The sequence below is a fragment of the Parabacteroides timonensis genome (assembly GCF_900128505.1).
Taxonomy (GTDB): domain Bacteria; phylum Bacteroidota; class Bacteroidia; order Bacteroidales; family Tannerellaceae; genus Parabacteroides; species Parabacteroides timonensis.
Genome location: NZ_LT669941.1, coordinates 1,836,562 through 1,894,232 on the forward strand (window position 1 = coordinate 1,836,562; position 57,671 = coordinate 1,894,232).

General features: G+C 42.1%; 46 protein-coding genes, 1 tRNA gene and 1 pseudogene (2 of these 48 only partly in view). 22 read left to right on the top strand and 26 right to left on the bottom strand.

The window, feature by feature from the left end; genetic code table 11:
• The 3 genes from BQ7394_RS15010 to BQ7394_RS15020 form a co-directional block, all read right to left on the bottom strand.
• Positions 1-1,592, bottom strand: partial view of a TonB-dependent receptor gene (locus BQ7394_RS15010; RefSeq protein WP_075558176.1) — the 5' portion only. 1,813 nt of this gene lie to the left of the window's left edge; only the first 1,592 of its 3,405 coding nucleotides appear in the window; it begins with the start codon at positions 1,590-1,592; its stop codon lies off the left edge, out of view.
• Positions 1,593-1,697: 105 nt separating this feature from the next.
• Positions 1,698-2,663 carry a FecR family protein gene (locus BQ7394_RS15015; protein ID WP_075558177.1) on the bottom strand — a complete coding sequence of 322 codons (966 nt, stop codon included), beginning with the start codon at positions 2,661-2,663 and terminating at the stop codon, positions 1,698-1,700.
• 67 nt (positions 2,664-2,730) lie between these two features.
• Positions 2,731-3,342 carry an RNA polymerase sigma-70 factor gene (locus BQ7394_RS15020; protein WP_075558178.1) on the bottom strand — a complete coding sequence of 204 codons (612 nt, stop codon included), beginning with the start codon at positions 3,340-3,342 and terminating at the stop codon, positions 2,731-2,733.
• Positions 3,343-4,285: 943 nt separating this feature from the next.
• On the opposite strand from BQ7394_RS15020, the gene prmA reads away from it, so the two are divergent.
• The 7 genes from prmA (at position 4,286) to kdsA (ending at position 9,240) form a co-directional block, all read left to right on the top strand.
• On the top strand, positions 4,286-5,137 hold the full coding sequence (gene prmA, locus BQ7394_RS15025; RefSeq protein WP_075558179.1) for a 50S ribosomal protein L11 methyltransferase: 852 nt from the start codon (positions 4,286-4,288) through the stop codon (positions 5,135-5,137).
• 88 nt (positions 5,138-5,225) lie between these two features.
• Complete coding sequence (locus BQ7394_RS15030) at positions 5,226-5,447, top strand: YtxH domain-containing protein (RefSeq protein ID WP_007652933.1); 222 nt, start codon at positions 5,226-5,228, stop codon at positions 5,445-5,447.
• Positions 5,448-5,453: 6 nt separating this feature from the next.
• Positions 5,454-5,861, top strand: coding sequence for a phage holin family protein (locus BQ7394_RS15035; protein ID WP_075558180.1), 408 nt, complete (start codon positions 5,454-5,456; stop codon positions 5,859-5,861).
• Positions 5,809-6,189 carry a hypothetical protein gene (locus tag BQ7394_RS15040; RefSeq protein WP_075558181.1) on the top strand — a complete coding sequence of 127 codons (381 nt, stop codon included), beginning with the start codon at positions 5,809-5,811 and terminating at the stop codon, positions 6,187-6,189. The genes BQ7394_RS15035 and BQ7394_RS15040 overlap by 53 nt, the downstream gene beginning before the upstream one ends.
• Positions 6,190-6,426: 237 nt before the next feature.
• Entirely contained in the window at positions 6,427-7,428 is a 1,002-nt protein-coding gene (gene gap / locus BQ7394_RS15045; RefSeq protein ID WP_075558182.1) for a type I glyceraldehyde-3-phosphate dehydrogenase, read from the top strand.
• 72 nt (positions 7,429-7,500) lie between these two features.
• Positions 7,501-8,427, top strand: coding sequence for a tRNA (adenosine(37)-N6)-dimethylallyltransferase MiaA (gene miaA, locus BQ7394_RS15050; RefSeq protein WP_075558183.1), 927 nt, complete (start codon positions 7,501-7,503; stop codon positions 8,425-8,427).
• A gap of 9 nt (positions 8,428-8,436) precedes the next feature.
• On the top strand, positions 8,437-9,240 hold the full coding sequence (gene kdsA / locus BQ7394_RS15055) for a 3-deoxy-8-phosphooctulonate synthase (RefSeq protein ID WP_075558184.1): 804 nt from the start codon (positions 8,437-8,439) through the stop codon (positions 9,238-9,240).
• A gap of 84 nt (positions 9,241-9,324) precedes the next feature.
• Here the strand turns inward: kdsA and BQ7394_RS15060 are convergent, their stop codons facing one another.
• Positions 9,325-9,984: a Crp/Fnr family transcriptional regulator gene (locus BQ7394_RS15060; protein WP_229058665.1), complete on the bottom strand. Its 660-nt coding sequence runs from the start codon at positions 9,982-9,984 to the stop codon at positions 9,325-9,327.
• Between the two features lie 204 nt (positions 9,985-10,188).
• Between BQ7394_RS15060 and BQ7394_RS15065 the strand changes: the two genes are divergently transcribed.
• Positions 10,189-12,375 (top strand): DUF5686 family protein, encoded by a 2,187-nt coding sequence (locus tag BQ7394_RS15065; RefSeq protein ID WP_394333714.1) that lies wholly within the window; start codon positions 10,189-10,191, stop codon positions 12,373-12,375.
• Here BQ7394_RS15065 and BQ7394_RS15070 read toward each other — a convergent pair.
• From BQ7394_RS15070 to BQ7394_RS15090, 5 genes are all read right to left on the bottom strand, one after another.
• On the bottom strand, positions 12,369-13,220 hold the full coding sequence (locus BQ7394_RS15070) for an N-acetylmuramoyl-L-alanine amidase-like domain-containing protein (RefSeq protein ID WP_075560051.1): 852 nt from the start codon (positions 13,218-13,220) through the stop codon (positions 12,369-12,371). The genes BQ7394_RS15065 and BQ7394_RS15070 overlap by 7 nt on opposite strands.
• A gap of 317 nt (positions 13,221-13,537) precedes the next feature.
• Positions 13,538-15,559, bottom strand: coding sequence for an excinuclease ABC subunit UvrB (gene uvrB, locus BQ7394_RS15075; protein ID WP_075558187.1), 2,022 nt, complete (start codon positions 15,557-15,559; stop codon positions 13,538-13,540).
• Positions 15,560-15,561: 2 nt separating this feature from the next.
• Positions 15,562-15,762, bottom strand: a complete 201-nt coding sequence (locus tag BQ7394_RS15080) for a PspC domain-containing protein (RefSeq protein WP_075558188.1) — start codon at positions 15,760-15,762, stop codon at positions 15,562-15,564.
• Positions 15,763-15,822: 60 nt separating this feature from the next.
• Positions 15,823-18,486 carry a DUF5916 domain-containing protein gene (locus tag BQ7394_RS15085; protein ID WP_075558189.1) on the bottom strand — a complete coding sequence of 888 codons (2,664 nt, stop codon included), beginning with the start codon at positions 18,484-18,486 and terminating at the stop codon, positions 15,823-15,825.
• Positions 18,487-18,492: 6 nt separating this feature from the next.
• Positions 18,493-19,230, bottom strand: a complete 738-nt coding sequence (locus tag BQ7394_RS15090; RefSeq protein ID WP_075558190.1) for a copper homeostasis protein CutC — start codon at positions 19,228-19,230, stop codon at positions 18,493-18,495.
• A gap of 179 nt (positions 19,231-19,409) precedes the next feature.
• On the opposite strand from BQ7394_RS15090, the gene BQ7394_RS15095 reads away from it, so the two are divergent.
• From BQ7394_RS15095 to thrC, 8 genes are all read left to right on the top strand, one after another.
• A complete protein-coding gene (locus BQ7394_RS15095) occupies positions 19,410-20,333 on the top strand; it encodes a DMT family transporter (RefSeq protein WP_075558191.1) in 924 nt (307 codons plus the stop codon).
• Between the two features lie 36 nt (positions 20,334-20,369).
• Positions 20,370-21,437, top strand: a complete 1,068-nt coding sequence (bla, locus tag BQ7394_RS15100; protein ID WP_075558192.1) for a subclass B1 metallo-beta-lactamase, long type — start codon at positions 20,370-20,372, stop codon at positions 21,435-21,437.
• A gap of 39 nt (positions 21,438-21,476) precedes the next feature.
• On the top strand, positions 21,477-22,172 hold the full coding sequence (locus BQ7394_RS15105; RefSeq protein WP_075558193.1) for a carboxylesterase family protein: 696 nt from the start codon (positions 21,477-21,479) through the stop codon (positions 22,170-22,172).
• 69 nt (positions 22,173-22,241) lie between these two features.
• Positions 22,242-23,267, top strand: a complete 1,026-nt coding sequence (locus BQ7394_RS15110; protein WP_075558194.1) for an HlyD family secretion protein — start codon at positions 22,242-22,244, stop codon at positions 23,265-23,267.
• Positions 23,267-24,829: a DHA2 family efflux MFS transporter permease subunit gene (locus BQ7394_RS15115; protein ID WP_075558195.1), complete on the top strand. Its 1,563-nt coding sequence runs from the start codon at positions 23,267-23,269 to the stop codon at positions 24,827-24,829. The genes BQ7394_RS15110 and BQ7394_RS15115 overlap by 1 nt, the downstream gene beginning before the upstream one ends.
• 351 nt (positions 24,830-25,180) lie before the next feature.
• The gene (gene thrA, locus BQ7394_RS15120; RefSeq protein ID WP_075558196.1) at positions 25,181-27,622 is read left to right on the top strand and encodes a bifunctional aspartate kinase/homoserine dehydrogenase I; all 2,442 of its coding nucleotides are present in this window, start codon (positions 25,181-25,183) and stop codon (positions 27,620-27,622) included.
• Between the two features lie 2 nt (positions 27,623-27,624).
• Positions 27,625-28,827: a cofactor-independent phosphoglycerate mutase gene (locus tag BQ7394_RS15125; RefSeq protein WP_075558197.1), complete on the top strand. Its 1,203-nt coding sequence runs from the start codon at positions 27,625-27,627 to the stop codon at positions 28,825-28,827.
• Positions 28,824-30,137 carry a threonine synthase gene (gene thrC, locus BQ7394_RS15130; RefSeq protein WP_075558198.1) on the top strand — a complete coding sequence of 438 codons (1,314 nt, stop codon included), beginning with the start codon at positions 28,824-28,826 and terminating at the stop codon, positions 30,135-30,137. The genes BQ7394_RS15125 and thrC overlap by 4 nt, the downstream gene beginning before the upstream one ends.
• A gap of 92 nt (positions 30,138-30,229) precedes the next feature.
• Here thrC and BQ7394_RS15135 read toward each other — a convergent pair whose 3' ends face one another.
• Positions 30,230-30,586: a DUF488 domain-containing protein gene (locus BQ7394_RS15135; RefSeq protein WP_075558199.1), complete on the bottom strand. Its 357-nt coding sequence runs from the start codon at positions 30,584-30,586 to the stop codon at positions 30,230-30,232.
• Positions 30,587-30,733: 147 nt separating this feature from the next.
• On the opposite strand from BQ7394_RS15135, the gene BQ7394_RS15140 reads away from it, so the two are divergent.
• Positions 30,734-31,147 carry a DUF5856 family protein gene (locus BQ7394_RS15140; RefSeq protein WP_075558200.1) on the top strand — a complete coding sequence of 138 codons (414 nt, stop codon included), beginning with the start codon at positions 30,734-30,736 and terminating at the stop codon, positions 31,145-31,147.
• A 78-nt stretch (positions 31,148-31,225) separates the two neighbouring features.
• Here BQ7394_RS15140 and BQ7394_RS15145 read toward each other — a convergent pair whose 3' ends face one another.
• From BQ7394_RS15145 to BQ7394_RS15220, 16 genes and pseudogenes are all read right to left on the bottom strand, one after another.
• Positions 31,226-32,227, bottom strand: coding sequence for a LacI family DNA-binding transcriptional regulator (locus tag BQ7394_RS15145; RefSeq protein ID WP_075560052.1), 1,002 nt, complete (start codon positions 32,225-32,227; stop codon positions 31,226-31,228).
• A 42-nt stretch (positions 32,228-32,269) separates the two neighbouring features.
• Positions 32,270-33,712 carry a sodium:solute symporter family protein gene (locus BQ7394_RS15150; RefSeq protein ID WP_075558201.1) on the bottom strand — a complete coding sequence of 481 codons (1,443 nt, stop codon included), beginning with the start codon at positions 33,710-33,712 and terminating at the stop codon, positions 32,270-32,272.
• A 22-nt stretch (positions 33,713-33,734) separates the two neighbouring features.
• Positions 33,735-35,394, bottom strand: a pseudogene (locus tag BQ7394_RS15155) (ribulokinase).
• A gap of 6 nt (positions 35,395-35,400) precedes the next feature.
• Entirely contained in the window at positions 35,401-37,314 is a 1,914-nt protein-coding gene (locus BQ7394_RS15160) for an FG-GAP repeat domain-containing protein (RefSeq protein WP_075558202.1), read from the bottom strand.
• A gap of 16 nt (positions 37,315-37,330) precedes the next feature.
• On the bottom strand, positions 37,331-38,503 hold the full coding sequence (locus BQ7394_RS15165; RefSeq protein ID WP_075558203.1) for a glycoside hydrolase family protein: 1,173 nt from the start codon (positions 38,501-38,503) through the stop codon (positions 37,331-37,333).
• Between the two features lie 75 nt (positions 38,504-38,578).
• Positions 38,579-40,105: a RagB/SusD family nutrient uptake outer membrane protein gene (locus tag BQ7394_RS15170; protein WP_075558204.1), complete on the bottom strand. Its 1,527-nt coding sequence runs from the start codon at positions 40,103-40,105 to the stop codon at positions 38,579-38,581.
• Between the two features lie 26 nt (positions 40,106-40,131).
• Entirely contained in the window at positions 40,132-43,233 is a 3,102-nt protein-coding gene (locus tag BQ7394_RS15175; RefSeq protein ID WP_082211955.1) for a SusC/RagA family TonB-linked outer membrane protein, read from the bottom strand.
• Between the two features lie 70 nt (positions 43,234-43,303).
• The gene (locus tag BQ7394_RS15180) at positions 43,304-43,918 is read right to left on the bottom strand and encodes a NanQ anomerase/TabA/YiaL family protein (RefSeq protein ID WP_082211958.1); all 615 of its coding nucleotides are present in this window, start codon (positions 43,916-43,918) and stop codon (positions 43,304-43,306) included.
• A 5-nt stretch (positions 43,919-43,923) separates the two neighbouring features.
• Positions 43,924-44,835, bottom strand: a complete 912-nt coding sequence (locus tag BQ7394_RS15185; protein ID WP_075558206.1) for a dihydrodipicolinate synthase family protein — start codon at positions 44,833-44,835, stop codon at positions 43,924-43,926.
• Between the two features lie 6 nt (positions 44,836-44,841).
• Positions 44,842-46,617 (bottom strand): L-fucose isomerase, encoded by a 1,776-nt coding sequence (locus BQ7394_RS15190; RefSeq protein ID WP_075560054.1) that lies wholly within the window; start codon positions 46,615-46,617, stop codon positions 44,842-44,844.
• Positions 46,618-46,950: 333 nt separating this feature from the next.
• On the bottom strand, positions 46,951-47,388 hold the full coding sequence (locus BQ7394_RS15195) for a DUF695 domain-containing protein (RefSeq protein WP_075558207.1): 438 nt from the start codon (positions 47,386-47,388) through the stop codon (positions 46,951-46,953).
• Positions 47,389-47,429: 41 nt separating this feature from the next.
• Positions 47,430-48,329 carry a bile acid:sodium symporter family protein gene (locus BQ7394_RS15200; protein WP_075558208.1) on the bottom strand — a complete coding sequence of 300 codons (900 nt, stop codon included), beginning with the start codon at positions 48,327-48,329 and terminating at the stop codon, positions 47,430-47,432.
• Positions 48,330-48,394: 65 nt separating this feature from the next.
• On the bottom strand, positions 48,395-49,576 hold the full coding sequence (locus BQ7394_RS15205; protein ID WP_394333715.1) for a DUF5009 domain-containing protein: 1,182 nt from the start codon (positions 49,574-49,576) through the stop codon (positions 48,395-48,397).
• A 132-nt stretch (positions 49,577-49,708) separates the two neighbouring features.
• Positions 49,709-50,794 (bottom strand): glycine cleavage system aminomethyltransferase GcvT, encoded by a 1,086-nt coding sequence (gene gcvT / locus BQ7394_RS15210; RefSeq protein WP_075558210.1) that lies wholly within the window; start codon positions 50,792-50,794, stop codon positions 49,709-49,711.
• 12 nt (positions 50,795-50,806) lie between these two features.
• Entirely contained in the window at positions 50,807-52,027 is a 1,221-nt protein-coding gene (gene pepT / locus BQ7394_RS15215) for a peptidase T (protein ID WP_075558211.1), read from the bottom strand.
• Between the two features lie 14 nt (positions 52,028-52,041).
• The gene (locus BQ7394_RS15220; protein ID WP_075558212.1) at positions 52,042-53,445 is read right to left on the bottom strand and encodes an amidophosphoribosyltransferase; all 1,404 of its coding nucleotides are present in this window, start codon (positions 53,443-53,445) and stop codon (positions 52,042-52,044) included.
• 467 nt (positions 53,446-53,912) lie between these two features.
• On the opposite strand from BQ7394_RS15220, the gene BQ7394_RS15230 reads away from it, so the two are divergent.
• The 5 genes from BQ7394_RS15230 to ilvD all read left to right on the top strand — a co-directional run.
• Positions 53,913-53,986, top strand: a tRNA-Thr gene (locus tag BQ7394_RS15230).
• Between the two features lie 114 nt (positions 53,987-54,100).
• Positions 54,101-54,628, top strand: a complete 528-nt coding sequence (locus BQ7394_RS15235; protein WP_075558214.1) for a DUF4199 domain-containing protein — start codon at positions 54,101-54,103, stop codon at positions 54,626-54,628.
• A gap of 20 nt (positions 54,629-54,648) precedes the next feature.
• On the top strand, positions 54,649-55,599 hold the full coding sequence (locus tag BQ7394_RS15240; protein WP_075558215.1) for a glycosyltransferase family 2 protein: 951 nt from the start codon (positions 54,649-54,651) through the stop codon (positions 55,597-55,599).
• A gap of 73 nt (positions 55,600-55,672) precedes the next feature.
• Entirely contained in the window at positions 55,673-56,236 is a 564-nt protein-coding gene (locus tag BQ7394_RS15245; RefSeq protein WP_075558216.1) for a manganese efflux pump MntP, read from the top strand.
• An 11-nt stretch (positions 56,237-56,247) separates the two neighbouring features.
• A protein-coding gene (gene ilvD / locus BQ7394_RS15250; RefSeq protein ID WP_075558217.1) for a dihydroxy-acid dehydratase crosses the window boundary here: on the top strand, positions 56,248-57,671 show its 5' portion. Its footprint extends 304 nt past the window's final position; only the first 1,424 of its 1,728 coding nucleotides appear in the window; its start codon is at positions 56,248-56,250; the stop codon falls past the right edge of the window.

A 57,671-nucleotide genomic window follows, 5' to 3' on the forward strand; every position in this document is an offset into this window, starting at 1 on the left:
GGAAAAGGATTACGAGTATCTACAATAGGCTGCCCGGCTTTATCTCCGGAAAGATACAAAGCCTGCGTTCCGCCAAATGTTTTTCCATCCTGAAGATAGGGAGTAGAAAACGGATGTCCGTTTGCCATCATATAAATAACACGTCCAATCCCATCATATGGCTGATTAGTCACTTTCCGCATCAAACGAGCTCTTGCACCCAAACGCAGCCAGTTATTCACTTTCGCCTCCGTATTTACAGTTAAGCTATAACGTTCCGAATCCGTATTTTTCACAATACCGTTATTTTTCAGATAACCTAACGATATATAACTGTTTGATTTTTTCCCGCCTATCGTTGCCGATAAATTATGTTGAGTTGTAAACGAATTATGAAATACTTCATCAAAATAATTCGTACTCGGGTATTTATAAGGATCATTTCCATTACGGAAAGCTTGGATTACATCATCCGGAAACAAAGGATTACTGCCACTGTTAGTAAATGCAGAATTCCAAAGTTCCATATATTCCGGACTATCCGTAATGATATCATAACTCCTTCCTAATTGCTGCATACCGAAATATCCCGTATAATTAACAGAAACTTTATCTCCCGAACCCTTCTTTGTCTCGATCAAAACAACACCATTTGCAGCTCGCGAGCCGTAAATAGCAGCAGACGCGGCATCTTTCAAAACAGTAATAGAAGCAATATCATTAGGAGCCAATTCTGCCATTCGTCCTTCCACTCCGTCTATAAGAACCAATGGATCCGTGTTATTCAACGTACCATAGCCACGAACCCTGATTGTCGCTCCATCAGAACCTGGCGCACCTGAATTCTGACTTACCCAAACTCCCGTTACTTTCCCGGATAAAGCTTGAGAAGGATCGGTTATAGGCCTGTTCTCTAGTTCCTGGCCATATTTTACCGTTGAAACCGAACCTGTCAGATTTGCCTTCTTTTGCACTCCATATCCCACAACAACGACTTCATCGAGTTTTTGTGTATCCTCTTTCAAATTGACGTTCAACACACTCTTCCCGGAAACAGGTATTTCCTGATCCAAATAGCCAATATAAGAAACTACCAATATTGCACCTTCCGGAATGTTGTCAAGCAGAAATCTTCCATCCGCATCGGTTACCGTTCCATTCGTTGTACCTTTCACTATAATATTAGCCCCGATTACGGGGATACCGGAGTCATCAAGTATAGTACCTGATATTTTTTTCCCTTGCTGCGTCACCGTTAAAACGGTATTCACAACGCTCTCTTTTTCCGATTTTGAATTATCTTTCAAAAAGATACGGTTATCTATAATCTTATAGTTAATGCCGGTATTACTAAAAACCCTGTTCAGAACATTTCCTATAGATTCGTTTTTTACGTTAACCGATATATCTCTTATTTCTTTATCCAATAAGGCCTCATCATAAGAAAATTCATATCCGGTTTGTTTTCTGATATGTTCGACTAAAACACCAACTGTCGTTTTATTCAATGATAGTTCTAAATTTACATAAGTCTGGGGATAACTTACAGCCAATGATGGTGGAACAACACCAAGCAATAAAACTAATGTCGCAATATATGCTTTGCTATTCATAATATGTGATTTATAAATTAGTATTAATTTCAGTTATAATTTCTCTTTTCGTATTTTCTAATACGTTTTCTCTCTTCTCTCTATTCCATAGGCATTCATTTTTAATTATTCATATATAAAGATTTCTTTTCCCTCTATCCGGTATCGTATTGGTGCTAAAAACGTCAGGAGTTTCAGGATGTCAGGCAGACTCTCGTCTTCATTAATCACACACCGGAATTTACGTTGTGCAAGAATCGAAGATTCGATGTTTATATTCACATTAAATTTTACAGAAAGTTTGTTTGCAATTTCACGTAAGGTCGCATTTTCAAAAACGAATTGATTCAAACGCCAGGCTGTATAAATATTCGAGTCTACAGCTTCCATGGTATACTCATTTTTACTTTGATAATATGTCACTTTTTCACCAGGGGAAACATCCAGCACTTTATTTCCGGCAATATCAAGCAAGTCGATTTTTCCGGTGACCAAAACGGTCTCTACTTTTTTATTTCCGACATCCACTTTAACATCAAACGAGGTCCCTTTTACAAGCACATGCATATAACCGGTAGATACACAGAACTGTGATTCAGCGTTCTTTATCACATCGAAGAATGCTTCTCCCTGCAAAGAAACCTGACGATTTCTAATTGAATATGACTCCGGATATTTTAGTGTAGATCCACCTCTCAACCAAACGGAAGTGCCATCAACAAGTATCACCTTTCTTACATCCTCTCCGGACTTAACAGTAATACTTATCTGCTTTTCAGGCTTAAAATAGTCATACGCGCCATAAGAAAAAGAGAATAAAACAAGAAAGATTGCCGCATACTGTATTATCTTATACAAAAGTTGTTTATAGCTTAAACGATCTATCCTTACATTCAGTTTTTTAAGGGCGTGATCAATGCGGTCGACATCATTATAATACATTGCGTTCCACGATACACGCAAACGCACTAGCTCTGAATATATATTTTTATTTTCAGAAGACAGATTACTCCAATCCACCACCTCTCCCATCTCATCGGGAGTGATAGTATCTGCTAAATATTTTGCAAGAAGTCCGTAATCAAAATCCATACGTTAATTTCTCTTTTTATAAGCGAAACGAACGAACGGGTAAAACTACGGAGGCAAATACAATTAATCAGGAAATATTTTTCAAAACCATTCCCTCTGTTAGTAAAAGAACATACAACAGGTAAAAATCTTTTTTAGACATATGCGCCTTCAAATATTTAATAGTCAGATAGATGTGACTTTCAACCGTTCGCTGAGGTATTTGAGTCCGGGCGGCTACTTCTTTTGCTTTCAATCCATTTATGTAAGTCAGAATAAATACTTCACGCCGTTGAACAGGCAATTGGTCAAGCAAATTGTATAACCGCTTATAAAAATCCTTTGAGTATAATTCTTCCATAATTGAAGTATCTTCTCTCAACAATTCACCGTATTCCTTTAGATAAGTATCTTCTGCATGAAGATTGTATTTTCCTACTGATTGCTGTTTTTTAAAATAATCGAGACAACGGGTATAGGCAGATTGGAACAAATAAGAATGAAAACCGTCTCCTACATATAACTTACTGCGGTTCTCCCATACATATAGAAAAACATCCTGAACGATATCTTCGGCAATCTCTTGTTCCACCATAGCAGTAACATATGCCATAACGCGAGGATAATAATAACGGAACAGACTATTAAAAGCTTCCCGGTTTCCTTCTTTCAATTGACTTAACAAAGAAACATCAAACATACGTGTATTAAATTTATAAAGAAAGCGTGGAAGCTATTGATATTACGACATTTGGGGCTCTGGACGGCCCATGACTTTATAATATACAATAGCCCCACGCTTATGATTGCTATAGGTTCCTCTTTGAGGTAAGTATATAACAACATAGGCGTAGGAGCATCTTGGGTATTATCCAAAGTCATGAAATTGTCCAGATTCCAAATATCGGATAATATGTAACGCTTCTACGTTTTTTCTGTACGTAGGACAAAGGTAATAACAAATACAAATAAAACAAACCAAAATATTTAAGTTTTCTTCGTTTCATTAAATATCATTTTGACGCATTAAAGCATACTTTCCCTACTTTACAATCGTAAAATACAGTTTTATATAACACGAGATTCTTTCTTTATTTCCATTCTAGAAACAAGAAAAATACATTTATTAACACCATATCCGAACTTTATCTCGTTTTAAACGAAATTGAAACTCGTTTAAAACGAGATATTTTTTTATGTAATCAAAAATCCATTCGCTTTAAAGCAAAATAAACGTTAACAACAGCTAAAACAACCTTGTTTTTAAAGTCTCAAGAGCCCACAGCGTATGCTATAAAACATATTCACAGATCTAAAACAACAATTCCACCAAGCATTCAACAAATATCTCCAACCGCATAATACAAACCACACAACAGCATTATAACAATATTATACACAACAATCTATCAATATAATGTTTTCTTTATGAATATAATAACTTTTACAACATGGCATCCTCCTCCACAATCTCATAAAAACAGAACAGCCTGCACTCCTCCCCATATATCTTATTCATAAGACACATAATATGACATTTTGTCAAACAGGGAATAAAAGATTACTTTGATTATATTCGTAATCGTTCCGATTTTTATTTATATTCGATACCTTTGCCCCAGCAAATGATTAAAAATTAAAATATGAATTATTACGAACTGAAATTCACATACGAATCGCCTGTCGAGGCGACCGTCATCAGCGACATACTGGCCTCCGAACTGGGCGAGATCGGGTTCGAAAGTTTCACCGAAAATGAAAACGGCCTGTTGGCCTATATCGCCGACACATTATATAATGTAGAGGCTGTGGAGGAGAAATTGAAGGAATTCCCCCTCGAAAACGTGATATTCCACTACACCGCACAGCTGGTGGAAAGCAAAGACTGGAACGAAGAATGGGAAAAGAACTACTTCAAACCCATCCGTATCGGTAGCGACTGTATCATCCGCGCCTCCTTTCACCAACCGGAGCCGGGCTATACATATAATATAATCATCGACCCGAAAATGGCCTTCGGTACCGGCAACCATGAAACGACCTACCTCATGATCGGCGAAATGCTGAAACTCGACCTCGCCGGGAAAGACCTGCTCGACATGGGATGCGGCACGGCCGTCCTGGCCATCCTCGCCAAGATGAAAAAAGCCGGCAAAGTGGTCGGTATCGACATCGACGAATGGGCTTACAACAACGCACTCGAGAACATTCGCCTGAACGATACGGAAGACATCCGCATAGCATTGGGCGGCGCCGAGCAAATCGCAGGCTTCGGACAGTTCGACATCGTATTTGCCAATATAAACCGCAATATACTTTTGAACGATATTCACCACTATGTCAGCTGCATGAAGCCGGGAGCACTTCTTTTTATGAGCGGATTCTACACCGAGGACATTCCCTTCATCCGCGAAGAATGCGAACGCAACGGGTTGATATTCCAGTCTCACGTAGAAAAGAACAACTGGGTGGCCGTCAAAACACAAAAGCCATAACTTTATTTAACAGTAAAAGTTAATGCAGAAGTAAACTATCATCCAAAGAAAAGCGTTATTTTAGTAGACACATTTAAATGTAAGAGTTATGAAAAATGTAGATTCTAAATTATTACTAGGTTTGGTAGTTGGTGCAGCAGTTGGTGCAGCAGTTGGATATCTGGCAGCTACCGATAAGAGAGAACAGTTACTGGAAGAATTGAACGGTGTAGTTGGAAAAGTAAAAGAAGGCTTTAATTCCGCTCTCGCCAAGTACAAAGAAGGTAAAACTGAAGTTGTAAAAGCTACCGAAGAAATCGTAGCCGAATAAACATTTATGGAAAAAGATTCAGGAAAAATCTTTCATGAGCTGAAGGATGACGTTTCAGCTTATGTAGAGTTAAAGCTTGAACTTTTAAAGTTAAGCACATACGAGAGAAGCGGGCAATTGATCGCGGTTCTTTCGTATGGCTTAATTTTATTGTTCCTGGCTTTCTTTGCCATCCTGTTCATATTCCTGGCTTTAGGGTTCTTTATGGGTGATATCTTCGGCTCCATGGGATCCGGATTTGCTTTTGTGGCAGTATTATATCTCCTATTGATCGGGCTCATTATAATGAACAAAGGTAGAATCTGCAATACAGTATTGAACGTAGTGATTGCAGCATTAAACAGTAATGACGAAAAAGACGATGCAACAGATACAAAACAAGCCACTGACACCACTGGAGAAGCTGATTTCTGATAAAGAACGGATCCGGAGGCAATGCGTCATGCAGGAACAAAAACTGAATGAGGATTTTTCCTATATACAGGAAAATGCAGGAAGTCTGTTGATTTCCGGTTTTACTGCTTTACTTTTCCCGAACACTAAATCAAAAAAGACAGATACTCCCGAGTCGGCGGCTTCACCTATTCAACCCGCCACCCCGATCGGTTTCGCCGATTATTTAAGTATAGCCCAAGGTCTTATCCCGGTAGCATGGGACGTTGTGAGACCTTTTCTATTGACTTGGGGAATCAGAAAGGCGCAAAGCTGGTTTACAGGCTTATTATTCAAGAAAAAGAAATGACCGCCAACAATTAATTTATGTTAGAGGACATATTTTTCTCTCCATAATAAATGTAAAATAGAAAAAACATGACTACATTTGCAGTCGTTAAAAACAAGGATAAATAATGAAACATACTATTTTTCTTTTGATAGCATTTATATCAATGCTCGTGATGTTGGTTTCGTGTGCTACTCCTTGTGGCTGTTAAATGATTTTACGTAATATTTTTAATAAACCCATAAAAGTTTTATTACAATGATTAAAGTAGGTATTAACGGTTTCGGCCGTATCGGACGTATGGTGTTCCGTGCTGCAGTTAAGAACTTCGGCAATGACATTCAGATTGTAGGTATCAACGACTTATTGGATGCTGATTACCTGGCATACATGTTGAAATATGATTCAGTACACGGACGTTTCGACGGAACTGTAGCTGTAGAAGGCAACAACTTGGTAGTAAACGGTAACAAAATCCGTCTGACTGCCGAAATGGATCCTGCTAACCTGAAATGGAACGAAGTTGGTGCAGACGTAGTAGTTGAATCAACTGGTTTCTTCCTGACAGACGAAACAGCTCGCAAACATATCCAGGCTGGTGCAAAGAAAGTTATCATGTCTGCTCCTTCTAAGGACGCTACTCCTATGTTCGTTTATGGTGTTAACCATACTTCTTACGCAGGACAGGACATCATCTCTAACGCTTCTTGTACTACTAACTGCTTGGCTCCTATCGCTAAAGTATTGAACGACAAGTTCGGTATCGTTAAAGGTTTGATGACTACAGTTCACGCTGCTACTGCAACTCAGAAAACAGTAGACGGTCCTTCTAAGAAAGACTGGAGAGGTGGCCGTGGTATCCTTGAAAATATCATCCCTTCTTCTACAGGTGCTGCTAAAGCTGTAGGTAAAGTTCTGCCGGTATTGAACGGTAAACTGACAGGTATGGCTTTCCGTGTTCCGACTTCTGACGTTTCTGTTGTTGACTTGACAGTAGTTCTTGACAAGGCTGCTACAATGGACGACATCAAGGCTGCTATGAAGGAAGCTTCTGAAGGCGAATTGAAAGGTGTACTGGGCTATACAGAAGATGCAGTTGTTTCAACTGACTTCCGTGGATGTTCTAACACTTCTATCTTCGACGCTAAAGCTGGTATCTCTTTGGATGACAACTTCGCTAAGATCGTTTCTTGGTATGATAACGAATGGGGTTATTCAAACAAAGTTTGTGAAATGGCTCGCGTTATCGCTGGTAAGTAATCAAAATACAAATCAGTATATGGAAGCCGTCCTCTATAAAGGGGACGGCTTTTTTTGTATCTTTGCACTAAGATGAGAACATATCAACTTATTACCATACTTGGGCCGACCGCTTCCGGTAAAACTCCTTTTGCTGCAGCCCTGGCCAACCGGCTGGATACGGAAATAATCAGCGCCGATTCCCGCCAGATCTATCGTGGCATGGATATAGGCACAGGAAAAGACCTGGCCGATTATACCGTCGCCGGGAAGCCCGTCCCCTATCACCTGATCGACATCTGCGACCCGGGATACAAATACAACGTATTCGAATACCAGCACGATTTCTTCCGCGCCTACGAAGAGATACGGCAAAAAGGGAAATTGCCCATCCTCTGCGGTGGCACAGGGATGTACATCGAAGCCGTATTGAAAGGTTATAAACTACTCGACGTTCCCCCAAACCCGGAACTCCGCGAGTCGCTGAAAGAAAAATCGCTACCGGAATTGGAGCAGATATTGGCAACTTACAAGGTTTTGCACAACAAAACGGATGTCGATTCTGCCCAGAGAGCTATCCGGGCGATAGAGATAGAAGAGTACTACAAGGCACAGTCGCCGGAAGCGAACGAATACGATCCGATCGACAGCCTTATCATCGGTATAAATATCGACCGGGAGCTTCGTCGGGAAAAGATTTCCAGGCGACTGCGTGCCCGTCTCGACGAAGGCATGGTGGACGAGGTAAAAAGAATTATCGAATCAGGAGTCAAACCGGACGACCTGATCTATTATGGCCTCGAATACAAATTCCTTACCTTATATATTATAGGTGAACTTTCCTATGAAGAAATGGTTTCACAACTAGAGATAGCCATCCATCAATTTGCCAAACGGCAGATGACTTGGTTCCGTGGCATGGAACGCCGGGGATGCACTATCCACTGGATCGAAGCAACCCTGCCGACCGAAGAGAAAATAGAGAAGACAATTGAATTACTAAACAGAAATAAGGAGTAACGAATAAATATGGTAACAGTTAACGATTTAAATAAAGGGGATAATTTCTTCCTGATGGCCGGCCCCTGCGTGATAGAAGGAGAAGAAATGGCTCTGCGTATCGCCGAAAAGGTGGTGGGGATTACTGAAAAGCTAAACATACCCTATGTCTTTAAAGGTTCATACCGCAAGGCAAACCGTTCACGGCTGGACTCATTTACCGGCATCGGCGACGAGAAAGCGTTGAAGATACTACGTAAGGTAGGCGAAACATTCAATATCCCTACCGTAACGGATATCCACGAAAACCACGAGGCAGCGATGGCAGCCGAGTATGTGGATGTATTGCAAATCCCCGCCTTCCTGTGCCGTCAGACCGACCTGTTGGTGGCAGCCGCAAAGACCGGAAAGATAGTCAATATCAAGAAAGGACAGTTCCTTTCGCCGGGATCCATGCAGTTCGCCGTACAGAAAGTGGCCGATGCAGGCAATAACAACGTGATGATTACGGAACGGGGAACCACCTTCGGTTATACCGACCTGGTAGTCGACTACCGGGGTATCCCTGAAATGCAAGCATTCGGTTACCCGGTTATCATGGACGTAACCCACTCGTTGCAACAACCCAACCAGACTTCAGGTGTAACAGGTGGCCTGCCCGCACTGATAGAAACAATAGCTAAAGCCGCCATCGCCGTAGGAACCGACGGACTGTTCATTGAAACCCATCCGGAACCTTCGAAAGCCAAATCCGACGGAGCCAACATGTTGCAGTTGGATTTACTGGAAGGCCTATTGACACGTCTGGTACGTATCCGCGAAGCTATCCGGTAAAAGAGACCCTTACCCACAACAAGAAGGGGCTTCCGTTTACCGAAAGCCCCTTCTCTTTTATATTTTCAAAAGTCCTGATCCTTATTATCCCATTTTACTTATCTTTCTAAGCTTGTCGTCATCTATCAATTTGATCTTACGTCCGTCGATAGCGATGATACGCTCAGAGACAAATGTGGACAGCGTCCGGATTGCATTGGAAGTAGTCATGTTCGACAAATTAGCGAGATCTTCACGGGACAGGTAGATACTCAGGGTAGCACCGTCCTCTTCCAATCCATAACTGTCTTTCAGGAATAACAAAGATTCTGCCAGACGACCCCGGATATGTTTCTGCGTAAGGTTCACGGTACGTTCGTCCGCAACTCCCAAGTCGAACGATAGCTGACGGATAAAGAACATGGCCAGATGCGGGTTACCCATTAACAATTCGGTAACAACCGTCATCGGTATCAGGCAAACTGAAGATGCTTCGAACGCAGAAGCATTCGTCAAATAGTTTTCCTGAGCAAAGTTTGCGCGATAACCAAAATATTGTACAGGCTTGATCATGCGAATAATCTGGCTTCTACCACCAACTCCTTCTTTAAAGATCTTCACCTTACCTTTTAGTAAGCACATCATGTCCCTTGGTTCGTCGCCCTCGCAATATATCAACTCGTTACGTTTGAAATGCTGGATCGTCGAATTATTACGGAGAATCTCCCGCTCTTTGTCGGTTAGTACTCTCCATACTTCTGCCAAACTGGCCGATAGATCGACCTCTTCTTTTTGTTGTTTAACCACGACTGTTTTATAACATACTTATGAAGCACAAATGTACAACTTTTCTTTTGAATTAGTAAAATGTTTAATACGATAAATTGTATTTTCAATTACATTTTACTTTCTTTTACTACTAATTCAAATTTTATTCGTTACGTTTGTAGCAAAAGGGGTGATAATTTGTTGAAAAGATACGTTTTGATATTTGCTCTGATTTTGTTTACTATAACTGCTTTCGCCAAACCGGAAAGTGGCTATAGAAGTAAGTTGTTGCCTGACTCAAAAGAAAAAACAGAGTCGTCCGTAAGAGCCGACTCCATTATGAAAGAAGTGATTAGGAACGCTGAAAAATACCAGCATGTACTATCTAAATACGAAGCGGAGATATACATTAAAGGACGCACGGAAATACTCAAACACAACTTCCTGTTACGCTTCGGGCATCATCTTTTCCCTGTCGACTGGAAGAACAAAGACATGATCTTCGAGATGGTAAGTTACTCCAAGTTCAATGCACCAAACAGTTTCCAGCATAATTTCCAGGCTGTGAACGGGAATAGTATCCCCAACAGCAAAAAGCAACAGGAGGCTCTGAGCTTCCTCAACCTGAATGTATATTCCTCGACGATCTACAACGAAGGGATCATCACGCCCATGACTCAAAACGCATCCAAATTTTACTCCTTCAATCTCGAGGAAGTCTCCGACACGACCGGCATAAAGATCTACAAGATACGGTTCATGCCTAAGTTGTGGAGCCAGAAGTTGATTTGCGGGGATCTGTATATCCGCGACAAGTCATGGATCATCGATAAGATAGATGTGAACGGTCGCTTCGACTTTGCCGAGTTCAACCTGGTAATGACATTCGGAAGGGATTACCGCCGGTTCATCCTTCCGGACAAGGCCAGCCTGTTCCTGCGTTATCATGTATTGGGTAATGCTATCGCCACCAGCTACCATTCTTCGTTTAAATACAACGCAATCGAGTGGGTGGAAGAAGATAATGAAAGTAAGAAATGGAAGTCACTCGACCTTACCGGGTACTACAAACTTTCGTCCGATACCGTCCCCATTATCACCGATACGACATTTTGGAACAAGGAACGCGACCTGCCACTTACTCCGGATGAGAAAAGACTCTACCAGATAGCCGAGAAGGAGAAGAAAAATGAACAGGAAACGGATACCGCCAATATCACCAAGTACCTGAAACTGACGGAAAAGTTCACCAACACGATCAGCATGGACTACAAGACGACCCGTCTCAAATATTCGGGCATATTCAATCCGTTCCAGTTGGGTTACTCCGGACACAACGGCATCACATACAGGCAGCGTCTGCGTATCAGTAAAACATTCAACAAAGACCGCCAGCTTCGTTTCCGTCCGGATGTCGGTTTCGTGTTCAAAAGGAAAGAAATATTTTTCAGCGTAAACGGCGACTGGGAGTATCAGCCCGAAAAGAAAGGTATACTCAGTATTTCAGTCGGTAACGGTAACCAAAGTTATTCGTCGGCTATCATGAAAGATATCAACGAACAACTCAAAGACTCATCGTTCAACTTCGATGACCTGAATCTCGAGTACTTCAAACATTACTATGCTGAAATACGTAATAACATAGAACTGTTCAACGGTTTTCAACTCTGGGCCGGTGTCACCTACCACCGCCGTATCCCGGTGAAAAAAGGCAGCAATATAACAGATCCCGGCGAAGAGGTGGAAGAGTTGATCAATGAAAACTATCACGATTTCACACCTGTTATCGGTATCTCCTATACTCCCCGACAATATTACTGGATGGATGGATACCGGAAAGAATATCTGTATTCCCACTATCCTACCATATCCGTCGAGTTTGCCCGGGCGATACCCGGAGTAGGCAAGAGTACCGGTGATTATGCGCGTATAGAGGCTGATATTCATCAAAGCATCCCTTTGGGACTGGCCAGGAAGCTGAATTATCATCTTAGCGGAGGAATGTATCTAAATCCGAAGTCGATCTATTTCGCGGACTTCCGTTATTTTGCACGCCGTCAGTTCCCGGAATCATGGGGAGATGAGTTCGGGGGCGTATTTAACCAACTAAGAAGCTTCTGGTTCAATGCATCCGACAAATATGTACAGGGGCATTTGATGTACGAGAGTCCTTTTATCTTGTCACAGTTATTCAAGAAAAAGACGTCCAAGTATATCTTGTCCGAGCGTTTTTATTTCAGCCAACTTTGGACACCTGTTCTTCCGAGTTACACGGAGGTGGGATATGGTTTCGGTAACCATATTTTCAACGTCGCCCTATTTGCCGGCTTCGACAGGTGGAAGTACCAGAATATCGGTGTCAAGTTCGCCTTCGAATTGTTTCAATGATTTGCCTGCGGACGGACAATCATAATCCCACTGTTCCGTTTGATACCTTCCACATACTCCTGCAAAGGGGCTTCATTGACTATTACCTTCTTCTGTGTAGTGGAAGCGTGGATAAAGGTCAGCTTCTCTCCTACCCGGCAAACGACACCGACATGGGATATATCCAGCCCTTTTATCGTAGTGACGAAGCAGACAATATCGCCGTCTTTGATACCGGCAGACAGCTTATCTATATCTTTCTCCGGAATATAATAATAAGTGCGTGCATTGATTTCCTTTTCTTTGGAGGCGATCTTTGCAACAAGCACCGGATTCTCTTTCAACGGCTTGTAACTGTCCGGATGGGTCGACATAAAAGAGACATCGACAGGAAGGGAGATCCCTCCTATTTCCCGGGTTACATCTTTCACGATACCTTTCCGTTGATTCTCAAATATCCAGTCTGTCGTATAATGCAAGCGGTCTGCGTAATCATGAATTTCCCCGTTACGATAACGGAGGGTTTGCAGATTCTTACAAAACTCTTCAAAGGAAGGGGAAGCTGATTGCATAGTCCTCGTTAATGCAACGACATTCTCTACCAGCGTCATACAATCCATTTCCCGAAGGTTGATGACTAATCCTTCCGGTTCCTTTTCCAAAGTAGCGGCCACATAAGGGGCATTCAGGAAAAAACGGGCCGTTTTAACCATCAGCTCTCCGGACGGCAATGACTTATTTGGAGCCACCTCTACAACATATCGGCCAAAGACAGCACGATCCTCATCGGTACAATATATTTTATCGGCAGCTTGCGCACGAAAAAAGAAAAAACAAGTAAAAAGCAAGAAATAGATTGTTTTCATAAATTCATTATTTATCAAATATGAGCTATCTTTCATTACAAGGCAACGCCTTGTGCCGCAGGCTCTATTTTGCCGTCGGTTTTTAACCGACGGATATAAAAGACAGGAGGCAAAGCCTCTTCCTCTGTGGACTTAAGCCCCTTTATCAACGGGGCTTCTTTCCTATATGAAAGGGGTTAAAACCCACAGAGGATCGGCAAAGCCGGAGCTTTTAGATATCCGTTTGCTGAAGCAAACGGCAAAAGAGAGCCTGCGGCATGAGGCTTTGCCTCATAAAAAAGGCTCAAATATTGCTCCTACTTGAAGCTCACCTTTTTCTATACTTTAGTTTTCAACTGATCTTCCAGTTTTATCAGCTCATCCCTAAACTGTGCTGCCTCGATAAAGTCGAGCTTCTTGGCTGCTTCGGTCATTTGCTTCTTGGTTCGTTCGATGGCCTTTTCAAGCTGCGAACGGTTCATATACTGGACAACCGGATCGGCAACCAAGCTTGGTTCCGGTTCGATATAAGCATACGGTTCCGCGGTAGCCTGCTGTTTCTCACCCAGGAGGGAGATACTATTTTTTACTACCTGCTTAGGAGTAATGCCATGCAGTTCATTGTATGCCAACTGTTTTTCGCGGCGACGGGTCGTTTCGTCCATTGTCAGTTTCATACTCGCTGTTATCTTATCGGCATAGAAGATGACCTTTCCGTTCACGTTACGGGCTGCACGCCCGGCTGTCTGCGTCAGAGAACGGTGGGAACGGAGGAAGCCTTCTTTATCGGCATCCAGGATAGCAACCAAAGATACTTCCGGCAAGTCGAGCCCCTCACGCAACAGGTTGACCCCGATCAGGACATCAAAAAGGCCTTTCCTCAGATCATCCATGATCTGGATACGGTCCAACGTATCGACATCGCTATGGATATAGTTACAGCGTATTCCCATACGGGTCAGATAAGAGGTCAGCTCTTCCGCCATCCGCTTGGTAAGGGTTGTCACCAACACACGTTCATCGATAGCCGAACGCTGGATGATCTCTTCCATCAAATCGTCGATCTGGTTCAAAGTCGGGCGCACTTCGATCACCGGGTCAAGAAGTCCGGTCGGACGGATCACCTGATCCACCACGATACCTTCGCTCTTCTCCAACTCGTAATCGGCAGGAGTTGCACTGACGTAAATGGCCAATGGGGTAAGCGATTCAAACTCATCGAACATTAGCGGACGATTATCCATAGCAGCGGGCAGACGGAAACCATACTCCACCAGGTTCTTCTTACGTGAATAGTCGCCTCCGTACATCGCACGGATCTGCGGGATCGTCACATGACTTTCATCGACAACCAGCATAAAGTCTTTCGGAAAATAGTCGAGCAGGCAGTAAGGACGATCTCCGGCCATACGCCCGTCAAAATAACGGGAATAATTCTCTATCCCCGAACAATGCCCCAACTCGCGGATCATCTCGAGGTCGAAAGTGACACGTTCGTACAAACGTTTCGCTTCATAATGTTTGCCTATCTCTTTCAGGAAGTTCACCTGCGTACCAAGGTCGACATCTATCTGGCCGATAGCTGCGTTGATACGCTCCTGGGTGGTGACGAACAGGTTGGTCGGATAGATATTCAGTTCATCCTGCTCGTCTATTTCCTGCCCTGTCTTCGGATCGAAAGAGGACAGGCGGTCGATCTCGTCTCCCCAAAATTCTATGCGGTAAGCCACACCGTCGAATGTTTCGATGGCGGGGAAGATATCGACCGTATCACCGTTCACACGGAAACAGCCGCTATTAAACTCCAGTTTGTTGTTCACATACAACGCATCGACAAAACGCCGCAATAACTTATCGCGGTCGATCTGCATCCCTTTCTCCAGATGAGTCACCTTTTCGGCAAAAGCCGTCGGGTCTGCCATACCATAGAGGCAGGAGACGGAAGAAACTACGATCACATCCTTCCTGCCCGACAACAGAGAAGCGGTCGTACGCAGGCGGAGTTTATCGATTTCCTCGTTGATCTGCAAGTCTTTCTCGATATAGGTATCGGAAGAAGGCAAATAGGCTTCCGGCTGATAATAATCGTAGTATGAGACAAAATATTCTACGGCATTATTAGGAAAGAAGGCCTTAAATTCGCTATACAGCTGGGCTGCCAGCGTCTTGTTATGACTCAATATCAGCGTAGGCCGTTGCACCTCTTTAATAACGTTGGCAATAGTAAAGGTTTTCCCGGAACCAGTAACACCGAGCAGTGTCTGGAAAGGCACACCACTCTCTATGCCCTCCGTAAGAGCCGCTATTGCTTCCGGCTGATCTCCCGTAGGACTGAATGGTGAAGATAATTCAAAATTCATTCTTAATAAAAAGTCTTTTTAGGTATAACCAACCAAAGGATAAAATAGGCTATCACTCCGGAAAACATTGTAAATAGACTCAACAGGATGTATCCCACACGGACCAGCGTCGGATCTAAATCAAAGTAATCCGCTATGCCGGCACATACACCGGCAATCATTCCGTTATTCGAACGGGTAAGTCTTTTAGGTTCTTCTTCCATGATCTGTCATTTTAGTTTTGTAAAGATACTAATTATATATATATGGTAGAAGAGATCAGGCTACAAATTGAACCAGTAATTCATCTTCAGCATAAAAGTATTGGTAGCCGGAAGACCGAACATCCGGTCGAGGTTACTTCCCCAGCTGCTTACCATCCGGTTGTCCTGGTTAGACATACGGTGTTCCCATACAAAGTAAAGTGTAGATCCCGGCAGATACTCCCACCGTGCCACGAGGTTGGAACGAAATTCATTAAAACTGAAATCAGGGTTCCTGAACGAAGCCTCCCCTTTTCCGCTCTTTATCCCGTAAACACCATCGACATAATTAATCTCATCGGCAGTAAAGAGGTGGAAACGATTGTCGTAGCTATGTGAACGAGTATCGGCCGCCTCCTTGAAGTCGCTGAACTTTGCCGTCGACGTAAACGGAGAACCATAGAACTGTATGGAAATATCAGGAGTGACATTTACCTGCAACTTCATAGTCAATCCATACGTTTTCTGCTTCATATGCCCCATCAGGTAGATCAGCGAAGGATCGCCCGGGGAGGTGGATGCATCCGAAGGCAGTAATGTTCCGACATACTGCATGTTGTCCGTATTCCAGGCATAATCCACCTGTCCGGATAAGTAGACGTGGTTTCCCAGGCGGAAGGTAAGGCTCGGCATCAGCGTATTGAAGCGGTTATATCCGTCGAGGTTATGATTTCCTTCATATTTGAGCATGAACATCATCCGCTGGGCCTTATCCGTATTGACTTTTACGGAGGTCTGGAAATAAGGATCGAAACGCATATCGGGACCTCCACGAAGCATGCGGCTGTCGAGACGGTTCCAGACAAAGGTTTCTTTCATATCCATTTCGTAACGGTTCATCGTCATACTCTGCCAGCGGAGAGCCAGGTCGTTACTGAAAGGTGTACCGCCGTAATTCCATTGATTTTTCTGGGTAACGGTAAAAGCGTTATAACGGAATATTTTCCAGATATCGGTCTGTCGGTAAGCAATCTCCGTCTCATTCGTCCGGTTATCGGTTTCCTTCATATATCCCATATCGTTGAGATCGAAACCGGGAGACGACCAACTGAATGTTTCCGAAAAAGCCCATTTGGCATTCCCCTTTCGTCCGGCTTTCACATATCCGCCCGTCCCGTTCAGGGAACGGCGGTCCGGATCGACTCCCAAGTAGCCGGCTGCCGATGCCCGCTGGTAATAATGCACCGGGTTCGTTTGCAGGAGAGTAATCGCCTCCTTGCTACCGTTCAGCGAGCTGACCATTCCTTTCACATCGATATAATAAAGCCGGTTCTTAAAATACTGGGTAAAATCGATACCGGCGGTAAAGGCGTTGCGCACCATGAAATTCTCCAGGTAAGGTTGATCCAAGGCCCGGTTGACAGAGGTAATCATTCCTCCCAGCAGGCTGTTTCCTTTCCAGTTTTTCTGGACACGGGCCACGGTGTAATTGGTCAGGGGTTCCACTACTTCGACATCTTCCACCCCGCTACGAGTCACCTTGGCCGACGAACGGGCTGTGACGCTCTGCACCACTCCGATCGTCACCCCCCGCCGGTTCGTGCCCGTCAGTTTCAGGGCACCGATAATGGGAACGTTCTCTTTGCTGTCGGCAAAACTGTTTATATTGTCTATCCCTTGCGGGGTATATGAAGGGGCTGCTCCGATACGGCGGGTGTAAAACATCATATCGTTGCCGTTGGCAAAATCGAGGATGTGTTTTCCTTCCAGGAAGAAAGGACGCTTCTCGTCGTAAAAGGTTTCGTAGGCGGTCAGGTTCATCACCGAAGGGTCGAGCTCTACCTGCCCGTAATCCGGGTTGATCGTCAGGTCCAGCGTAAAATCGGAAAGGGCGAACTTGGCGTCGAGGCCGACATTCCCTCCCCAGCTATGCCCCTTCTGGTAAGGACTTCCGGGTATCTTCGGTTCGTTGCGGTATTTCCCCATCACATAGGGGAGAAACTCGATGCCTCTTGGTTTGGGGAGATCGGTCATTCCGTGCATTTCACCGAAGGAAAAGACATGGCCGTTGTTCTTCAAAGGGATCATGCTCCAGTTCTGCACTTCATTGTTCCGGCGGATGATACGGCGGACATGAAGCCCCCAGATTCCATCTTCTGAAAGTTGGTTATAGCGGAGCTGGCTGAACGGGATGCGCAACTCGGCCGTCCAGCTCGAATCCGGCAGGTTGATATGTGTCTTCCCTTCCCAGACAGCATTCCAGCTGAGGTTGACATTCAATTTATCGGTTACGACCAGGTCGGTCTTGTTTCCTCCCAGGTTGATGTTGAATTCGGGGGCGGCCCGGTAATCATGATAGGTGTCGAAGGCCACGCTGATCAGGTCGCCCATGCTATTATCGTCCCGGTTCCCGATAAAAGGAATCATCTTATCCGGGCGGATATCTTTACAATAGACGCCTACGTAGATGTATTTATTATCGTAGAACAATTTGACACGGGTCGGGGAATCCGGTATACCGCGTTCGTAAGGGATGATCTGAACAAAGCGGTCGGACCACTCCCCTTGCTTCATCCAGAAATCTTCGTCCAGGCGTCCGTCCATCACCGGCTTCGTTCCTGTCACTTTCGTTATATTATAGATGCGCTTGTAGGCGTCTTTGAACGGAACAATAGAGTCCTGCTGTGCATGACAGAAGGCACAGAGTGACAGGAAAAAGGTAACAAAGGATAGCCGGTGTTTCATTCTATATCAGATGTAAGCGGCGACTTTATTCCGGTCGGTTTCCACTGTTTCAAACTCAGAAGAAACGATACTGCTGCCCATCGGGACATTTTCGTTCCGATACTCCATCTTGCTGTACACGATACTACGGGCAGAGGTATGGAACTCCTTCGCTCCGGTTTCGGCTTCGATCCGGGCGATATTATTTTCGCGCACACCGCATCCCGGCATGATAATGATACGTCCATCGGCACGTTTCACCAGTTCGGCAATGAGGGGGATACCTTTCACGGCGTCCGATTGCTGGCCGGAAGTAAGGATACGGTCGCAACCCAACTCGATCAGTTGTTCCAAAGCAGCAAACGGATCACGGCAGACATCAAAAGCCCGGTGGCAAGTGACGGATAATGGCTTGGCCGCCTCCATCAGGCGACGCATGAGGGGGACGTCGATATCGCCCTCTTTTGTCAGGCATCCAAACACGACACCGTGTACCTTCAGTTGTTTACATAATTCGATATCGAGCAACATGGAGTCTATTTCTGCCGGAGTGTACAGGAAGTCGCCACCACGCGGACGGATGATTACGTTTATATCGATCGACGAAGTGAGAGCCTGGGCCGTTTTGATCTCGCCATAACTCGGGGTGGTACCCCCTTCCGGTATGCCGGCACAAAGTTCCACACGTTTAGCTCCTCCGGCTTCAGCCTCCACACAGCTTTGTGCCGAGTTGGCACATATCTCGATTATTCGGGTCGGTTTCATTGATATTCTTTTTATCATATTATTAGGTATACAAAGATACGATAAATTCATGAAACCAAGATAAAAAAGGCTCTCTCATAAAATGAGCCCATAAACCGGGACGGACAGGCACGCATAAAAAACCTAATTGTGCGTTTAATAAATATCACTACATTTGCATTGCATAAAACAGCAAAAGAATGAACTCAGAAAAATTAAAGGGTCACATACTGATCCTGATAGCCAATATACTATTTGCTATCAATATGCCTATATCTAAGTACTTGTTGCCGACACATGTTCAGCCCGAATCACTGACTATCATGCGAATGAGTTCCGCTTGCCTGCTGTTTTGGATAGCCTCTCTCTTTGTGAAACGGGAAAAGGTGACGATGAAAGACCTGGGTCTGCTTTTCGTTTGTGCCCTTTGCGGGGTCGGGTTCAATCAGGGATTGTTTATTATCGGGCTGAACCGCACATCTCCGGTGGATGCTTCCATAATCGCTACGGCCGTTCCCATCTTCGTTATGCTGCTAGCTGCCGTTATTTTGAAAGAACCGATTACGAAGATGAAAGCTTTCGGTGTATTATTAGGCTGTTGCGGTGGTGTTTCCTTAATATTGGCCTCCACGCATAACTCGGGACAGGCCAGCGGACTTACCGGAAACCTGATGATCACAACCAGCGCAATCATCTATTCGATCTACCTGGTCCTATCCAAACCGTTGAGTTTACGCTACTCGGCTGTGACGATGATGAAGTGGATGTTTCTTTTTTCCACGCTCGTATTGTTGCCCTTCACTTACCAGCATGTGCTTGAAACGCCCGCTTTTCAACGGGAAGTATTCGATATGAAAGAGATCGGGGCGATCAGCTTTGTCCTGATAGGCGCCACATTTATTCCTTACCTGTTGATACCAATGTCGTTGAAACGTATTCGTCCTACAACGGTGAGTATGTATAATTATGTACAACCGATCATCGCCTCACTAATAACCGTTATGGTGGGACAAGATACATTTTCCTTCCAAAAAGCATTGTCGGCCGTCCTCGTTTTCGTAGGGGTTTATCTGGTGACCCAGAGTAAGAGCCGGGAAGATGTGGAAAAAGGTAGAATTCGTTAATAACAAGAATCTCAATCAAATTAACAACATTTGAAAATGAATACATACGGCTTATATCTAAAAATATTTTTACTGGGATGTATGTTGACCTTTTTACCCGATTGTTATGCAGACACAATTAGAGTAAACGAGAAATTACATCTGATAGAATTAAACAAACACGTATATATACATACCGAGAATGGTAATAATGGCATTGTGTATGTAAACGACAAAAAGGCCGTAATTATCTCTACTCCTGAAAATGATGAAGAAACGAATAACCTAATAAACTATATCCGTAAAGATTTAAAAGCACAGATTATTGGTTGTATTGTCGACCGTTGGCATCCAGACGCTATGGGCGGATTAAAGACAATTAAAAAAGCGGGTATTCTTTCATATGCATACGAAGGAACCAGAACAATAGCACAAAATAGAAATTTACCGATTCCTGAAAAGGGATTTAACCCCAGAATGGAACTGACAGTAGGAAAAGGTAAACTAATTTGTCATTATCTGGGAGAAGCACACACAAGCGATGGTATTGTCGTATGGATACCGAACGAGAAAATTCTTTTTGGAGGTAATGAAGTACGAAGCAAAGGATGGTATGGAAACATAGAAGATGCCAACCTGCGAGAATGGTCTAATACCATCAAACGGGTAAAAGAATTATATGGAAGTGCCGAAATTGTCGTCCCGGGACATGGAGAATACAGCAATGCTGAATTACTGGATTACACCATTAATCTATACGAGCCTTCTTTATGGGGACGAATTTTAAAATGGAATAATGAACAAGTGAAACCAATATTCAATAATTGTGGTTCTCTATTTGAAATAGCAGAAAGCGATTTTACCGATAATAATGATAGACACTTGAATAATGCCACTGTATATGTACTTCAAGAGAAAAAGAATAGATACCTGAAAATACAATCTCCCGGGATCAGACATGATAACACTGAAAGTAAGATCATATCTTCAAAAAGTGGTCGATTGCAAATATATGATATAGAAACAAATATATTGACAGAAGATTTATATTTTAAAGATTTGACTATCATATTAGAAAATGACTATGTCGATGCATTAATCATATTGAAAGAAGCTATACGTTAAGATACCCCACGTTCAGACAAAAGCCTAAAACATTTACGCATGAACAAACTATTCCTTTCCATCCTGGTTTTCCTTTTCGTTTTCAATATAAAAGCGGATGGTCAAACGCAGCAAAAGCCCAAAGCGGATTACCCGTACCTGCTCTATCTTCCGAAAGATTACCCAACGAATAAGAAGGATTACCCGTTGGTTATCTACCTGGGCGGCGGTGCACAGAACGGGAACGACCTGAATAAACTGAAAGCCTATGGAATCCCTTATTATATAGAACAAGGGCATGAATACGATTTCATCATAGCCTCCCCACAGTGCCCACAAAACAAATACTGGACAACCGAGAATTGGTTCGATTCATTGTATGCCGAATTAATTTCCAAATGCCGGATCGACACGACCCGGATTTATGTGACCGGTATCAGTAACGGTGGTTTCGGAACCTGGCAGGTAGCGATGGACTATCCCGACAGATTTGCTGCGATTGTCCCCCTATGCGGTGGTGTAAACGATAGCGATACTGCCAAAATCAGCAACCTGAAACAACTTCCCATCTGGACATTCCACGGGACAGCAGATGATATGATCCCGATAAATGAAACAGAAAGGGTTGTAAGCAAACTCGAAACGTATGGCCATATCCAGTTCACCCGCTTACCCGGTGAAGGACATGGTATCCAATACCTTTATAAAGATAATAAGATCTTTGACTGGCTGTTACAGCATCAGAAGAAAGAGTAGTCCTCACGGCAGTAACTCTGAACCTTTGTATATTTTATTTGTTTTATGCAATAAATATACGTCAAAACTATGGATACAGTAAGTCCCTCTAAAAAAACATCGGGCAATAGTATGGTATGGCTTATCGTCATACTGATTGTTGCTGTTGGCATTGCTTTCCTTTGGTGGTGGAACTACCGCAAATATATCTCGACCGACGATGCAAACCTCGACAGTTTCCGGGTTAGCGTTGCGGCGCAAGTTATGGCTCCGATGCTTAAACAATATGCCTGGGAAGGCGATACGGTGAAAGCCGGTACGATCCTGGCCGAACTGGATAGCAGCATGGTTGTTGCCCAATTGCAGGAAGCCGTTGCACGCCGGGAGGAAATGGTTGCCAACCTGAAACTGGATAAAGAGAATCTCAACACGGCGATCAAGAACCTGAGCCTGGCAGAGATCGACTATCATCAGGCTGAAGTAAACTACCGCCGCGACAAAAAGTTATACGGAAGTGATGCTGTTTCGCAAGAGACATTCCAGAATACGGAAGATACCTATAAAAGTGCCGCCATAAAAGTGGATGTTGCCAAAGATCAGATCAAGATATCGCAGGCACGGATCGCCACCGGAGAAGCAGCTATCGTTTCGGCAAATGCCGCTATCGAGTCCACCCGCGTATCCCTGGGATATTACCGGATCACGGCTCCGGTCGACGGGGTGATAGCGAAACGCTGGTCGCTGCCCGGCGATATCATCCAACCGGGACAAACGCTTTTCACCATCAACGAAGGTAAAAACCTGTGGGTTGCCGTCTATCTCGAAGAGACTAAATTCGACCACATCAGGATGGGACAACCGGCAATCTTCACGCTCGATGCCTTCCCCGACCTGACCTTCTCCGGAAAGATCTTCTATATAGGTACGAATACGGCCTCGGAGTTTTCGCTTATCCCTCCCAACAATGCTTCGGGCAATTATACGAAAGTGGCACAACGTATCCCTCTGAAAATATCCATCGACAAAGCCGTAGGGAAAAAAGACAAAGTAGAAAAGCCGAAACTTGTCTCCGGAATGTCAGCAACCGTTAAGATTGAAAAGGAAAAGTCAAAGTGATGGACAAAACGGATAACACAAGCAACAGTTCGTATAAATGGCTGGTACTGGGCAATATTATGATCGGTACATTCATGGCTGTGCTCGACTCGACCGTTGTCAACACTGGGCTGCCTGCCATTATGGGTACGCTCGGGGCAAGTATCAATACGGCCGAATGGGTACTTACCGGTTATATGCTGGCAATCGCCAGTATCCTGCCGGCAGCTGCCTGGTTATCCGACCGCTTCGGATATAAAAAGATTTATTTCCTCTCCCTGTTGGTCTTCACTTTCGGCTCGTTCATGTGCGGCAACTCCACCTCTATCGAGGAATTAATCTTCTGGCGCGTGATCGAAGGACTCGGCTGCGGGGCTATCATGCCGGTGGGTATGGCTATCGTCAGCAATGTATTCCCTCCTGAACAACGAGGGATGGCACTGGGGTTCTGGGCAATCGCTTCGGCAGCATCGGTATCGTTCGGCCCGTCTATCGGGGGTTACCTGGTAGATAATATGAACTGGAACTATATATTTTATGTAAACGTTCCGGTCGGGGCACTGGCCTTGTTCTTTACGGCTATTTTGCAGAAAGAGTATAAAGCACAGACGGTACAGCCTTTCGACATACCGGGATTTATTACATCAGCTATCTTCCTTCCTTTATTTATGTATGGCCTGTCGGAAGTAAACTCGTCGACCAACACACAGGGGTGGAACAGTCCGATAGTATTAGGTTCCATGTGGATATCGGCTGTCATGTTTATTCTGTTCATCTACTTTGAACTGACTGTAAAATACCCGCTTATCAACCTGCGTATATTTAAAGATCGGAATTTCGCACTCTCCAACCTGATGATGTTCATATTCGGTATCGGAATGTTCGGAAGTACGTTCCTGATCCCTCTTTATCTGCAAAACAACCTGGGATATTCGGCGTTTCAAGCTGGTATGTTTTTTATCCCGGTGGGGATCATCCAGGGTTTCTGTTCGCCCGCCGCCGGCGCTTTAGGACAGAAGATCAACCCGAAGATACTGATTGCCGCCGGACTGATCCTGATGTCACTCAGCTTCTATCTCAACTTTTACCTGTCTTTTCTTACAGAGAAATGGTATATCATGCTGAGTCTTTACCTGCGCGGTGTCGGCATGGGAATACTTTTCACCCCGTTATTAACCTTGTCGCTGGCTAAAATCGGAGTGGATATGATGGCACAGGCATCCAGTATCACCAATATCGTCCGCCAGATGGGTGGTAGCTTCGGCGTTGCAATCTTCAGCCACATGCTTACCGGGCGTACCAGTTATCATACCCAGCGTTACAGCGAAGCCTTGAACTATACCGGAGAAGTCTACCAGCAGACCATCGACAAGCTAAGTGCTTTCGCCTCACAAACCGCCGGAGCCACCGAACAGTCCGCCCGCTCCCTGGCCGAACAACTCATAACCAAACGACTCGAACTCGAAGCATACATCGGCGGTATCAACGACGATTTCTACATCGCATTCATCGTCACAATGATTTGTATCCTCCCGGTTTTCTGGCTTCGAAGGGTGAGAAAAGAGAAAATAAAAAAACAATAGTAACCAACCTATCCTCTTTTCCTGTCAACTTTCCACTATTTTATCACTTTCTACTGAAAAAATGCTTGCATTTGAAAAATAATGTGTAATATTGCCCCTGCAATAAGATATGAAAACTAGAAAAAGAAAAGAATGATTGCAGGTATAGCATATTATACATGGGCATTGATGACCCCTTGGGGGGTTAGAATTTACAAATAAACAAGCGCAGCGGCCACGTCCTGCATTGTTGCAATCATTTGTATTGCATCCTTTATGCCGGTTCCATCCGGTTCTTATTATCAATTAATTTAGTTACAAATAAATTGTCAATTGTCAACCGTCAATTGTCAACTAAAATAATACATACCGATGAAAGTATTGAAATTCGGCGGAACGTCCGTAGGTTCCGTGAATAGTATTCTGAGTGTAAAGAAGATAGTAGAGGCTATTGAAGAGCCTGTAATCGTTGTCGTTTCTGCCCTGGGAGGCATCACAGACAAGTTGTTGGCAACTTCTGTCATGGCATCCAAAGGGGATGTTGGATACGAAAGGGAGTTTTCCGAAATCATAACACGTCACCTGGACGTGATTGAAGGCGTTATACCCGACAAGATGCAGCGGATAGAAGTACAGAAAAAAGTCATGAGCCTACTCGACGAACTGGGGAATATCTTTAAAGGTGTGTACCTGATCAATGACTTGTCTGCCAAGACTTCCGACACGATCGTCAGCTATGGGGAACGTATCTCTTCCCTGATCGTTTCGAATGTGATTGAAGATGCACGGTTGTTTGATTCACGCAAGTTTATCAAAACGATCAAGCAATTCAATAAGCATATTGTCGACTTCGAACAGACCAATCAACTGATTAAAGAAACATTCAATCCGCTACCCAAAGTATCGCTGGTTCCCGGCTTCATCTCATCGAGCACGGAAAACGGGGAAGTAACGAACCTGGGACGTGGTGGTTCCGACTATACGGCCTCTATCCTGGCTACTGCCCTTGATGCCAACGTACTCGAAATATGGACAGACGTGGATGGTTTCATGACTGCCGACCCTCGTGTGATCAGTTCTGCTTATGTGATCGACCGGCTTACATTCACCGAAGCAATGGAGTTATGTAACTTCGGTGCCAAAGTGATCTATCCGCCAACGATCTATCCGGTATATCATAAGAATATTCCGATCCGTATCCTGAACACATTCAATCCGGAGGCACCGGGAACTTATATTTCCAAAGAAAAAGTTAAGGAAGAAGGTAAAGCCATTATTAAAGGTATCTCTTCTATTAACGACACCTGCCTGATCACCGTTCAGGGTTTGGGTATGGTAGGTGTGATCGGTGTTAACTATCGCATCTTTAAGACATTGGCAAAAAGCGGCATCAGCGTATTTATGGTATCACAGGCCAGTTCTGAAAACAATACCACATTCGCTGTCCGTAACGCAGATGCCGACCTGGCCGTGCAGGTACTCGATGAAGAGTTTGCACTGGAACGCGCTCAGGGTGATATGAACGATACCGTAGCAGAAAAAGATCTGGCTACCGTAGCCATCGTTGGTGAAAACATGAAACGTACCCCAGGTATCGCCGGAAAGCTGTTCGGTACATTAGGTAGTGCCGGTATAAGCGTTATTGCCTGTGCCCAAGGTGCTTCCGAAACCAATATCTCGTTCGTTATCAAACTTAAATATCTGCGTAAGGCATTAAACTCTATCCACGACTCCTTTTTTCTGTCACAATATAAAGTTTTAAACCTGTTCATCGCCGGTGTTGGTACTGTCGGTGGAAACTTACTGGAGCAGATCCGTATCCAGCAACCGAAGTTAATGCAACAGAACGGACTGAAACTGAATGTCGTAGGAGTATCCAACAGTAAACGGGCTCTCTTCTTGCGTGAAGGTCTTAACCTCGAAAACTGTATCGACGAACTAAAGAAAAACGGAGAAGAAAGCTCCCCAGAACATCTGAAAGAAGAGATACTGAAAATGAATATCTTCAACTCTGTCTTTGTTGATTGTACAGCCAACTCGGCCGTTTCCGATCTGTATGAAACACTGCTCAATAACAACGTTTCGGTAGTGGCTGCTAATAAAGTTGCCGCCTCTTCTTCTTACAGTAATTATATCAAGTTGAAGGAAACAGCCCGTCATCGTGGTGTAAAGTTCCTGTTCGAAACAAACGTTGGTGCCGGACTTCCCATCATCAATACGATGAATGACCTGATAAACAGTGGAGATCATATATTAAAACTGGAAGCAGTCCTTTCCGGTACATTAAATTATATATTTAATACACTTAGCGCAGACATCCCTTTCAGCAAAGCCATCCTGATGGCTAAAGAGGAAGGATATTCCGAACCCGATCCACGTATCGACCTAAGTGGTAAAGACGTGCTCCGCAAACTGGTTATCCTGGCACGCGAAGCCGGCTATAAGGTTGAACAGGAAGATGTTCAGCGTAAATTATTCATTCCTGAAAAATTCTTTGAAGGATCGTTGGATGAGTTCTGGTGTAAGATAAAAGAAGTCGATGCCGAATTCGAAAGCAAACGCCAGCAACTGGAGGCAGAAAACAAACGTTTCCGCTTCGTTGCCAAAATGGAAAACGGAGCATGCGAAATCGGATTACAGGAAGTTGACAGCCATCATCCGTTCTACGAACTGGAAGGCAGCAACAACATCATCATGATCTCAACCGAAAGATACCACGAATATCCCATGATTATAAAAGGATATGGCGCCGGAGCCGACGTAACGGCAGCAGGCGTATTCGCCGATATAATCTCCATAGCAAATATTCGATAAAGATGAAAAGTATTATAATTCTGGGAGACGGCATGGCCGACGAACCCATCGAGGCACTTGGAGGCAAGACTCCCATGCAATATGCAGATACTCCCTATATGGACAAGCTGGCCGCAATGGGAGTCACCGGGCAAATGAAAACAGTTGCCGACGGTTTTCATCCGGGCAGCGAAGTTGCCAACATGGCCGTATTGGGATACGACTTACCCAAAGTATACGAAGGACGTGGTGTATTGGAAGCAGCCAGTATCGGTGTCACCCTCCAACCGGGTGAGATGGCGATGCGTTGCAACCTGATCTGTGTGGAAGGAGAAATACTGAAAAACCATTCCGCCGGACATATTCACACCGAAGAAGCCGACGAATTAATACAATTCCTCAACGAGAAACTGGGCTCCGACCGGGTTAAGTTCTATACAGGAGTATCTTATCGCCACCTGCTAGTGATAAAAGGCGGCGATAAAAGACTGGATTGCACGCCCCCGCACGATGTGCCCCTCCATCCTTTCCGTCCTCTGATGGTAAAACCCGAAGTTGCTAAAGCAAAAGAGACAGCCGATCTATTGAACGACCTGATCCTGCAATCACAGGAAATATTAAAGGATCATCCCGTAAACCTCAAACGGATTGCCGCAGGAAAAGATCCGGCCAACAGTATCTGGCCCTGGTCGCCCGGTTATCGTCCTGCCATGCAGACTATGCAGGAAATGTACGGATTTGAAAAAGGCTCCGTTATTTCCGCTGTCGACCTGATCCGTGGTATCGGTGTTTATGCCGGACTCGAGGTGATCAATGTGGAAGGAGCTACCGGTTTATACGACACAAACTATGAGGGCAAAGCGTATGCCGCCCTTGAAGCCCTTAAGACAAACGATTTCGTTTACCTTCACGTAGAAGCCAGCGATGAAGCCGGACACGAAGGAGATGTCGACCTGAAAATAAAAACAATCGAGTATCTTGATAAGCGGGCCATCCGTATTATTTACGAAGAGTTACAGAAATGGAATGAACCGGTCGCCATTGCCGTACTCCCCGATCACCCGACACCTTGCTCGATCCGTACACATACCAACACACCTGTTCCTTTCCTGATCTATAAACCAGGACAGGAACCGGATTCAGTAACTTGTTTCGACGAGTTCTCCGTATTGACAGGAAAGTATGGCGTACTTGAAAAAGATGAATTTATAAAGGAATTATTATGAAATATTACAGCACAAACAAAAAAGCTCCGCTGGCCACCCTCGAAGAAGCCGTAGTGAAAGGTCTGGCGAGCGACAAAGGGTTATACATGCCCGAACATATTACCAGACTGGATGAAGGTACGATCGATAATATGAAGAATCAGTCTTTCCACGAAATAGCCTGTACGGTAGCACAAGCTTTTTTTGGTGAAGATATCGAACCGGAGACTCTGGATGAAATTGTCAAAGACACTTTGTCATTCGAAACTCCGGTAGTACATGTACATGACAATATTTACAGTCTTGAATTGTTCCACGGTCCAACGTTGGCGTTTAAAGATGTCGGCGGTCGTTTTATGGCCCGTCTGTTGGGGTATTTCATCAAAAAGGAAGGCCTGAAAGAAGTCAATGTACTGGTTGCTACTTCCGGAGATACCGGAAGCGCCGTAGCCAACGGATTTCTGGGAGTGCCGGGTATTCATGTGTATGTGCTTTATCCGAAAGGAAAAGTCAGTCCGATCCAGGAATGCCAGTTCACTACATTGGGACAAAACATTACTGCTTTGGAGATAGACGGAACTTTCGACGATTGCCAGGCATTGGTTAAGTCAGCTTTTATGGATGAGGAACTGAACCGTCATATGAAACTGACCTCAGCTAATTCAATCAATGTGGCCCGTTTCCTTCCGCAGTCCTTTTACTATTTCAATGCTTATGCACAATTAGATAAGATTGGTAAAGCCGATAATCTGGTCATTTCTGTTCCCAGCGGTAACTTCGGTAATATCACTGCCGGTATTTTTGCCAACTGGATGGGATTACCCGTTAAACGCTTTATTGCAGCCAACAATCGCAATGATGTATTCCTCAAATACCTGGAAACTGGAGTTTATACTCCGCGTCCTTCAGTTGCTACGATTGCAAATGCGATGGACGTCGGCGATCCGAGTAACTTTGCCCGTATCATGGATCTGTTCGATATCTATGGAGATAAACATCAGGAAATATGCCAACGTATCACCGGCTATCGCTTCACCGACGAAGAGATCGAACAGACAATCAGATATGTATATAAGAACGATGGATATCTACTCGACCCACACGGTGCTTGTGGCTACCAGGCCTTGATACAAAATGCACTTGATGCCGACGAAACCGGTTTATTCCTGGAAACAGCCCATCCGGCTAAATTCAAAGATACAGTCGACCGTATCCTGGAAGCAAATATTAAAATTCCTGCTAAATTGCAGGCATTCATGAAAGGTACGAAACAAAGTATCGAACTAAACAAAGAGTTCGATACATTCAAGTCGTATCTGATGTCAAAATAAAGGACTCCCAATATAATTCTATAAAACAAATGCCATCAGGAATGTCTTTATACACTTTTGATGGCATTTACTTTATTCAAATCACAAAATACTCAAACGACTTTTTCCAAATATTCTTTCAATATCAAAGCATGATTATGATCCGGACTCTTGGCAGCATAAAGCAAAGTAACAATCGGATATTTCTTTATTTCTTCAACAAACTTTTTAACGGCATCCGAACCTGCCAACTCCTTTTTATACAAAGCAGCAAACTGCTCCCATCTCTCATCGGGTGCCTGATGAAACCATTCACGTAACTCCGGAGAAGGTGTTATCGCTTTTTCCCATAAATCATAATGCAGAGCCTCCTTCTTCATTCCCCTTGGCCATAGACGGTCTACCAAAACCCTATAACCATCCGACTCATCAGGATCTTCATAAACTCGTTTTAATTTAATATGTATCATACTCTCATTTGTATATCAGTTCCTTATATAAACAAGATTTATAAACGTATTGTTATCATCAATATTCTTACTCTGTTTTTCCATATTCCAGTAAACATCCCCGACAGCAGTAGTGTTATATACATACAAAACATAAATAAACAAATTATGAGTACAACAGTAAAATCAGAACAAAAAGAAAAAGTAGCTCATACTTCAAATAAAGAGCTTGCAACATTTATTGGAGAACTGTTTTCCTTCAACAGTAGTTTAAAATTATTCCACTGGAGTGTAACCGGAACGGGTAGCTACGCTAAACATATGGCTTTGGATGAAGCCATCGCTTCTTTATTGGATGTGATCGACAGAATTACAGAAACAACATACGCCATGGTTGGTGACATGCAGATTGCAATTCCCGAAACCAAAACTCCGAAGGACATTGTAAAACATGCTACGGATTTCTACAACTATGTAGAAAAACACAGAGATCTGTTTCCCGAAGCATTCTCTCAATCTATTATCGATGATTATCAGGAAGCAATCCAGCAATTGCTTTACAGGTTAATCAGATTGCAGTAATCTATAATTCAATTGTTCTTTTTTTGATATAAATTAAAAAGTTATCTCTTTAAGGAGATAACTTTTTATGTTTTAATCCTATTCTATCATTAATTTGGCTGATAATTTATGAATCAACTTATCATCAGTTTCCTCTTCCTCAATTTGCTTTATTAATAGTTGAGATGCTAATCGTCCCATATCCGCTATTGGCTGATGAATATAAGGAATAAAAACCGGCATGAAATCAAAGGCATCACTTTTATCAAAACAAACAACATGCACGTCTTCTTCTATCCGAAATTTCAAATTCAACAATTGCTTGATTCCAGTCATAGCAATCGTGTTTGTTGCAAAAAGAATGCCATCCATATCTTTCCTTTTTTGAGCCAGCCAGGTTATTGCCCCAATGATATCTTCGTCCATAAATTTATAACGTACTTTTTTTACTAACCCTTCATCATATAAACCGGCATCTTTCAATGCATTAGTGTACCCTCTTTCACGTTCAGCCATATGAGGTTGGTTATTCTCATAAATAAGCAATGCTATTTTCTTACAATGAATATCTATTAAATATCGGGTCGCTTCATGAGCAACCTGATAATTATCAATTAATACACTATTTACTTGCAATGATGGATAATAACGGTCTATCAAAACTAAAGGTATATGGTTATTTACAAGTTGTGCGATATTTTTCTCTCCGAATTCAGTTGGAACAATAATAAATCCATCAACCTGGCGACTTCTTAACAGACTTATCATCCTTTCCATCTGCAAATCACTTTCGTCTGTATTCATTATAATAACAGCATATCCTGCTTTTTCCATTTCTTCCTGCACATAAAAAGCCAATGTACCGAAAAAAGGGTTGGATATATCAGCAACAAGCAGTCCTATCGTCTGTGAACGACCACTTTGCAAACTCATTGCTAACCTGTTCGGCTGATAATTCATTTCATGAGCTACCTTTTTTATCTTTTCAGACATTTCCTTTCCGACACGACCATTTTTATTTTTTCCAGTCAAGACCAGAGATACAGTCGCTGTAGAAACTCCTACAGCTTGAGCTATATCTTTTATAGATATTCTTTTCATACGTTCCATCATAAATTCCATGCAAAGTAACAAAAAATAACTCTATTTACTACCCTGTTTTCCAGCGAATAGAGATAATAAGAACCCTACTAAAAATATTAAAATTGTTCCAAATACAATAGTCAGATAGCTATGGAATACCGTATTATTACCGAAACTCATCCAGGCAATCAGAATAACCCCACAAATAACTCCAACCATCGCATGAATACTCTTTACTCGCTTTGCCATATATCCCAGTAAGAAAAGTCCTAACATTCCTCCGCTAAATATAGCAGCTAAACTCCACCAGGCTTCAAGGGCACTCTGTACAGACATCATAGCCAAGCCTAATCCCATCCCCAGAATACCTAAAATAAAAGAAGTTCCATAAAGAACATACATATTCTGTTTATCCGTCATTTTTCGTTTATGTTGAAAGAAATCTGTCAGAATAATAGTGGCAGAACTATTGATACTGGTTGAAACAGTACTCATACCCGCAGCACAAATAGCAGCAATCAATAGACCTGTAATGCCAGTCGGCAAACCATGAACAATAAAATACGGGAAAACAGCATCATTGGTTATACCTTCAGGAAGTAATTCCGGTGACACTGTATAATAAGCGAACAGAGCAGTTCCTATAAAAAAGAAAAACATACTTACCGGAACATATAGAAGGCCGCCAAATAAAGCAGCAGAGCGTGCACTTTTGTCATCTTTAGCTGTTTTATAACGCTGTACATAATTCTGATCGATACCATAATTCTGCAAATTGATAAAAAGACCATACACCAATGTTACCCAGAAAGTAGTAGTACTCAACTCTGGTCCAAAACTACCTAATGAGAATTTATCATATTCCATCGCAATAGAAAACAATTGTGAAGGGCCTTCTGGCATAGAAAACAATAAAACCAATACGCAAGCCAGTGCTCCGGCAATCAAAACGATACCTTGTATAGCATCTGTCCATATTACAGCTGTTATCCCGCCTAACACAGAATAAATAACCACACAAAGTCCGGAAACAACAATAATAACCGGTATACTCCAGCCTAACATAGAGTGCAACGGCAAAGCCATTAAATACAAAACAGAGCCGATCCTGGCCACCTGTGTCAATAAATAGCAACAGGATGCATATACCCTGGCCCAATATCCGAATCTTTCTTCTAAATAACTATAGGCAGATATACTACTGATATTCCGATAAAAAGGGACAAAGTATTTAGCTGCTATCCAGGAGGCTATTGGAATAGACAAACTGAATACAAACGGATTCCAGTTTCCCATATAAGCATTCCCTGGCAATGCCAGAAAGCTGATACTACTGACATAGGTTGCAAAGATGGACATCCCCACCACCCAGGCAGGTAATCTACCTCCAGCAGATGTATATTCGTTCGAATTCCTGTTTTTAGAAAAAAACGAGCATCCAAATAGTAAAGTCCCTGCCATAAAGGCAAAGAAAACGATAAAGTCGAGTATTGATAGTTCCATGGTATTTCTATAATAATTTACATCATAATCTTGTTTCTATAAAATTGCCCAAATCTAAATATTTTTGATACAGAGATAAATACTGGCGGTGTTTCTCCTCATCCGGAGTATATTGAATAGTAAAACCTTTTCCCATAATCAGCTGGGCCTTTTCTACTTTTGGGTAGACTCCGGCTACAACAGCAGCAAACATGGCTGCTCCCAAAGCACAAGTTTGTTCGGAACGGGCAACTTTAATAGGCATATTCAATACATTAGCCAACGTTTGCATTATGAAAGGAGATTTTAAAGAGATCCCTCCAATCGCTGTTATGTTCTCAATCTTCACATGTTGCCTCAAAAAACAATCCACAATTGATTTTGAACCGAAAGCTGTGGCTTCAACTAAGGATTTAAAAAGTAACGGTGCAGAAGTACCCAACGTCAAACCGGAAATAAGTCCGGTTACATTCTGGTTGGCATCAGGCGTACGCCGTCCATTCAACCAATCAACAGAAACAGGTACACTTTCACTGACCGGTATTTTTTCTGCTTCTTCTGTCAATAATGGTAATATCTTGTTATCCAGCAACTGGATAAGATTTTCAGCATCTCTGTTATCACAGACTGACGGCAGCAGAGTCTCCAAAGGCCACAACAACAAATCTTTAAACCAGGCATATACATCACCGAACGCCGACTGTCCGGCTTCCAATCCAACCATTCCGGGCACTACAGAGCCGTCAACCTGTCCGCAAATTCCAGAGATCTGAGAGTCTTTTATCTCATCATAAGGAGAAACCATAACATCACAAGTAGATGTCCCCATCACCCTAACAAATGTTTTTTCTGATATTTCGGCTCCAACAGCTCCCATATGACAGTCGAGAGCCCCTACACCTACCACCACCCGAGTAGACAATCCCAAACGATCAGCCCATTCTTCCGACAAATATCCAGCACAAGTATCACTCGTATAAGTGGAATGATATAGATGTCCGTTGAATAAGTCTAACAAAGGATCTAACGCGGTAAGAAAGTCAAAAGAAGGCAATCCCCCCCCATTTTTCACACCACATCGCTTTATGCCCTGCTGCACAGCGACTACGATAAATCTTTCCCGGAAGAATGTTTCCTGTTAACAAAGCTGGCATCCAATCACAATGCTCAACCCAACTATAAGCAGACTTCCGTATTGCCGGATCAACACGAAGTATATGTAGCATTTTAGCCCACACCCATTCGGCAGAATAAGTACTTCCACTATACGCTGTATAATCTATTTTCCAACGTTTAGCCAATTCATTTATCTCACTAGCTTCCTTTACAGCCGTATGATCTTTCCATAGAACAAACATGGCATTAGGATTGTCTGAAAACTCGGGTAACAAAGATAAAGGAGTTCCGTTCCTATCCAACAGTACGGGAGTAGATCCAGTCGTATCAATAGCTATGCCAACTACATTACAGGCAGTACCTTCCGGACAAATACTCAAAGTTTGCCTGATAGCCAACTCCATACTTTCTATATAGTCCAACGGATGTTGGCGATACTGATTTACAGCAGGATTACAATAGAGTCCTCTCTTCCACCGGGGATAAAACTCAACAGCAGAAGCCAATTCTTCTCCAGTAAATACATCTACCAGTAATGTTCGGCAGGAATCAGTACCAAAATCGATACCTATTACATATTTATTCATAACAACTTATTTTTTCTTATTTGGATTTGTAAATAAATAAAGATGACCATCTTCTGCTCCAACTAATACATCTTTTATCCCATCTTTATTCCAATCCGAAACAGTCGGGCAAGTTGTGTGTCCGGCTAGCTTCTTTTCTCCCAGATCACCTCTGTCGATATAATAGACCTGTCCGTTTTCTTCTTTGACATTTTCCAGAAAAGCAATGTTTTTACTATTTATTATAATATCCAGATCTCCGTCACCATCCCAGTCTACAAAACACAATTTTCTACGTCCAGATCCTCCTGCTTGTTTATCGCTCAATCTTAAAAGTTCTGTCTTATCCGGCTGTATCTGATAGAAAATACGCTTACCAGGTTTCAACCAAAGCTCATTTCCTCTTTTAAACCGCTCATAAAAACATAAATACCCTTCGTGATCCAACATAACCAGATCCATTAATCCATCTTTATTCCAATCGATAGCAAACGCAGAGGTACGCCATTGAGTAACCAAATCCGTAGAACCCGGATTCCACCAGTTCCATATTGGCTTTTGAGGGATATTCCCCCAATCTACCTTCATTTTAAACGGTCCCTGAAGACAGGTTAAATCCCCTGTATTTTTATACCAAAGAATTTCTCCCCAAATAGAATTAATAATTATATCCGGTCGACCATCACAATCCCAGTCGGCTACGGTTGGTACTGTATACCCCCATTTTGCTTCACATGGCCCCTGTATCGAACCATTTTCTCCGGCCATTATCCTTATTTTCTCATTGTTTGCTTTAAAAAAAACCGGAGCAGCCCATACCGGATTTTCGCCACCTGTAAGATTTTCGATAAAAGCTAAATCACCGGCAGAATTTCCGACAATCAAATCTTCGTCTCCATCACCGTCCCAATCTATACTGTATGGTGTTACCAAAGCTCCAAACTTTAAATTATCAGCTTTCTGTTTTAAATAAACCGGAGATTCGAAAACAGGCATACAATCTTTGACTTTTCCTGTATTTTTTATAAATGCAATTCTTCCATCTTCTTCACCTGCCAGAATATCAACATGTCCATCCCCGTCAAAATCAATAGCTACCGGCACAAACATTTCCAATGTTATTTTAATTAATCCTTTATCATTTTCCAAATAACGGCCTTCTGTAAATACCGGTTTTTCACGAGTACCGATATTTTCATACCAAGTTAATTTATCAACAAACTCACCACATATAATATCCTGATCACCGTCACCATCAAAATCGAACATCATCGGACAAGGATATCCGTATGCATCGATCGGTTTGGCACCAGCATTCAACCGTCCTTTATTGACATATTTTCCATTTTGATTTTCCAGTAGATAAACATATCCATGCAACGGACCATTTTTCCAGTTTCCTTCAGCATCAAATGCATTATCCCAACCATAATCACTCCATTCATCGATACCGACCAAAATGTCCCAATCGCCATCATTGTCATAGTCAACATAACTCCATTTATTACTTCGGCTCTTTTTAATATCCATAGCCGGGTTTACATCGACATTTATATCTACAATTTCTGAAAATAGATTATTTATAAAGTCTTTATATTCACCACCCGGCTTCAAGACATGTAGTTTATTTTCTTTATAAGAAGGATAAATAGTATTCATTCCTTCTCCAATCTTCACCGGTTTATCGAATAATGGATCATTCTTTGTTCCGATATTTTTGTAAAAATAGAGTCCTTTATTAGGAGCAGAAGTACAGGAAACCAATATATCTAATAACCCGTCACTGTCATAATCAACAGGAATAGGTATAGGCCACAATCCAACTTCTAAATCGACAATCAAATCAGGATTGTTATATTTTATAATTGAGAAATCTTTAATTTCCCCATACAATGTAATTCCTGTAAACAAGAATATGAAAAGGAAGTTTATGCATTTCATACCACACTATTTTATATTAATCAATTCGCTCTTCTAATAGTTTTCTAAAATCTTTGATTCGATGAAAAGTCAGATAATTTGCATCATGATTGTTATGTGCCCCACCCGTTTCATCATCAAAAGCCGTACGGGAAAGGAAAATAATATCATCTCCTTCAAATAACCACTCCACATATTGAAAACCATGTTTTTTCACCTCCGGATGTTCCAGAACAATTTTGTGAATAGTCCAGTTTCTCAAATCTGTAGAACTACACAGAGCTTGTGTATTACGAATACTTCCTGGATTACTTCCTTTAAACTCTGGTTTAACGTAGTTACTTAACATCCAATACCGCTTCGATTTTTCATCATAACGAATAGTAAACTTTTTACTTCCTCCCGGAAGTTTTACAAATCCTGTTTCCGGATCAAAAGTCGCTTTCTTTCCATCTTTACTGATATTTACTATTGCGGCATATTCCTCATCCTTACCAGGTACATCTACTCTTAGTATATCAAGCATTTCTCCTTTAGGTCCAACAACTGCATTACCTTCCAACCATGCATTAAAAGTACCATCCAAATACGTTGAGTCATACATTAAATAATTAGTTTTACGCCAATTATTCGCGTCCAGCAAGTCTGAATTGACCGATGCAGAGATCATCATTGCACTATATCGTTGCCCCCACTTTGTTGTAGGTGCTGTTGCATATTCTAAAGCTCTCCATATCCGCCCATTATGAATGGCCATAGGCATAGGTGCCGTATGATACTCTCCCGGTAAAATCAATCCGTTTTTTGAATGATAAGGAATTGTCCAGGAATATCCTCCATCATCAGAACGACGGATATTAAAATTTCCATGATGTTTATTCGGTCCCATGATATAAACAATACCATTATGTACAAATAAATTTGACCAGAACTGGCCATCTATAGTTGAAATCTGTCTCCAGCTTTCACCATGATCTTTAGATAAAAAGATGCGAGTCTGCGCAGAACGAAATTCCGACGATTTAGGACCGAACTCATCGTGTGAAGCTAAATAGCTACCATCCGGCAATATACACATCCCCGGTGATCCGATATACTTCCCTGTTTCTTTTGATATATGACTCACAACTACACCCGGAGGATTCTGGGCAAAGCATATACAATTCAAACAAACCAAAAGGGAGATAATAAAATATTTAAGATGTTTCATATATAATATTTTTATGGTTTAGAAAAAAGAGCAGTCTTCACCAGCTTGTTAAACTGCTCTTTATTACACATTGATCTATTTCAGCCATTCAGAATGCTGAACCAAATTCTTAGCCTTATCAATTGCAGACTGAGGAATCGGCCATACATAATGTTTGTTAGGATTAAATACTCTTGTCTCAATAATCTTAAGAGGGAGAACTCCAGGTATTTCATAGCTTACAATTTCTTTATTCAATACCTTCTCTGCAATTCTCCAACGCAAAATATCATAATAACGTAAGCCCTCTCCCGCTAATTCAACACGACGTTCATTCCTGATAAAATCTCTCAATTTTTCTTTCGTATTATATCTGTTTCTATCCACAACCGGCATACCTGCTCTTTTCCGGATTTGATCCAATGCATCATAAATTGAGGTGTCAGGTCCGGAAGCCTCATTTTTAGCTTCTGCATACATTAATAAAACATCTGCATAACGGAATATAATCCAATTTACCCACATAGAACGTTGTTGAGTATACATATCGCCTATATATTTTCTAAAATAGACATAAGTTTTTGCAGCAAGTCCGTCATGTTGGTTATTAATCGGATCATAGGTTACACCTGCAAACGTTTCAAAGGGGAGAATAAAGTTCATTTTAAAACGAGGATCTCTATTTTCCCAGGGGTTCTGAGAATCGAACAAGGGAGATTCCGTTATTGGCAAACCATCAGAACATTCATAAGAATTTACCAGATCCGGTAACGGCATAGATAAACTGGAACCACCGATCGTATAAAATCCGTGTGCGAAACACATTGTGTGGGTTTCCAGATTTTCTGCATATTGGCGAGCCAGAATAACTTCCTTAGTCTGATTATTAAATGCTGTAAGAAACAGCTCCTCATAATTCGGATGCAATTCATAAGCATTCAAGTCCATAACCCCCTTAGCTGCTTCTGCCGCTTCGCTCCATCGTTCATTATATAATAATACACGGGATTTCAGAGCCAGAGCAGCCCCTTTAGTCGCACGACCAGCATCTGAAGCAGGCCAGGATACAGGAAGTTCCTCTATTGCTAAATTCAATTGTTCAAGCAAATATTTCAAGATTTCTTCTTTTGGAGACTTTTCAATATCACTTTCTTCCATAGACAACACCGTAGTAACCAACGGTACATCCCGATATAAAGTGATCATCTCAAAATAACGCATCGCAATAATAAAACGGGCCTGTCCTGCTAAATTATTTTTCTGTTCTGCAGTCAGATTGGGTATAATTTCAAGTTTATTCAATAGTTCCAGACAATGGCGGATATAGGTATATCCCCACTTATAAGAAACAATATTCGTAGTCGATTCAAAAGTTCCGTTAGCTACCAGATTACAGTTTCCACGTCCAGGTCCGGCACTATTATCACTCATCGGTTCAAAAGAATAATCCTGCCAACCGGGTAAATCTTTATATGCATTATTTACCCACATTTCAGCCCGGTCATACGAAGTCCAGAATGTTGCATCGGATGGGTTTGCCAAAGGCGGTGTTTCTAAAAAATCAGAGCAAGACATCAAGCTCAATCCGATACCCAGCAAATATATTTTATTCAAAAGTTTCATATCTGTATTATATTTAGGTTATACTATTAAAACGATACATTGACACCAAAAGAACATACTTTGGTTAACGGATACATATTACCATTACCGACAGGCGATTCAGGGTCAACTCCTTTCATTTTGGTAAATGTAAACAAGTTCTCCGCATTCAGATAAAAGCGAATATGCTCCATTGACAATTTCTTTACAAAACTTTCAGGAAGGGTATAGCCTATTTGAATATTTTTTGCTCTCAGATAAGCTGAATTCTGTAGCCAGAAAGAAGAGAAACTACCGACATTTATGCCTCCAATTCTCAGTTTAGGGTACTTACCAGCTATCCAGGTTCCATTATCATCCTGATGCCAACGATCCATATGATGTTCCTGAAGAGATCCTAAACTTTCCGGTAAAGGAAGACCACCATAACTATTGATATATGTTTTCTGGGAAGCCACCCCTTGCAAGAAGATATTCAAATCAATACCTTTCCATCCAAAATCAAGATTGATACCAAAAGGGAATCTGGGACGAGAACTACCTAAACGAACACGATCGTTAGCATTTACGGTTTTGTTACCATCCGTATCCTGATACATTAAATCGCCAATTCCTGTTTTTATATTTTGAAATGCATGATTTTCGACTTCTTCATCACTGGAGAAAATGCCTTCGCATTTCCAACCATACCATTCATTCATTTCATGTCCCACTTCGGTTATATAATTGCCACTGATTACCGGACTACCGATCATTTCTTTCACCTTATTCTTGGCATCTGAAACCTGCAGAGTCACTCCCCATCTAAAATCGTTTTTATGATCCCGGTAAGAGAACATTGCTTCCCAACCTATATTATCAACAACTCCGACATTCATAATCGGTGCGCTCATTCCATAAGTATCCGGAACAACCGGAGTCATCAAAATATCGGAAGTGCGGTCTTTAAAACCATCTAAAGACAAAGAGAATTTATCATTAAGGAATGATACATCCATACCAATATTGGTTGTTGTTTTTGTTTCCCATGTCAATCTATCATTTATAGATTTTGTATAATACGCACTTGTATGAGAAAGCCCTCCGAAATAATAAGCAGATGTCGAAATAGTGGAATAATGCTGATAGAGAGCAGATGTATTTTGGTTACCAGCCTGTCCCCATGAAACCCTCAGCTTCAGGTTCGAAATATAATCCTTTGCTCGGAAAAATGGCTCTTCAGAAATACGCCATCCTGCTGAAAAGGCTGGGAATATACCCCATCTTACTTTTGATGAAAAACGAGAAGAACCATCATAACGTAAATTTGCTTCTGCCAGATATCTTCCTTTCCATGAATAATTGACGCGACCAAAGAAGGATGCGATAGCCCAGTCTGAGGCTGTACCTGAAGTTGTCCAAACATTCGGATCAGCACTACCGGCATTTATTACATAAATATCATCTGTCAAAAAATCTCGTCTACCAACTGTTTCCTGGTAATCTTTATTCCACTCCATAGACGCACCTGCCAGAACTTTTAAATCATGGTCTTTTGCAAACACCTTATCGTATGTAAGAAGAGCTTGCAGGTTATGTTCATAATTAGACTGGTTAAAAACAGTCATTGAGTTTGTACTATAATCAAAATCAACAGTTTTGCAATCTTCAGGACTGATAAATTGCATTCGTTTACTATAATTGATCTCACGCGTCGGGTCATATTTGCCAAAATAAGTACCTTTCAAATTCAATCCGTCTAAAATATTCCATGTCAAAGATAATGAACCATTCATGCGGTTAAACTTTCTATTTTGGAAACCTCCGTCTTCCGAAGCCAAACCAAAACGGTTTGCCCAGGCTGTTACTGAAGCCCATTGTCCATCTTCCGTAAAAATAGGTAATGCTGATGGACGCCTGTATGCGGAAGAAATTATATCACCCAAATTACGTGTAGGTCCACTAGGATAAGTTGCAGTAGAAGGAGCACGTCTAGTCGATGGCATAAAATTTAAAATGACTTCAGCAGTTAGTTTATCTGTAATTTTATACTGATCATTTACTCTGAAATTCAAACGACTAAAACTTGTATTTTTCATAATACCGTCCTGATACAAATATCCGAAAGAGAATAAGAAGGTATTCTTTTCACTACCACCAGACACTGTTACATTATGCTGAGTCTGGACCGATGGATCGAATAAATAATCAGGCCTGTTTGCACTCGGTTTCTTACCGGTACGAAACTCTTCAACCTGTTCTTCAGACCAGGTATAAGTTGTTGTATTCGGATTATCATTATACTCAGCCTCTCTGAATAAACGGGCATGATCATAAGCATTTACCATTTTAGGATATGTTGTAGCATCCTGCACACCGACATAGCCATCATAAGAAACACGTATTTTCCCAGCCTTTCCTTTTTTAGTCGTTACTAAAATAACACCACCGGATGCCCTGGCTCCATAAATAGCAGCTGCGGCAGCATCTTTCAGCACCGTCACACTCTCAATATCTTGTGGATTCAGGTTTGCCATAGAAATGGCCTGCCCATCGACAATAACCAACGGATCATTCGAACTGAATGTACTTTTACCACGAATACTCATATTCATCGTTTCATTACCTGGCTGACCTCCTGTTTGAGTCACTGTCAAACCTGGTATTTGTCCCTGAATTGCTTGTTGAACATTCGTATACGATCTGTTTTGGATCTCTTCTGAATTAACAGAAGCTACCGCACCTGTCAAATTGACCTTCTTTTGAGCTCCATAAGCCACGACCACAACTTCATCTATCTTTTGAGAATCTTCAGTCAACACAACCCGAAGATTTTTTCCATCACCTATCGGTATATTTTGAGAATTATATCCGATAAAAGAAATTTGTAAAACGGCATTAGGGGAAGCTTCTAAAGAAAAACCACCATTAATATCCGTTATCGTCCCGTTCGTTGTTCCTTTTTCTACTACATTTGCTCCGGTTACAGGTTGTCCACTCTTATCAACAACAACTCCCGACACCTTCTTTTGCTGCAGTACAACATCAATTGCCATTTCACTAATATCCTGGGATTTACCAGGATTCTCTGCTAACACTATAGCAGGACTTGCCAACATAAAAAATAAAGCGATAAACGCATTACTCTTCTTGTAAAAATCAGTTTTCATAATACATTTTGAATAGGTTACTATATAAAGAATTAAGTATTAGGTATGAGATTTAAGGAGATTGCCTCTCTCAATCACTCCAAGGTATTTTCACTACAATTTTTCTAACCATTGCTGCTGTATCTATTTTTAAACACGGCCTATGCACATCATCCGGAAAAAAAACAAAGAACTGTTCTTTATTTGCATACAAACGTGTTCCGGGTTTACCATCAAAAAACATAATATCAGCCTGCTCATCATAATCTTGCCTCTCTGTTATTTCATCCATCGGTAAGAGATCAATATACTCCTCTCCTTTTGAAACATATTGAATATCTATATACTTCCGATGCGCTTCATATCTTGCCGTCTCATGTTCCTTTGTCTCGTATTCAGATACTGTAGCATAAGTTCCGTCATTAGATAAATCATATCGCCCAAGAGCTAATTCATTCAGATCATTTCTTCTAAGAAAATCAAATGCAACCTGCCACGCTTTTATGTTTCGTTCATTTTGTAAAACAAACAATTCCTGATTGACATTCTTGTCCGGTTTCATTTTCAACTCTTTATACCAACCGGATCTGGAAATCCATTCCGACACATATTGTGCAGACAGTTCTGATGATTTTTTCTTTTCCGACTTACAGCCCATCATACAAAAAAGAATTACTACGATTAAAGAATAAAAGATTTGCTTCATAAATTTTAGATTTTAATATTCAAATCCATTAAACTCTTTCTTACTATTTCCCTCTCCGTTTCTTTGAATTTATGGAACGGTTCCGCCATATAATCACTACAAACTCCCATCAGGTTTAAAGCAGTCTTCACTCCCTTTATATAGCTGGAAGCATATTTCCCGATATTATATAAGGAAAGACTTATCTTCAACACCTGTTGTTGTAATTCGGCTAATTTCTCAAAATCTTTATTCGCTGCAGCATCATAAAGAGCCACATATAATTCCGGGAAGAGATTTGCACCTCCGTTCACCCCGCCATGACCTCCCATCAAAACAACTTCAGCCGTCATTTCCTCTGGACCACATAATAACGTAAACTCAGGATTGTTCCTGAATAAATATATCAGTTTCTGAAAATAGACGCCATTAGCAGAACTATCTTTCAACCCTATAATATTCGGATTCTCCGATAAAGCCAGGACCGTTTCCGGTTCAATCATAACCTTAACATGAGAAGGCATATTATAAAGGAACAGCGGTAAAGGCAGTTGATTCGCTAAATCGTTATAATACTGAATCAGTTCAGCCTGTCCGGGAGCAAAATAATAAGGAGGAGCTGCAACCAAAGCATCAGCACCATTACGAGCTGCACAGGCCGCTAAAGATAAAGATTCAGAAAAACTCGTATCCGTAATTCCAACTAAAACAGGAATACGTTTCGCCACAACACGACAGGTTTCCTTTATCAATTCTTTTCTCACATTGTAACTGATATTCTGGGCTTCACCGCTTGTACCCAAAATGAATACACCTGACACACCTCCCTTTATCATACGATTCAGGAGATTTTCCAATCCAATGATATCTAACGTATCATTATCGATCATTGGAGTAATAACTGGAGGTATAATACCTCTTAATGGTTTAGTAAGCATAGATGATTATTTATATAATGGTCCAAAATTTTCACATGCACGATAATCTGCTCCTTCCGGATCAGAGCCGAATGCATTCCAGGCAGAAGGACGGAAAATCTTATCCTCCTCTACATTATGCATACATACAGGTATAGATAATATGGAAGCCAAAGAAATCAGATCCGCACCTATATGTCCGTAACTGATAGCCCCATGGTTTGCTCCCCAATAGTTCATTACAGAATATACATTTTTGAAATGTCCTTCTCCTGTCACTCTCGGTACAAAGAATGTGGATGGCCAGGTTTTATCTGTCCGTTTATTAATAATATCAAAAACATGATCCGGAAATGTAGCAGTCCATCCTTCTGCAATCTGCAATACCGGACCTAAACCTTTCACCAGATTCAGACGACACATAGTTACCGGCATTCCCGAACGGGTAAGGAAGTTTGAAGAATATCCGTTACCACGGAAATACTCAAGAGAAGCCGGATACCAAGTTGTAGCTTCCAGCATCTTATCGACTTCTTTATCTGTTATTTCCCAATACGGCTTCATTACAGGTAAACCATTTTCATCTTCCTGTTGCCCGGTTCCATCCAGTGTCGTCGAACCAGAGTTGATTAAATGAATAGCTCCGTCAGCTAAAAGACCGTCAGGTTTCCAACCACTCACACGTTCTATTGCTTCCGGACTCCAATACGTCCTAACATCTGAAAATATCTGCGCACGATTTGTCAATAAATAACCGAACAACATAGATATACCGTTCAAATGATCATCTTCCGTAGCAAATGGTATAGGAGCTCTTTTTCCGTTCCAATCGAATGATGAGTTTAAAATAGCTTCAGAAAAATCACCGTTAGGTAAAAAGTCAGTCCACTGCCGTTGTCCCTGGAATCCGCCGACAATAGCATTATGTCCCATAGCCTCTTCTTCATATCCCATATCCCATAGTTTAGAATTTCCAAACATCAGGTCACGCATTATAATCGTCATCTTAACAACAAACTCCCAGTCCGAATCTTTTTGTTCACGCGTTTTTCGAATGGACTCCGGATTATAATCTTCTCCTTCCCGAGGCATACAATTTTTCTTTGTCCACTCCAATGCTTTCTCGTATTCATCTTTATCATAAATATTCAATTGAATACGCCTTAGCAGTTCCGAACAATCGACATACTCCGTACGCATTCCCAAATATTCCTGCAAAAAATCCGGATTCACAATAGAGCCAGCAATCCCCATAGAAACAGAACCTATAGCCAAATACGATTTACCACGCATCATAGCAACAGCCAGGCCTGCTTTAGCAAAACGCAATAACTTTTCTTTTACATCTGATGGAATTTCTGTATCCGTTACTTCCTGAACATCCTTACCATAAATACCAAAAGCAGGTAAACCTTTCTGATTATGAGCAGCCAGAGCTGCAGCGAGGTAAACAGCTCCCGGACGTTCAGTCGCATTAAATCCCCAAATAGCTTTCGGGATCAAAGGATTCATATCGATCGTTTCAGAACCATAACACCAACAAGGTGTAACAGATAAAGAAAGTCCTACCCCTTCCTTTTCAAATTTCTCTGCACAATTAGCAGCTTCTTTTACTCCACCGATACAAGTATCAGCAATAACACATTCAACAGGAGAGCCATCCGGATAATGAAGTGTTTCACTATACAGTTGGGCAACGCGAATAGCTAGCCCCATTGTCATTTCTTCCAATGACTCACGGATACCGCGGCGCCGTCCATCAATTATTGGACGAATACCGATTTTAGGATAACAACTTTTCATGATATATAAATTAGTATACAATTAAACGATTAACCAAACAGGATATAATATTTTTTCTAATTCAGTAGCTTCTCAAATACAAATTAAACGATTAACTAAATAAGCAAAAAAAATATTTTTCCATCTATTTGCAAACATAGGTAAGTTAATCGATTAATCAAATATCAAAACATGTGTTATTAAACACATTTTAAAGCATTCTTACATGAATACACCCATAATATCAATTTTCACTAGGTCTTTTTATATATAAAAAAGCCCCAAAGCTTCTACTTGGGGCCGGTTTGTAAAACTCTTGAAGAGCTTTCGTCTGACGTCTTTTGTATAATTATTTCAATCGACAGCCCATTGCTTCATCTCATACATATCCAAATATTCCTCCCATTCAGGATCAATTTCTGTATAAATAGAAATTGGAAGCAATTCAAATGAAGCCAGTGCTTCGTTCAATCGTTCTCCAAAGACACGAACAGTACGGGTATAGAATACCCAAATCTTCTCTCCCGCTCCGGTATATACAGCAGTCAGGATAGACAATTTATCTTTTTCCATGGCTTTCTTCAATACCTCCTGAACATTTTCCATTTGTTCAGCAAGTGTATCGCCAGGCATTCCTTTTTCATCCCCTTCATATTTCCAGGTGATCTCTACACGTTCCTTGAATTTCCCGGATCGGATAAACTCAGTCAGTTCATCACGGCCATAGATTGTTACCAGATTACCAGACTCGTTTTCCGACAATGCAGTGAACCATTCATCGCTTAATCTCATATATTCCTATTATTTATTATTTCCATTATTCTATCCTATGATTATTTATTTGTTTTTATACGATTCTGTCTCCAAAGCTGATATGAATTAATAATGTTTTGCCACAAAACATATGCAGCCGGAGCAACCGATGATATAGGATCCAGATACACCTGAGCCATCCAGATAGCCAGGATCGTATTCTTCTGTCCTAATCCCTGTCCGGAAGATACCGGATCGCCATAATGCCGTCCAATACGCCTGCCCAACAAAAACTGTCCGACACAAATTACCAGAGAAACCAGTGCCAGGCTTATCTCTACCGTATAATTCGGATTGTTCTGTTCCACCAGAAAACGAATAGTATTTCCGGTTACGATTGTCAGAGCTACTGCCCAAAGATAAAAAGATAATTGATGGATACTTAATAATTTCTTATGGAATTTAGGAAGAAAATACTGCATACCCCAAGCGCAAACCAACGGAAGGATAAGTAACGGACCTACCTGCTTACAAATATACATGAATGATTCAAAGAAAGGCATATCGCTATGTGTACCTAAAAAAGAAAAAAGAAACGGAGCGACCACTGCCACACCTACATTACAAAGAAACACATAGCTAGCCAGGAAAGCCACATTTCCACCCAACATCCCGGTTATAACGGCTGCAGCTGTTGCCGTCGGAGCCAGTACACAAATCAGAGCCCCTTCTGCTACTATCGGATTAAAAAGCCGGACAATAAAAAAAATAATCAAACAACCGGTCAACTGGATAAGCAATAGCCAAATATGTGCCGGATATATATGCAAATCACGGGGAGAAAGCTTACAGAATGTAAGCAACAACATCGTAAAAATCAGATATGGAGTCAGAAATGATATATAACTTATTAATGGATAAGCAACTGCCCCAGTCAGCATAGCCAATGGAAGCATCCAGTTTTTGATAAATTGCAACACTGTAATATATGTTTTATAGCATCACAAAGGAACTGATTTAATACGAAAGATGCAAGGTTATCGTTCTATATTTTTAAACGTATCTTCATCATATTCAACAATCCTGCCACACCGATCACCAGCAGTGAATATACCAAAGACTTGACCAGCCCGGGAATACCGGCTTGCAGGAAGGTCGGATAATGTACATGAAGTAATGTTTCGATACTGTACCAGGCATAAGGAATAATATAACAGGTCAGCGTAACAGTACCTGCCGGCTTCAATAAGGCAAACCACCGACTCTGCCCTTTCACATCCGTCAGCCAGTAAACAAATGCAAACAAAGGGAAGAAAATCGCACAACAATAAAACAGCCATGTCGGGGTAGCCTGTATCTTGGAAATAATCCAATACTGATGAGCTAAGACTCCGGCAACCAACATAACAACTCCTGTAATTCCCATAATCAAAAAGAACTTACCTGGATATTGTTTGTCGGCATAACGCTGCATAACAACCGAGGCACACATGCCGGCTATACCAAAAGCATGTAAAGTTGCCTGGCTAGGTAAATAGTGCGACCATGTCCACTCCTTAAATACTTCGTCAGCAGACAACAGACTACATGCGATTATCGCCAGAAAAACAACCGACAACAAAAACAACCTCTCCCTGGTAATCAAAAAAACTACAGCACAAACCAGATAAGTCCATCCGATCAATCCCAATATACCCCACCATTGAGGAGAGAAAGAAGCACCTCCCATACCTTTATATATAATGAACAGGTAAATCAGAATAGCAATACCTACGGCTTTCATCCCCCAAAACATATATTTTTTCTTCCGACTCGCTCTAGGATACACACTCCATATCAGGAAAAAGGCCAAAACCATCAGCAAAGAGAAATTAGGCAAAGAAATTCCGCTTGCCGAAGCATCCAATGTATCCCTGTTTACCGTATAGACTCCCATAAGTAACAAGGCAACCGTCCGCCAAAAGATATGTGTAATAATCTCAGGCAATGTATCACCCGCTTTCATCCGGTTACGAATAGCATACGGTATCGCCATCCCCATAGCAAACAGGAAAGCTGGAAAAATGGTATCAGAGAAGCCCAGCATATCTTCATCAAAACGGGCATGCAATAACCAGTAAGGGATATCGTGCAATCCGGGTATATCGTTAACAAAAAGCATAAGAAACATCGTGAATGCCCGGAATATATCCAATGCTTCGATACGCGGAGATTTGCTTGTTTTTATCATAATAATTCATTTAAGATCGTACAAATATAGGAAAAAAGAGACTGCTTCAAAATACCACTTTATTCAGACCGGTTGATCAGGAAAAAGCTATATTTTAAAGCAGCCTCTTTATATAAAAACCGTTTCCGGTTATTTACGGAACGGAGCTTTCACCACCTGAGCTTTCAGATTTCTGTTACGTACTTTTATGAAGAATTCTGTACCAGCCTTGGCATATTCAGGTTTCACATATCCCATACCGATACCTTTTTTCAATACAGGAGACATTGTACCAGAAGTTACCACCCCGATCACATTATCTTCAGCATCTACAATCTCGTAACCATGACGGGGTATACCTTTATCTATCAGTTCGAATGCACACAGTTTGCGTGTTACGCCTTCTTTCTTCTGACGTTCCAGTTCCGCACGGTTGGTAAATTCTTTTCCTTCTGCAAACTTGGTGATCCATCCCAGACCTGCTTCGATCGGAGAAGTCGTATCATCCAGGTCGTTTCCATACAGGCAGAAACCCATTTCCAGACGAAGCGTATCACGTGCACCCAGACCTACCGGTTTAATACCTTCCGGTTTTCCAGCTTCAAAGATAGCATTCCAGATCGTCATAGCATCATCCAGATAGAAGTATAGTTCGAAACCACCGGCACCGGTGTAACCCGTGTTAGATATGATCACGTTCTTACATCCAGCAAATTCACCCGTCACGAATGAATAATAAGGAATAGAAGACAGGTTGACAGAAGTAAGACGCTGTAAAACTTCAGTTGCTTTCGGTCCCTGGATAGCCAGCTGTGCAGTACGGTCGGAAGAGTTTTCAAGCTCTGCTCCCACTGTGTTATGGCTTACACACCAATCCCAGTCCTTCGCAATATTACCGGCATTTACTACCAATAGATATTTTTCCGGTTCATAATGATAAACCAGCAAGTCATCTACAATACCGCCTTTGTCATTAGGGAAACAGGTATATTGTGCCTTACCCAAAGGCAAAACAGAAGCATCATTAGACGTGATACCCTGAATAAAAGCCAGCGCATTCGGGCCTTTTACCCAAAACTCACCCATATGAGATACATCAAACACACCTACACCATTCACTACGGTCATGTGTTCGTCGATGATGCCGGTATATTCAATAGGCATATTATAGCCGGCAAATTCGTGCATTTTTGCTCCCAATGCGATATGCACATCGGTAAACGGAGTTGTTTTCATGTTATTATTCGTTTAAGATTTTTGAGCTAACAGCTCAGTTATTTTTATTATGGTTTGCATACTTTTTTCCAGTGAGTTGACCGGAAGGAACTCATAACGTCCATGGAAATTCAGTCCTCCCGCAAAGATATTCGGACAAGGCAATCCCATAAACGACAGACGGGCACCGTCCGTTCCGCCACGAATCGGCTTTACCAACGGCTTTACACCGACAGCTTCCATCGCTTCGAACGCCAGGTCCACAATATATTTCTTCGGTTCAACCACCTCACGCATATTATAATACTGGTCGCGAAGTTCGAGTGTCGTACTACCCGGATGTATTTCATTCATACGTTTTACCAATAGACGCAACTGTTCTTTCTTTTCTTCGAACAATGTACGAACATGATCGCGGATAATATAAGACAAAGAAGCCTCTTCCACGGTACCGGACATATTAGTCAAGTGATAAAAGCCTTCATACCCCGTTGTATGTTCCGGACGCTGCGATGCAGGCAACCACGAAGCGAACTCGATCGCCAAAAGCGAAGCATTCAACATTTTATTCTTTGCATAACCCGGATGAACATTCAACCCTTTGAAAGTTACTTTTGCTCCGGCAGCATTGAAGTTTTCATATTCCAGTTCGCCGATCTGTCCACCATCGATCGTATAAGCCCATTCGCAACCGAACTTTTCCACATCAAAATGATCGGCACCCTGGCCTATCTCTTCATCGGGAGTAAAACCGATACGAATCTTTCCATGTTCGATTTCCGGATGATCCTTCAGATACTGAACAGCCGAAATGATAGCGGCCACTCCCCCCTTATCGTCGGCACCCAGCAAAGTCTTACCGTTAGTCACGATAATATCCTGTCCTTTATAGTCGTTCAACTCAGGAAACATCAGGGGAGAAAGTACGACATTCTCTTCAGCACACAACACGATATCTCCCCCTTTATAGGTTACGATACGCGGAGTTACATCTTTTCCGGACATATCCGGACTGGTATCCAGATGCGCAATAAAACCGATAGTCGGCACTTTTTTTGTTGTATTAGCCGGAAGAGTAGCCATCAGATAGCAATTATCATCCAGGGTAATATCTTCCAGGCCAATAGCTTCCAGTTCCTTTACCAATTCAAGGGCAAGCACCCGCTGTCCGGGAGTACTGGGCGTTGTGCCCGTTTCTTCGTCCGACTGTGTGTCGAACGTAACGTACTTCAAAAATCGTTCTGTCAGATTCATAAGGCTGTGTTTTTTTAGAAACAGCTTGACCCGTCATAGCAATGCGTACAAACGCATTCCTTAGGCAAGCCGATCGATTGAATTAAATCTTCTACGGTGTTAAATTTGAGCGTAGTGATGTTCAGCTGTTCACGGATACGCTCAACAAGGTTATTATATTGTTCAGTACCGGTTGCCGCATACTTATCCAGATTCTTAGCATCATCGCCCTCTATTTCTTTAACAATCCGGCGGGCAATAAGTTCGAGATGAGATTTGGAAGCGGAGAATCCGACAAACGGGCATGAATGCAAGATAGGAGGACATCCGATACGCATGTGTACCTCTTTTGCCCCATATCCGTACAATATATTTACATTATCGCGAAGCTGTGTTCCACGTACAATCGAGTCGTCACAGAAGATAACCCGCTTTCCACGCAACAGTTCACGATTTGGAATCAGTTTCATTTTAGCAACCAAGTCACGAACAGCCTGGTTAGCCGGAGTAAAGCTACGAGGCCATGTCGGTGTATATTTCACAATAGCGCGGCGGTAAGGGATTCCCTTTCCTTCAGCATACCCCAAAGCCATACCAATACCCGAATCAGGAATACCGGATACGAAATCGGCTTCCACTTCATCCTTCTTTGCCATCGAAACACCGCTGGCATAACGTGAAGCGTCTACATTTACCCCTTCATATTCAGATACCGGATATCCATAGTAAACCCACAAGAAAGAACAAACCTGCATCTTTTTATTCGGTTTACGCAATTGTGTCATCTTATCAGCTGTAAGATGTACGATTTCACCCGGTCCTACATTATATTCTATTTCATATCCCAGATTCGGAAAACTACAAGGTTCGCTGGTGGCTGCATAAGCTCCCTCCTTCTTTCCGACCAGTATCGGCGTACGTCCCCATTTATCACGGGCTGCAATAATACCGTCTTCGGTAAGGATCAACATCGAACAAGAACCTTTTACCTTTTCGAATACCAGTTCTATTCCTTCCAGAAATGTTCTTCCTTCAGATATAAGTAATGAGATCAATTCTGTTTGATTGGTCTGTCCGGAACTTAATTCGGAGAAATGACAACCTTTATCCAGTAGTTCTTTCTCCAACTCATCCATATTATTCACTTTGGCAACCGTTACTACGGCATATTTACCCAGGTGAGAATTAATAAAGATAGGTTGAGGATCCGTGTCACTGATGATACCGATACCGGAGTTTCCCTGAAACTTGTCCAGTTCACTTTCAAAACGTGTACGGAAATAAGAATTTTCAAGATTATGGATAGAACGCTTAAATACGCCATTATGGAGAGTTGCCATACCGCCTCTGCGGGTTCCTAAGTGAGAGTTGTAATCTGTGCCATAGAATAAATCGGTAGCACAAGCCGAGTTAGAAATAGTGCCGAAAAAACCACCCATTGTTCTTACTATTTTTGAATTTTAAATTAGGACACAAATGTACGAGATTATTTAGACATATACCAGAGCAGACTCTAATCTCTCAAAAAAATATAATTACCGGAAGTTCATGCATGAGCATATTTATAACAGAAAACAACTTCGATTTTCCCAAAAGAGTTTCTCCCGAATGAAACTAAAGTTTCTACCGGACGAAACAAAAGTTTCATCAAGAAGAAACTGCCGACAAGACATACCAAGCCTGGAGAATCGTATACATTTTTTAACCAACCAGAAAGCAAAAGGTTTACAGCCACTTAGAAACAAATATCACTCACAAGATGAAAAAACACTTGCATTGTAAAAAATAATATCTACTTTTGCACCCGGGTAAGTCCTATACGGCATGCTCCCTCGGAATCCCCCAGGGCTTGACCGCAGCAAGGGTACTTGGTTGTAGCGGCGCGATGTAGTAAGCTTACCCACCTGCCTCTTTAGCTCAGTTGGCCAGAGCACGTGATTTGTAATCTCGGGGTCGTTGGTTCGAATCCGACAAGAGGCTCTCAAAAAGAGGAAGTTTATTTAAGTAAACTTCCTCTTTTTTTTATTATCATAATTGCATATTCTTGCAAAAGGATTAATTTTGCTGATATAAATTTTAAAACAGCAATATACGATGGAAGAAAATAAAGGTCTACTATTAAAAAGTGCGATGACTTATGGCCTGGCCATGGGAATTTACTGGGTGATAAAGTATCTATTCTTTATTTTCGGCAATACAATTCCCGCTCTTAATATTGTCTATTTGGCACTAACATTGCTGGTTCCGTTTATCGCCTACTATCTGACTAAACGATATAAACAAGACATCGGTGGAAAAATCAGCTTCTTTCACGCATGGCGATTCGGTACGATGCTCTATTTCTTTGCCGCTCTGATCGTAGCATTGGAACATTTTGTATTTTTCCAGTTTATCGCACCGGCTGACTTTCTGTCTAACTCGATAAACCAGATGATAGATGTACTGAAAGATTCGCAGGTAAGCACCGAAGTAATGGAGGCTGTAGGAAGAACGAACTTCACTCCTATCCACATGGCGATTCAAGGTATCTTTAACAATATATTTTACGGTATCATACTTTCAATTCCGGTAGCTGCTATTATATGCAGAAATAATGAAACCGGAAATGTCGGACAAGAATAAAAGGAGAAACAAAACAAATAATGGACATATCAGTAGTTATTCCGTTGTATAACGAAGCCGAATCCCTTCCTGAGTTGGAAGCATGGATAGAGCGGGTAATGAAAGAAAACAACTTTACTTACGAAGTTATATTTGTAAACGATGGAAGTACGGACAACTCATGGGAAGTAATCGAAGAGTTACAACAAAAAAATCCATGTGTTAGAGGTGTTAAATTCCGTCGCAACTATGGTAAATCCCCCGGATTGCACTGTGGTTTCCAGCGCGCCAAAGGAGATGTGGTCATAACCATGGATGCTGACCTGCAAGACAGCCCCGACGAGATCCCCGAACTTTACCGTATGATAAAAGACGAAGGGTATGATCTCGTTTCCGGATGGAAAAAGAAGCGGTACGATCCATTATCCAAGACTATACCGACTAAGTTGTTCAATGCTACGGCACGTAGATTCTCCGGTATAAACAATCTCCACGATTTCAATTGTGGATTAAAAGCATATAAGAATATTGTAATAAAGAATATAGAGGTGTATAATGATATGCACCGGTATATTCCTTACCTGGCAAAGATCGCAGGTTTCAATAAGATTGCCGAAAAGGTAGTACAACACCAGGCACGCAAATACGGGACAACCAAATTCGGACTAAATCGTTTCGTGAACGGTTATCTCGATTTGATTACGCTATGGTTTACTTCCAAGTTCGGAAAGAAACCGATGCACTTTTTCGGCCTTTGGGGAAGCGTTATGTTCTTTATCGGTTTTATAGCTTTAGTAATCGTTCTGAGCATGAAACTGATCTCGATGTTTTCAGGTGATTTACGTCCGCTTGTGACTAATTCGCCTTATTTCTATATATCACTTACCGCAATGATACTGGGAACCCAGATGTTCCTTGCCGGATTTATCGGAGAGTTGATATCCAGAAATGCCCCCAACCGGAACAATTATAAGATCGAATCGGAAATATAAGATACGGGAAAGTTTGTCCGTATTCCGAAGCAAAGCGATCGAAGAGGTTAGCAAAAGGGAAACTTTTTAATATATGTCAATTATAGAAATAGTGTTACTAGCTATCGGTTTATCGATGGATAGTTTAGCCGTGTCTGTAACCGGCGGTGCGATGATTCGTAAATGTACCGTTTGTAATATGGTTAAGATAGGCTCTTTTATGGGGATCACACAGGCAGTAATGACTGTTCTTGGCTATCTGGCAGGCGTCGGATTCCAGAAATACATTACAGCATTCGACCACTGGATCGCTTTCATTCTTTTATTATACTTGGGTAGTAAAATGATTTACGACAGTACCCAGAAAGAGGATGAAGACTGTAAATCCAATCCGCTTTGCAACAAGACATTGTTCGGGTTAGCCATTGCTACGAGTATCGACGCCCTGGCAATCGGTATATCGCTGGCTATCCTCAAATCGGATATTATCATCCAGGCCTCCCTGATCGGGATTGTTACCTTCCTGATGTCAGCTTCCGGTGTATACTTCGGAAGCCGCTTCGGACGTAAGGTCGACCTGAAACTCGATCTGATCGGTGGACTGATCCTGATCGGTATCGGAACTAAAATATTAATAGAACATATGTTCTTCAGTTAAAAGAATAATTTATGAAAAGTCAGGAGTTACGTAAACTGGCCCCGGAAATCGACTCACTCAGGCTCGGTAGCGGATGGAGCATCGACGACCTCAGCAAACCCCAGATCATTGTCGAAAGTAGTTATGGACATAGCCATCCCGGTAGTGCACATCTGAATAAACTGGTCAAAGAAGCAGGAAAAGGCATTCATGATGCCGGAGGACGGGCTGCCAATTATTACGTAACCGATATCTGCGACGGAGAGGCACAGGGACATGATGGCATGAATTATTCACTTGTATCCCGCGATATCATGGCCGCCATGATGGAGATACATGTCAAAGCGACTCCATTCGACGCTGGCGTATTTATCACAAGTTGCGATAAATCCGTCCCGGCCCACCTAATGGCGATCGCCCGCCTGAATATGCCGGCCGTACTTGTTCCCGGAGGCATTATGAAAGCCGGTCCCAACTTGCTCACACTGGAGCAGATCGGCAAATATAACGCACAATACGAACGTAAAGAGATCAGCGAAGAACAATTCCTGGCTTATAAAAAAGACGCTTGCCCTTCCTGTGGAGCCTGCTCTTTTATGGGTACAGCCTCTACTATGCAGGTAATGGCGGAAGCACTAGGTATCGCATTGCCAGGTTCAGCCTTGATTCCTACTCATATACATTATTTAAAAGATATTTCCCGCTACGCAGGTCAGCGGGCTGTCGAATTGGGGAATGAAGAATTGTTTCCCGCCGACATTCTGACTATCGACGCCTTTAAAAATGCCATCATGGTACATGCCGCCATAGCCGGTTCGAGCAACAGCCTGTTGCATTTGCCAGCTATTGCACATGAACTCGGCTTAGAACTTTCCCCTGAACTGTTAGATGAAATCCATCGACAGATCCCATTCCTGTTGAATATCCGGCCAAGTGGATTCTGGCCGGGCGAATATTTCTGGTATGCAGGAGGTGTACCGGCCATTATGGAAGAACTTAAAGGCATTCTTAATCTGGATGTACGAACCGTTACAGGCAAATGCCTGGGAGAAAATCTTGAAACACTCCGCCAGAACGGCTTTTATGAAGGATGCCGGAAATACCTCCCTGCACTTGGAGTAAAAGTAAGCGATATCATCAAGCCTTTCAATAATCCGATCCGTAAACAAGGAGCGATTGCTATATTAAAAGGAAACCTTGCTCCGGAAGGTGCCGTTGTCAAACATGCCGCCATCTCTCCCAACCTGATGCAGGCGACATTGATCGCCCGTGTTTTCAATAAGGAAGAGGAGGCTTTACAAGCTGTATTACAAAAGAAAATTCATCCGGGCGATGCTGTTTTTATCCGCTATGAAGGTCCTAAAGGAAGCGGCATGCCCGAAATGTTCTATACGACAGAAGCCATCGCCTCCGATCCGGAACTGGCAGAAAGTATCGCCCTGATTACCGACGGACG

Coding starts and splice junctions, on each gene's coding strand:
- BQ7394_RS15235 (WP_075558214.1), top strand. CDS start 54,101: ATGGAAGAAAATAAAGGTCTACTATTAAAAAGTGCGATGACTTATGGC.
- BQ7394_RS15030 (WP_007652933.1), top strand. CDS start 5,226: ATGAAAAATGTAGATTCTAAATTATTACTAGGTTTGGTAGTTGGTGCA.
- BQ7394_RS15020 (WP_075558178.1), bottom strand. CDS start 3,342: ATGTTTGATGTTTCTTTGTTAAGTCAATTGAAAGAAGGAAACCGGGAA.
- BQ7394_RS15135 (WP_075558199.1), bottom strand. CDS start 30,586: ATGATACATATTAAATTAAAACGAGTTTATGAAGATCCTGATGAGTCG.
- BQ7394_RS15165 (WP_075558203.1), bottom strand. CDS start 38,503: ATGAAACATCTTAAATATTTTATTATCTCCCTTTTGGTTTGTTTGAAT.
- BQ7394_RS15035 (WP_075558180.1), top strand. CDS start 5,454: ATGGAAAAAGATTCAGGAAAAATCTTTCATGAGCTGAAGGATGACGTT.
- BQ7394_RS15095 (WP_075558191.1), top strand. CDS start 19,410: ATGAACTCAGAAAAATTAAAGGGTCACATACTGATCCTGATAGCCAAT.
- BQ7394_RS15180 (WP_082211958.1), bottom strand. CDS start 43,918: ATGAAGCAAATCTTTTATTCTTTAATCGTAGTAATTCTTTTTTGTATG.
- gcvT (WP_075558210.1), bottom strand. CDS start 50,794: ATGAAAACAACTCCGTTTACCGATGTGCATATCGCATTGGGAGCAAAA.
- BQ7394_RS15240 (WP_075558215.1), top strand. CDS start 54,649: ATGGACATATCAGTAGTTATTCCGTTGTATAACGAAGCCGAATCCCTT.
- BQ7394_RS15245 (WP_075558216.1), top strand. CDS start 55,673: ATGTCAATTATAGAAATAGTGTTACTAGCTATCGGTTTATCGATGGAT.
- BQ7394_RS15070 (WP_075560051.1), bottom strand. CDS start 13,220: ATGAAAACAATCTATTTCTTGCTTTTTACTTGTTTTTTCTTTTTTCGT.
- prmA (WP_075558179.1), top strand. CDS start 4,286: ATGAATTATTACGAACTGAAATTCACATACGAATCGCCTGTCGAGGCG.
- kdsA (WP_075558184.1), top strand. CDS start 8,437: ATGGTAACAGTTAACGATTTAAATAAAGGGGATAATTTCTTCCTGATG.
- BQ7394_RS15110 (WP_075558194.1), top strand. CDS start 22,242: ATGGATACAGTAAGTCCCTCTAAAAAAACATCGGGCAATAGTATGGTA.
- pepT (WP_075558211.1), bottom strand. CDS start 52,027: ATGAATCTGACAGAACGATTTTTGAAGTACGTTACGTTCGACACACAG.
- bla (WP_075558192.1), top strand. CDS start 20,370: ATGAATACATACGGCTTATATCTAAAAATATTTTTACTGGGATGTATG.
- BQ7394_RS15125 (WP_075558197.1), top strand. CDS start 27,625: ATGAAAAGTATTATAATTCTGGGAGACGGCATGGCCGACGAACCCATC.
- BQ7394_RS15145 (WP_075560052.1), bottom strand. CDS start 32,227: ATGAAAAGAATATCTATAAAAGATATAGCTCAAGCTGTAGGAGTTTCT.
- miaA (WP_075558183.1), top strand. CDS start 7,501: ATGAGAACATATCAACTTATTACCATACTTGGGCCGACCGCTTCCGGT.
- BQ7394_RS15190 (WP_075560054.1), bottom strand. CDS start 46,617: ATGAAAAGTTGTTATCCTAAAATCGGTATTCGTCCAATAATTGATGGA.
- BQ7394_RS15105 (WP_075558193.1), top strand. CDS start 21,477: ATGAACAAACTATTCCTTTCCATCCTGGTTTTCCTTTTCGTTTTCAAT.
- BQ7394_RS15090 (WP_075558190.1), bottom strand. CDS start 19,230: ATGAAACCGACCCGAATAATCGAGATATGTGCCAACTCGGCACAAAGC.
- BQ7394_RS15015 (WP_075558177.1), bottom strand. CDS start 2,663: ATGGATTTTGATTACGGACTTCTTGCAAAATATTTAGCAGATACTATC.
- thrC (WP_075558198.1), top strand. CDS start 28,824: ATGAAATATTACAGCACAAACAAAAAAGCTCCGCTGGCCACCCTCGAA.
- BQ7394_RS15140 (WP_075558200.1), top strand. CDS start 30,734: ATGAGTACAACAGTAAAATCAGAACAAAAAGAAAAAGTAGCTCATACT.
- BQ7394_RS15195 (WP_075558207.1), bottom strand. CDS start 47,388: ATGAGATTAAGCGATGAATGGTTCACTGCATTGTCGGAAAACGAGTCT.
- gap (WP_075558182.1), top strand. CDS start 6,427: ATGATTAAAGTAGGTATTAACGGTTTCGGCCGTATCGGACGTATGGTG.
- BQ7394_RS15115 (WP_075558195.1), top strand. CDS start 23,267: ATGGACAAAACGGATAACACAAGCAACAGTTCGTATAAATGGCTGGTA.
- thrA (WP_075558196.1), top strand. CDS start 25,181: ATGAAAGTATTGAAATTCGGCGGAACGTCCGTAGGTTCCGTGAATAGT.
- BQ7394_RS15220 (WP_075558212.1), bottom strand. CDS start 53,445: ATGGGTGGTTTTTTCGGCACTATTTCTAACTCGGCTTGTGCTACCGAT.
- BQ7394_RS15160 (WP_075558202.1), bottom strand. CDS start 37,314: ATGAAATGCATAAACTTCCTTTTCATATTCTTGTTTACAGGAATTACA.
- BQ7394_RS15170 (WP_075558204.1), bottom strand. CDS start 40,105: ATGAAACTTTTGAATAAAATATATTTGCTGGGTATCGGATTGAGCTTG.
- BQ7394_RS15185 (WP_075558206.1), bottom strand. CDS start 44,835: ATGCTTACTAAACCATTAAGAGGTATTATACCTCCAGTTATTACTCCA.
- uvrB (WP_075558187.1), bottom strand. CDS start 15,559: ATGAATTTTGAATTATCTTCACCATTCAGTCCTACGGGAGATCAGCCG.
- BQ7394_RS15085 (WP_075558189.1), bottom strand. CDS start 18,486: ATGAAACACCGGCTATCCTTTGTTACCTTTTTCCTGTCACTCTGTGCC.
- BQ7394_RS15040 (WP_075558181.1), top strand. CDS start 5,809: ATGCAACAGATACAAAACAAGCCACTGACACCACTGGAGAAGCTGATT.
- BQ7394_RS15150 (WP_075558201.1), bottom strand. CDS start 33,712: ATGGAACTATCAATACTCGACTTTATCGTTTTCTTTGCCTTTATGGCA.
- BQ7394_RS15080 (WP_075558188.1), bottom strand. CDS start 15,762: ATGGAAGAAGAACCTAAAAGACTTACCCGTTCGAATAACGGAATGATT.
- BQ7394_RS15175 (WP_082211955.1), bottom strand. CDS start 43,233: ATGAAAACTGATTTTTACAAGAAGAGTAATGCGTTTATCGCTTTATTT.